We start from the raw sequence: 57,671 nt of genomic DNA, 5'->3' as shown, positions 1-57,671 counted from the left end.
TGGATTCGGCGGTTGACCAGAAAGGCATGGGGCGTCATCCCGTAATGACGCTTGAAGGCGCGGCTCAGGTAAGACGGCGAGAGTTGCGCCGCGGCGCAGATGTCTTCGAGCTTCAACGCTTCGCTGCAATGGTCGTGGATGAACTGCGCCGCGCGCATCAAACCCGGGTGGCTGCCCCGGTCCGGACGGCCGGCAGGGTTGAGCCGTTGTTGCAGGTCAGTGAAAAACGCCTCGGCGGCGCTGCGCTTGCGGTCGGTGCCGAGCCGCTCATCCACCAGTTGCTCATATAACCCTTGCAGCGCGGCAAACAGCTCGACATCACGGCTGTGGGTCGTGGAAAAGCTCTGGAAATCCAGGGTTTCATCGAAACCGATACGACGTTGCAGATCCCTGAGCCACAGGGTATCGACGTACAGCATGACATACGACCACGGCTCATCGTCGATCGGGTTGCATGCATGGACATCGCCGGGGTTCATCAGCACCACCGTGCCGCTCTGCACCTGGAAATTCGACCGCTCATGAACGTAGGTGCTGCGCCCGGCGGTGATCGCGCCGATGGAAAAATGGTCGTGGGAGTGGCGTGAATAGCAGACCTTGCGCCCATCGGCAATGGCCCGGGCTTCGATGAAGGGCAGGGCCGCGTCGCGCCAGAAGCGTGGGGCGGCGTCATGGGTGGCGTGCTTCATCGGTCAGCGTCCTCGTCTTGGATCTGTAAAGCAGTGTATTAGCCCCGGCCGGCAAATGCCCGATTGATTTGGCCGTTCGGTTTGAACGGCAGTGGCCCTGAACTAGACTCCATGAAGTCTCGCCCATGGAGTTCCCGATGCTTGCGCCAGGTAAACCGGACAACGAAGCGGTTCGTCTCAAGAATCTGCATTCGCTCAAGCTGCTCGATACCGCACCCGAAGAACGGTTTGATCGCCTGACTCGCCTTGCCCGGCGTCTGTTTGACGTGCCCATCGCCCTGGTGTCCCTGGTGGACGCCAACCGGCAGTGGTTCAAGTCCAATGCCGGTCTGGATGCCAGCGAAACCCCGCGGGAAGTTTCCTTCTGTGGGCATGCGATTTTGCAGGATCAGATCCTGGAAATCTGCGACGCGGAGCAGGACGAGCGGTTTCACGACAATCCGTTGGTCACGGACACGCCTGGCATTCGTTTCTACGCCGGGCATCCGCTGGGGTTGGAGGATGGCAGCAAGCTTGGCACGCTGTGCCTGCTCGACACCAAGCCGCGTCAGCTCAATGACGAAGAGCGCGAACTGCTGCGCGACTTGGCGCGCATGGCCGAGCAGGAAATGGTTGCGGTGCAGATGGCGAGCATGGACGAGTTGACGCTGTTGTCCAATCGGCGCGGCTTCAGGACGTTGGCCCAGCATGCGTTGAATGTGTGTGATCGCTTGTCGCGACCGGCAACGCTGCTGTTCTTCGACCTCAACGACTTCAAGCCAATCAACGATCGCTATGGGCATGCCGAGGGTGACAGCGCGCTGAAAACCTTCGCTGATGTGTTGCGTATCGCCTTTCGCGAAAGTGATGTGATCGGTCGCCTGGGCGGTGATGAGTTCGTGGCGCTGCTCACCGGCTCTTCCTATGTCGAGACCTCGGCGATCATGGCGCGCCTCAAGGAAATCCTCGATGAGCGCAATGCGATGTTGCAGCGTGGCTATGACATTCGTTTCAGCGTGGGCCAGATCGAATACGACCCCCGGCTGCATTCGTCAATCGACAACCTGTTGGCCGAGGCCGATGCGGCCATGTATGCCCAGAAACAGGCGCTTCGCAGTTAGCGCAAGCCAACCGCCGATCCACTGTGGGAGCGAGCTTGCTCGCGAAGGCGGCGGTCCATTCAACATCAATCCAGCTAACCCACCGCCATCGCGAGCAAGCTCGCTCCCACAGGGATTTGTGGTGGGCAATAAAAAAAGCCGCTTGGCCTTTCCAGGGCAAGCGGCTTTTTTGCTGCAGCGTGAAGATTACTCTTCGAGGTTACCTATGGCGGTGGTGTTGAAGCCGCCGTCCACGTACATGATTTCACCGCTGATGCCAGAAGCAACGCAATAAATATGTACCGCACCAAGGGTATGGGAAATACGCAGAATGAGTTTTTCGTATCGTGTGATGCGGATTCATAACTGCAGTGTTCCATTACTCACTTGGCGAGTACCCGGATGAATACCGAATTACCCCCGACATTTGTTTACCCAGATGATTTCGGAACCTCACGTGGAAGTGGTAGAGGTCTTCCAAACCCTGCGCCAATGGCGATGATTGGAAAAATGATTCAAGAGCGAAACTCGGCTTACGTAAGAGGCCACTGGCCTCAAATGTTGCAGCGTCATCTCAAAGCCATGGTTAATAACCGTCCCATTCGCTACGGATTGGACGGCATTATCATAGGTGAGTTGAAAGTCGCCCACGGCGCCGATTTGGTCATGTTGAGGAATTCAACACTCAGCACCGCTGACGCCTGGAATCTCGGGATCAAGGAAGGGGCAAAGATCAAGAATACGGACCAGTTGGCCATTGAGCAGGAATTCTCGGGTGGGATCTTTACTCCCTTCAAAGCGTTTAGTCATTGGCTTCTGGGGAAGGGCAAGCCTGTCAGCGTCCGGCTGGATAGAATTGGTATCAGCCCTACGCCAAGCAAAATTCCAGATTTGATGGCGATTATTAATACGGCGGGTGTAGGAGTTACCAGCGTCAATCTTAAGATGCCTTATTCCACGGCCCAGGACTCAAACGTCGCACGGATCTACCTTGGAAACATTACGCTTCAAATTACCGGAGACGTTACTCGATATGCATCAGGTACTCTCAAGTTCTCCGGAAAGATAAAAGCGTACTCGGATCGTTATGATGCTAATGCCAGCAGTCATAGGGCTGCCTTTGATGAGCAAGCCACGAGCGCGCTCCGTGAAGTGGGAAGGGTCGCCAACGCACGTGATTATGAAATTCGAATCACTGGCGAGCTGCCAATCAATTTCTCTAGGTAAGTAGCCATGGCAGCAGGAAGAAACACATTAAGTCTCGCCGCCATTGCTTCAGTGATGGGCGCATGCGCATTGTTGTTCTTTTTTGCGCTGGAGGGTGTCTCGGAAAATCCCAATGATTTAAGTGATACCCGGGGTATTCCCGCGGTAGCGATGTACACGGTCATGCTGATCATCTTGACCGCCGCTTCGGTGGCCCTGACGGGGTTGGGTTATCTGTTTCAAAGGCTTCTAAGGCGACATGCTTTCAAATGGCGCATTGGCGTGTATGCGTTGACCAATGTCCTGCTTTTCCTTACGTCGCTCATGGGGACGTTCGTCGCCGCCATCTACACGTACGACACCATCGCAGGTGTATTGGGGGGGGGGCTGTTTGTGTTCTCCCTTGTTTTGGTTTTGATTGGTTTTCCGCGGAAATCGGGATAAAAAAAGCCGCAGGCCCTTTGCAGAGCCCGCGGCTTTTTTATGCGCGGTGAAGATTACTCTTCGAGATTACCCATGGCGGTGGTGTTGAAGCCGCCGTCCACGTACATGATTTCACCGCTGATGCCCGACGCCAGGTCCGAGCACAGGAAGGCGCCGGCGTTGCCGACTTCTTCGATGGTGACGTTGCGACGCAGCGGGGTTTGCGCTTCGTTGGCGGCCAGCATCTTGCGGAAGTTCTTGATACCGGAAGCGGCGAGGGTACGGATCGGGCCGGCCGATACGCAGTTGACGCGGGTGCCGTCCGGGCCCAGGGAACCGGCCAGGTAACGTACGCCGGCTTCCAGGGAAGCCTTGGCCATGCCCATGACGTTGTAGTTCGGCATAGTGCGCTCGGCGCCCAGGTACGACAGGGTCAGCAGGCTGCCGTTGCGACCTTTCATCATTTCGCGACCGGCTTTGGCCAGGGCCACGAAGCTGTAGGCGCTGATGTCGTGGGCAATGCGGAAACCTTCGCGGGTGGTGGCTTCGGTGAAGTCGCCGTCCAACTGGTCGCCCGGGGCGAAGCCCACGGAGTGCACGATGCAGTCCAGGCCGTCCCACTTCTTGCTCAGCGCTTCGAAGACCTTGGCGATTTCTTCGTCGCTGGCCACGTCGCACGGGAAGCACAGCTCAGGGCTCGAGCCCCAGCCTTGTGCGAACTCTTCGACACGACCCTTGAGTTTGTCGTTCTGATAAGTGAAGGCAAGCTCAGCGCCCTCGCGATGCATGGCGGCGGCGATGCCGGATGCGATGGACAGCTTGCTGGCTACACCGACGATCAGTACGCGCTTACCGGCGAGAAAACCCATGTGTTGCTCCTCTTTTCAGGTTATTCGGCAGTTGTTGGGGCCAGGAAGGCGGCCTCCAGCAACTGCTGTGTATAGGGGTGCTGCGGCGCGGCGAATATGCTGCGGGCATCACCTTGTTCGACCACTTGGCCATGCTTGACCACCATCAATTGGTGGCTCAGCGCTTTGACGACAGCCAGGTCATGGCTGATAAACAGGTACGTCAGGTTGTACTTGGTTTGCAACGACCGCAACAGCTCCACCACTTGGCGTTGTACGGTACGGTCCAGGGCCGACGTTGGTTCATCCAGCAGAATCAACGCCGGCTTGAGCACCAGGGCCCGGGCAATGGCGATACGCTGCCGTTGCCCTCCGGAAAACTCATGGGGATAGCGGTTCCGGGTTTCCGGGTCCAGGCCTACCTCCTTCAATGCCGCGATTATCGCTTGTTCCTGTTCGGCCGCGGTGCCGATCTTGTGAATCCGCAGGCCTTCGCCGACGATCTGGCTCACACACATTCGTGGGCTCAGGCTGCCGAACGGGTCCTGAAACACCACTTGCATCTCCCGGCGCAGTGGCCGGACCTGTTGCTGCGTCAGGCTATCGAGCTGCTTGCCTTCGAAGCGGATCCCGCCCTGGCTGCCGATCAACCGCAGGATTGCCAGCCCCAGGGTGGATTTGCCGGAACCGCTTTCGCCAACGATGCCCAGGGTTTGCCCCTGAGGCAGGCTGAAGCGAATACCGTCCACGGCCTTGATATAGTCCACCGTGCGTTTGAACAGACCTTTCTTGATCGGGAACCAGACTTTCAGGTCCTCGACCTGCAACAGCGGCGGGCCCACGACGTTGTTCGCCGGGGTGCCGCTGGGTTCGGCGCCCAGCAGTTCCCGAGTGTACGGATGCTGCGGCGCGCGGAACAACTCTTCGCACGATGCCTGTTCGACGATGCAACCGCGCTGCATGACACATACGCGATGCGCAATTCTTCGCACCAGGTTCAAATCGTGGCTGATCAGCAGCAACGACATACCCAATCGCGCCTGCAATTCCTTGAGCAATTCAAGGATTTTCAGCTGCACGGTGACGTCCAGCGCGGTGGTCGGCTCGTCGGCGATCAGCAGTTCCGGCTCGTTGGCCAGGGCCATGGCGATCATCACTCGCTGGCGCTGGCCGCCGGACAACTCGTGGGGCAGGGCCTTGAGGCGCTTGTGGGGTTCGGGAATGCCGACCAGCTCCAGCAACTCCAGGGTCCGGCGTGTGGCGACCTTGCCGGTCAGGCCCTTGTGGATGCCGAGCACTTCATTGATCTGTTTTTCAATGCAGTGCAGCGGGTTCAGGGAGGTCATCGGCTCCTGGAAGATCATCGCGATCCGGTTGCCGCGGATATGGCGGATGGTTTTTTCCTTCAGCCCCAGCAAATCCTGGCCGGCGTACTGGATGGTCCCGGTGGGATGATGGGCTAGCGGATAGGGCAGCAAGCGCAGGATCGAGTGGGCGGTGACCGACTTGCCCGAGCCGCTTTCACCCACCAGGGCCAGGGTCTCGCCGCGCTTGATATCGAAGCTGACGCCCTCGACCACGCGCTGGTGGCGTTCGCCTACGATGAACTCTACCGCCAGATCGCGTACTTCGATCAGATTGTCCCGGTTCATATCACTTCCTCGGATCGAAGGCGTCGCGAGCGGACTCGCCGATGAACACCAGCAGGCTCAGCATCAGCGCCAGCACGGCGAACGCGCTGATGCCCAGCCATGGCGCCTGGAGATTGGATTTGCCTTGGGCCACCAATTCGCCCAGGGACGGCGCTCCCGGCGGCAGGCCAAAGCCGAGGAAATCCAGGGCGGTGAGGGTGCCGATGGCGCCGGTGAGGATGAACGGCATGAAGGTCATGGTCGAGACCATGGCGTTGGGCAGGATGTGACGGAACATGATCGCGCCGTTCTGCATGCCCAGCGCCCGCGCGGCGCGCACGTATTCCAGGTTGCGCCCGCGCAGGAATTCGGCGCGGACCACGTCCACCAGGCTCATCCAGGAAAACAGCAGCATGATGCCCAGCAGCCACCAGAAGTTCGGCTGTACGAAACTGGCGAGGATGATCAGCAGGTACAGTACCGGCAGCCCGGACCAGATTTCCAGGAAGCGTTGGCCGGCCAGGTCGACCCAGCCGCCATAGAAGCCCTGCAAGGCGCCGGCGATCACGCCGATGATCGAACTGAGCAGCGTCAGCGTCAGGGCGAACAGCACTGAGATACGGAAGCCATAGATCACTCGGGCCAAAACATCGCGGCCCTGGTCATCGGTACCCAGCCAATTCACGGAAGAGGGCGGTGCCGGGGCCGGGACCTTCAGGTCGTAGTTGATGCTCTGGTAGCTGAAGGGGATCGGTGCCCACAGCACCCAGGCGTTCTTGGCCGCCAGCAGTTCGCGGATGTACGGGCTCTTGTAGTTGGCTTCCAGAGGGAACTCGCCGCCGAAGGTGGTTTCCGGGTAGCGCTTGAGGGCCGGGAAGTACCAGCCGTCGTCGTAATGCACCACCAGCGGCTTGTCGTTGGCGATCAACTCGGCGCCCAGGCTCAGCCCGAACAGGATCAGGAATAGCCACAGCGACCACCAGCCACGCTTGTTGGCCTTGAACAGTTCGAAACGACGCCGATTGAGAGGGGACAGGTTCATCTCAATGCTCCCGGCTTTCGAAGTCGATGCGCGGATCGACAAAGGTGTAGGTCAAATCGCCGATCAGTTTCACCACCAGCCCCAGCAGAGTGAAGATGAACAGCGTGCCGAACACCACCGGGTAGTCGCGGTTGATGGCCGCTTCGAAACTCATCAGGCCCAGGCCGTCGAGGGAGAAGATCACTTCCACAAGCAGGGAACCGGTGAAGAAGATCCCGATGAACGCCGAAGGGAAGCCGGCGATCACCAGCAGCATGGCGTTGCGGAAGACATGGCCGTAGAGGACCCGATGACGGGTCAGGCCCTTGGCCTTGGCGGTGACCACGTATTGCTTGTTGATTTCGTCGAGGAAGCTGTTCTTGGTCAGCAGGGTCATGGTGGCGAAGTTGCCGATCACCAGGGCGGTCACAGGCAAGGCCAGGTGCCAAAAGTAATCGAGGATCTTGCCGCCCATGCTCAATTCGTCGAAGTTGTTGGAGGTCAGCCCGCGCAGCGGGAACCAGTCGAAATAACTGCCGCCGGCAAACACCACGATCAGCAGGATGGCGAACAGGAATGAGGGAATCGCATAGCCGACGATGATCGCCGAACTGGTCCATACGTCGAAATGACTGCCGTGTCGGGTGGCCTTGGCGATCCCCAGGGGGATCGACACCAAGTACATGATCAATGTGCTCCACAGCCCGAGGGAAATGGACACCGGCATCTTTTCCTTGATCAGGTCGATGACCTTGGCGTCGCGGAAGAAACTGTCGCCGAAGTCCAGGTGGGCATAGTTCTTGATCATGATCCACAGGCGTTCGGGAGCCGACTTGTCGAAGCCGTACATGCGTTCGATTTCCTTGACCAGCGCCGGATCCAGGCCCTGGGCACCGCGGTAGGAAGAACCGGCCACCGACACTTCGGCTCCGCCGCCAGCGATGCGGCTGGTGGCGCCCTCGAAGCCCTCGAGCTTGGCGATCATCTGTTCCACCGGCCCGCCGGGCGCGGCCTGGATGATGACGAAGTTGATCAGCAGAATGCCGAACAGGGTCGGGATGATCAGCAGCAGTCGCCGAAAAATATAAGCCAGCATCTTGTTACTCCACGCTCGCAGGGGCGGCGATTTGCTGCTCGATGACCTGCTTCTCTACTTCATCGGCTGGCTTGACCTCCGGCTTGACCCACCAGGTGGTCGTGCCGATGTCATAGGTCGGCGTGATTTTCGGATGGCCGATGTGGTTCCAGTAGGCCACGCGCCACGTCTTGATGTGCCAGTTGGGAATCACGTAATAGCCCCATTGCAGTACCCGGTCCAAGGCACGGGCATGGGCCACCAGGCTCTTGCGCGAATCGGCATTGATCAGTTGCTCTACCAGTTGGTCCACGGCCGGGTCCTTCAGGCCCATGGTGTTGCGGCTGCCGGGCTTGTCGGCGGCGGCGGACATCCAGAACTCACGCTGTTCGTTACCCGGCGAGCTGGATTGCGGGAAACTGCCCACCACCAGGTCGAAGTCCCGGGAGCGTACGCGGTTGACGTACTGGGACACGTCCACCCGGCGGATCACCAGTTCGATGCCCAGGTCGCTCAGGTTGCGCTTGAAGGGCAGTAATATCCGCTCGAACTCGGTCTGGGCCAGCAGGAACTCCAGCACCACCGGTTTGCCTTGGGCGTCGACCATCTTGTCGTCGACGATGCGCCAGCCAGCTTCCTGCAGCAATTGGTAGGCCTTGCGCTGCTGGTCGCGGATCATGCCGCTGCCGTCGCACATCGAAGGCTGGAAGGCTTCGCTGAAGACCTGCTCGGGAATCTGGCCGCGCAGGGGCTCGAGGATCTTCAGTTCGTCTTCGCCGGGCAGGCCGGTGGCGGCCATTTCCGAATTCTCGAAATAGCTGCGGGTACGGGCGTAGGCGCCGTTGAACAGTTGCTTGTTGGTCCACTCGAAATCCAGCAGCAGGCTCAAGGCCTTGCGCACCCGCACATCCTGAAAGACCGGCCGGCGCAGGTTGTAGACAAAGCCCTGCATGCCGGTGGGGTTGCCGTTGGGGATCTGTTCCTTGATCAGCCGGCCTTCGGTCACGGCCGGGATGTTGTAGGCGTTGGCCCAGTTCTTGGCGGTCATTTCCAGCCAGAAATCGAACTGCCCGGCTTTCAAGGCTTCGACCGCGACGGTGTTGTCGCGGTAGTAGTCGGTGACCAGCACGTCGAAGTTGTAGAACCCGCGATTGACCGGCAGGTCCTTGCCCCAATAGTCCTTCACCCGCTCATAGCGGATCGAGCGGCCGGCCTTCACTTCGGCGACCTTGTAGGGGCCGCTGCCCAGGGGGATCTCCAGGTTGCCCTTGTTGAAGTCACGCTCGGCCCACCAGTGCTTCGGCAATACCGGCAATTGGCCGAGGATCAGCGGTAATTCGCGGTTGTTGGTGTGTTTGAACTTGAACAGCACTTTGAGTGGGGTTTCGGCGATCACTTCGGCAACATCGTTGTAGTAGCCGCGGAACATCGGTGCGCCGTCCTTGGTCAGGGTCTGGAAGCTGAAGACCACGTCTTCGGCGCGCACGGGATGACCGTCGTTGAAGCGGGCTTCGGGGCGCAGGTAGAAGCGCACCCAGCCATTGTCGGGGGCTTTCTCGATTTTTTCGGCGATCAAGCCGTATTCAGTAAAGGGTTCGTCCAGGCCTTGCTTGGCCAGGGTGTCGTAGATCAGGCCGATGTCATCGGCCGGCACGCCTTTACTGATGAACGGGTTGAGGCTGTCGAACCCCCCAAAGCCGCCCTGGCGGAAGATACCGCCCTTGGGCGCGTCCGGATTGACGTAATCGAAATGCTTGAAGTCGGCCGGGTATTTCGGCGGCTCGTTGTACAAGGTCACGGCATGCTGCGGGGCGGCGCAGGCCAGCCCGGCGAATAACAGGCTGCTGGCCTGCAGGAGCAGGGCGCGAAAAGGCTTCATTGATCTTTCTCCGAAGATTTCAGCCACCAAGCGCTCAGGCCCAGGGTATAGGGCGGCGTGGTGACGAAGGCGAACCGGTTGCGGTACGCCAGGCGATGATAATTGAGATACCAGTTGGGAATGCAGTAATGCTGCCACAGCAGTACGCGATCCAGGGCCTTGCCGGCGGCGACCTGTTCATCGCGGGTCTGGGCGGCGAGCAGTTTTTCCAACAGATGGTCAACCACCGGGTTGGCGATCCCGGCGTAGTTCTTGCTGCCCTTGACCCCGACCTGGCTGGAGTGGAAGTACTGCCATTGCTCGAGGCCCGGGCTGAGTGTCTGGTTCAAGGTCAGCAGGATCATGTCGAAGTCGAACTGGTCCAGGCGCTGTTTGTATTGGGCGCGGTCCACCGTACGCAGCCGGGCTTGAACACCGATGCTGGCAAGGTTTTCGACGTAGGGTTGCAGGATACGCTCCAGGTTCGGGTTCACCAGCAGGATTTCGAAGCTCAGGGGCTGGTGGTCGGCGTTCAGCAGGCGTTGGCCGCTGAGATTCCAGCCGGCTTCCTTCAAGAGTCCCAATGCCTTGCGCAGGGTTTCCCGGGGAATGCCGCGCCCGTCGGTTTTGGGCAAGCTGAAGGGTTCGGTGAGCAGTTTGGGCGGCAATTGATCCCGGTACGGCTTGAGCAGCAGCCATTCATGACCCACCGGCAGGCCGGTGGCGGAGAATTCGCTGTTGGGGTAATAGCTGAGGGTGCGCTTGTAGGCGCCGCTGAACAGGGTGCGGTTGGTCCACTCGAAATCGAACATCAGCCCCAGGGCTTCGCGCACCTTGACGTCGGCGAATGTGCCGCGCCGGGTGTTCATGAACAGGCCCTGGGTCTGGGTCGGAATCTGGTGGGGGATCTGCGCCTTGATCACATCGCCCCGGTTGACCGCCGGGAATTGATAGCCGTTGGCCCAGTTCTTGGCCTGATGTTCGATGTAGATGTCGAACTCGCCGGCCTTGAAGGCTTCGAAGGCGACTTCGCTGTCACGGTAGAACTCCACGTCCATGCGGTCGTAGTTGTACTTGCCGCGATTGACCGGCAGGTCCTTGCCCCAGTAGTCCTTGACCCGTTCGAACACCAGTTGGCGGCCTGGCTGCACTTTGGTGATGCGATACGGCCCGCTGCCCAGGGGCGGTTCGAAGGTCGTCGCCTTGAAGTCACGGCCTTTCCAGTAATGCTGGGGCAACACCGGCAGCTCACCCAGGCGCAGGATCAGCAAGGGATTGCCCGCGCGTTTGAAGACGAAGCGGATTTTCAGCGGGTTGAGAATGTCGACCCGCAGCACTTCCTGCAGGTTGGTGCGGTATTGCGGGTGGCCATCCTTGAGCAGCGTCTTGTAAGAGAACGCCACGTCATAGGCGGTGATGGGCACGCCGTCGTGAAACCGCGCTTCGGGGCGCAGGTTGAACACCACCCAGCTGCGGTCTTCGCTGTATTCCACCGACTGGGCGATCAGCCCATAGCTCGACGTCGGTTCATCGCCGGACGGTGCATACTGGCCAGTGCCGACCATCAGCGGTTCGTTCAGCTCATTGATGCCGTATTGCAGGAAATTGGGCGTGGAAATCGGGCTGCTGCCCTTGAACGTGTAGGGATTGAGCGTATCGAAGGTGCCGAATGCCATGACCCGCAAGACTCCGCCCTTGGGCGCTTGCGGGTTGACCCAGTCGAAGTGGGTGAATCTGGCCGGGTACTTGAGCGTGCCGAACTGCGCATAGCCATGGCTTTCGCTGATGGCTGCGCTGGCGGGAGAGCTCAAGGCCAGGCTGATCAGGAACAGGAGGAGGGGACGTATCAAGTCTGAGATCCGATCCAGGCGGCTTGGGCTTTTATGGCCTGTACAGTAACAGCTTGTATCGGCAGGAAAAAGGCGGGGGCTCAAAGCTTCAGGGTTTGCTTAACCGTGGCGAGGGAGCTTGCTCCCGCTGGGTTGCGAAGCGACCCCGAATCTGGCACCTCGGTGCGACAGGTGGATTGCGTCGCTGCTTTTGGGGCTGCTGCGCAGCCCAGCGGGAGCAAGCCCCCTCGCCACAGAGAGTCCCTCGGTCAGTGCGGGGAATACACCGTCAGCATCTGTCCCGGCTTGAGCGCCTTGCCCATCCGCGGGTTCCAGCGCTTGAGGTGCTGCATTTCCACATTGAAGCGCTTGGCGACGACGTACAACGAATCGCCCTGCTTGACCTTGTACTGGGTCTGTTTCTTCTGGTTCTTGCTGTTGGCGGCCACCACCGTGCTGATGCGCTTGCCGGTGGCCTTGCTGGCCTTGGCGTCTTGCATTACCAGGGTCTGGCCGACCTTGAGTTTGTTGCCGCTGAGCTTGTTCCAGCGTTGCAGGTCCTTGGTCTGGACGTTGTTGGCCTTGGCGATCTGGGCCAGGTTGTCGCCGCGCTTGACGCGGTAGGTGCGCCTGGCACCTTCCACTTCGCTGTCGTCGACTGATTCGAAAACCGGCTTGAGTGCGCGCTGGCTGATCAGCTCTTCCGGGCGCATGGTCGACAGGCTGGCGGTCAGTAACTGGGCCTTGGACGTCGGCACCAGCAGGTGCTGGGGGCCGTCGATGGTGGTGCGCTGCTTGAAGGCAGGATTGAGCTGGAACAGCTCGTCTTCGTCGATGTTGGCCACCGCCGCGACCTTGGACAGGTCCATGCGCTGGTTGATCTCGACGACTTGGAAATAGGGTTCGTTGGCGATCGGGTTGAGGTTCACGCCATAGGCGTCGGGCGCGAGCACCACCTGGGACAGTGCCAGCAACTTCGGCACATAGGCCTGGGTCTCGCTGGGCAGCGGCAGGTTCCAGTAATCGGTGGGCAGGCCAAGTTTCTCGTTGCGCTCGATGGCGCGGCTGACCGTGCCTTCGCCGGCGTTGTAGGCCGCCAGCGCCAGCAACCAGTCACCGTTGAACATGTCATGCAGGCGCGTCAGGTAGTCCATGGCGGCCGTGGTGGAGGCGGTGATGTCGCGCCGCCCGTCATAGAAGCGGGTCTGGCGCAGGTTGAAGTAACGCCCCGTGGACGGGATGAATTGCCACAGCCCCACCGCGTTGGCCCGGGAATAGGCCATGGGATTGTAGGCGCTCTCGATCACCGGCAGCAGCGCCAGTTCCAGCGGCATGTTGCGTTCTTCAAGGCGTTCGACGATGTAATGGATGTACAGGCTGCCGCGCTCACCGGCGTTTTCCAGGAAGGAAGGGTTGCTGGCGAACCACAGGCGCTGTTGCTCGATACGCGGGTTGACGCCAGCCGTTTCCTGCAGCTGGAAGCCCTGGCGCATGCGTTCCCAGATGTCCTGGGGCACTTGGGGGCTGGGTTTCTCGGTGAGCCATACCGGCTTCTGTTTGGCGCGAGCGGCGATATTCGGGGTGTGCGCCGCGTCGGTCTGCGGCAGCTGGCTCGTGCTCTGGCAGCCCGCCAGGGTGGCGGACACAGCCACCGCAATGGCTTGAGCCAAGCGGGTCAATGTGTCTGACTGGACGGACCTGCGTATAGATGACGACATTGGCTGGAAGTAAGTTCCGGGCAAAAATGTCGGCCGATTCTAGGAAGCGCACCCCAACAGGTCAACCTTTCAGAATTTTTGTATCAATCGATAGCTGCCTTAGAACGTATCTTTCCAAGCCCTCAAGGCCGCAAAAACCTCACTCGGCGTCTGGTTTCGCTGACCGCTCCGTTCGTCTGCTTTTTGTTTAACGGATGTTTCAGTCGTGCGCAGGAACGGGTTGGTGAGTTTTTCCAGGGCCAGGGTGGAGGGCAGCGTCATGATGCCTTCGTTGCGTTGGCGGACGACTTTTTCCAGGCGGGCGGCGATGTCCGGGTTGCCCGGCTCCACGGCGGCGGCGAACTTCAGGTTGCTGAGGGTGTATTCATGGGTGCAGTAGACCAGCGTATCTTCAGGCAAGGCGGCGAGGCGATCCAGGGAATGGTGCATCTGCGCGGGCGTGCCTTCGAAAAGCCGGCCGCAACCGGCGGCGAACAGGGTGTCGCCACAAAAGAGCAGGCCATGGTGGTAGTAGGCGATGTGCCCCAGCGTATGACCGGGTACCGCGTAGACATCGAAGTCCCAGCCGAGCACGCTGACCTGGTCGTTGTCATGCAGGGCCTGGTCCCGCGCCGGGATGTTTTCGCTGGCCGGGCCGTAGACGGTGGCGTTCGTCGCATTCTTCAACGCCTGGACGCCGCCAACATGATCATGGTGATGATGGGTGATCATAATGTCGCTCAGGACCCAGCCCGGATGGGCGTCGAGCCAGGCCTGTACTGGCGCGGCATCACCCGGGTCGACCACGGCGCAGCGCTGGGTGGAGTGGTCCTGTAACAACCAGATGTAGTTATCGGTGAACGCGGGCAGGGCACTGATCTGTATCATCGCGGAATTCGCCAAGCGGAAAACAAAGGCGCATCTTAGAACTTCCTGACGCGTTGGAGAATGCAATGACCGATGAAGCGTTCGCTCAGGCTGATCCTGACTGGCTGGCGTTGATCAGCGCCGCCCGTGAATGGCTGTCCGGCCCTGTCGGGCAATTTTTGCTGGAAGAGGAACGGCGCATGCTCGAAGACGAGTTGGGCCGGTTCTTTGGCGGCTATCTGGTGCACTACGGGCCTTCGGCGCAAACGCCGCCGTCGGCACCGCAGGTCCAGCGCAACGTACGTCTGGGGGCGCCGTTGCCCGGGGTGGAAATCGTCTGCGAGGAGCAGGCCTGGCCGCTGAGCGAGCATGCCGCCGACGTGGTGGTCATGCAGCACGGCCTGGATTTCTGCCTGTCGCCCCACGGTTTGTTGCGTGAAGCCGCCAGCAGCGTACGCCCCGGCGGGCATCTGTTGATCATCGGTATCAACCCCTGGAGCACCTGGGGGTTGCGTCATGTATTTGCCCACGACGCCTTGCGCCAGGCCCGCTGTATCTCGGCGTCGAGGGTCGGCGACTGGCTCAACCTGCTGGGCTTCGCGCTGGAGAAACGCCGCTTCGGGTGCTATCGTCCGCCGCTTGCGTCACCCAAGTGGCAGGCTCGCCTGGCCGGCTGGGAGCGCAGGGCCGGCGACTGGCAGCTGTCCGGCGGTGGTTTCTACCTGCTGGTGGCACGCAAGATCGCGGTCGGGCTGCGCCCGGTGCGTCAGGCGCGACGCGAGCCGATGGGCAAGCTGATTCCCTTGCCGATGGCCAAGGTCAATCGTCGTCACATCGAGCCATAACCCTTTTTAGCAGGCCTGGCCGGCCTTTCGACTACAGGCATCAACCGCCTGATCGGCTGGCCTTTGCATTTTTTCTGGATAGATTGGCATGAGCGATAGCGTAGAACTCTTCACTGATGGCGCCTGCAAAGGCAACCCCGGCCCGGGCGGCTGGGGCGCGTTGCTGGTGTGCAAGGGCGTGGAGAAGGAACTCTGGGGCGGCGAAGCCAATACCACCAACAATCGCATGGAGCTGATGGGCGCCATCCGTGGCCTGGAAGAGCTCAAGCGGCCTTGCGATGTACTGCTGGTGACCGACTCGCAATACGTGATGAAAGGCATCAACGAGTGGATGGCCAACTGGAAGAAGCGCGGCTGGAAGACGGCGGCGAAGGAACCGGTGAAAAACGCAGACCTCTGGAAGTTGCTGGATGAGCAGGTCAACCGCCACAACGTCACCTGGAAATGGGTGCGCGGCCACATCGGCCACCACGGCAACGAGCGGGCCGACCAGTTGGCCAATCGTGGGGTGGATGAGGTGCGGGGCTACAAGCAGGCCTGATAGGGGTGTTGTCAGGATCTGGACAGGATGACACCTGTGGCGAGGGAGCTTGCTCCCGCTGGACTGCGAAGCAGGCCCCTGGGGCGGTCGCTGCGCAACCGAGCGGGAGCAAGCTCCCTCGCCACAAGAGCGCCAAGTCATAAAAAGCCTGGCTGACAGGACATTGCGGATGCACTGGCGTGAGCGTGTTAAGATCCGCGCTTTTGCAAGACTGCCCGCTGAGAGCTGAACACTGATGGCCAACAGATCTGTAGTACTGGATACCGAAACCACCGGCATGCCGGTGACCGATGGTCACCGGATTATTGAAATCGGTTGTGTCGAGCTGATCGGCCGGCGCCTGACCGGTCGCCACTTCCACGTTTACCTGCAACCGGACCGCGAAAGCGACGAGGGCGCTATCGGCGTCCACGGCATCACCAACGAATTCCTGGTGGGCAAGCCGCGTTTTGCCGAGGTGGCCGATGAGTTCTTCGAATTCATCCAGGGCGCGCAGTTGATCATCCACAACGCGGCGTTCGACGTGGGGTTCATCAACAATGAATTCGCCCTGATGGGGCAACACGACCGGGCCGACATCACCCAGCATTGCACCATTCTCGATACCCTGATGATGGCCCGGGAACGGCATCCGGGGCAGCGCAACAGCCTCGACGCCTTGTGCAAGCGCTACGGTGTCGACAACTCTGGCCGTGAACTGCACGGCGCCTTGCTCGACTCCGAGATCCTGGCCGACGTCTACCTGGCGATGACCGGCGGCCAGACCAGCCTGTCCCTGGCCGGCAACGCCTCGGACGGCAACGGTACCGGCGAAGGCTCTGGCAACCAGGCCACGGAAATTCGCCGTTTGCCCGCCGACCGCCAGCCATCGCGGATCATTCGCGCCAGCGAAAGCGACCTGGCCGAGCATGCCGCGCGTCTGGAAGCCATCGCCAAGTCCGCGGGTGCTCCGGCATTGTGGACACAGTTGGCCGAGGCACAGGCCGCCACGCACGGATGAACCCCCTCCTGTGGGAGCGAGCTTGCTCGCGATGACGGCGGCACATTCAGCATTGATGCAGGCTGGACTACCGCCATTGCGATCAAGCCCGTTTCCGCAGGGGCGCCCATTGTTCATTTCTCGCCACAATCGCCACGACCTTCTACCCTGAGGTAACGGGCAGGCTACGGTACGGATCCCGCTTGATGTGTGATGATTTGAAAGACAAGGGCAATGGATGGCACCACGCCGTTGGTTGCTTCAAGGAATGAGGACCTTCCCCAGCATGCAACCAGTCATGAATCCCAAGCACCCCGGACTGTCGGTGCGCATCGTCGATGATGGCTTTGCCGCCTACATCTGGGGCAGCGATTTCAGCTTTGAAGTCAGCGACTACGCGACGGCACAGATCGGCCGTCCCGTCAGCCAATGGCCGGTGACGCCCATCGTTCCCTATCGCAAGTGCTATGGCATCGATCCCGAAGAGTTCAGCAGCTTCCGCGATGCCCCGGACAGCGAGATCTTCATGGCCTACCTCGATGACCAGCCCGTCGGGCACTTGGTGGTCAGTACCAACTGGAACGGTTATGCCCACATCGACGAACTGGCGGTACACGCCCCGGCCCGTCGCCACGGGGTGGCCAAGGCGTTGCTCGATGTCGCCCAGTTCTGGAGTCGCAAGAAAAAACTGCCGGGCATCATGCTCGAGACCCAGAACAACAATCTGGGCGCTTGCCGGCTCTATGAGCGTTGCGGTTATGTGCTGGGTGGTATCGATCACCTGCGCTATCGCGGTATTGACCGGCATACCGCCGAAGTCGCGCTGTTCTGGTACCGGTTGTTCGACGACCCACTGGGCATGTCGATCAGTGGCTCAGCAACGCCTCGGCTTGTTCCGTAATTCGTTCCAGCAGCGATTGAAGGGCGGGTGAAGAGGGCGCGCCGTTGAGGCTCAGGGCATAGAGGCCAATCGCGATGGCGGGCGATACCGGGCAGACGTCGAGGCCGCCGTCCTTGGCGCCCGAGGCGGTGAACGGGTCGACGATGGCCAGGCCTTCGCCGGCCTCGACCATGGCGCGCATCATCTGGTGGGTCTGGACGCGAAGCTGGATCATGGGGGCCGGACGCAGCGCCGCCAGTTTATGCTCGAATGCAGGGCTCAGCGGGTCATGGCCATCCAGGCCCACCAGAGGCTGGCCCGCCAGGTCCTGAAGCGAAATATATTTTTGACGGGGTTGCAGCCAGCCGTGGGGCGCGAGCAATTGCAGTTTGCCCTGGGCGATCATCTGGCAATGGATGTCGGGATGTTCAGGGTCGTGCAGGCTCAGGCCCAGGTCGCTTTCGCGCAACAGCAGGCTGTGGACGATGTCGCGGGTCGGTCGGCTGAGCAAAGTGCACGGTGCATCCGGATGGCGACGACGCAAGGCGGCGATACTCTGGGGCAGCAACTGCTGGGCCAGCGGCGGCGTGCAGATAATGCGCAAGGGCGCTGCCTGATGGTGTTTCAGGCTGCTGGCCAGGCGCTGCACCGGTTCAAGGGTGTCGTACACCCGTGTGATACCGTCACGCAATTCAAGGGTTTCCCGGGTGGCCTGCAAACGACCGCGCACGCTGGCGAATAGCATGAAGCCCAATTGGGCCTCGGCATCGCGCAATATCGCCTCGACCTCCGCCACCGGCAGTTGCAGCCATTCGGCCGCCGTGCCGAGGTGGCCGGTCTGCAGCAGCGCCTGGATCACTTCGATGTGGCGTAAACGCATGCAAGAAGTCCATGTTCGGCGGGTGAGCCATTGATTGGCTGAATCCTAACCCAAGTCCGGGCATGACTTCTGCTCATAACCAACGGTTATGAAGCTATTTGCGTTTCAGTGGGCGTTTGAGTGGGCAGTGGCGTTTCCGGTTCGCGCGTCAATTCGATTTGAGATTGCACGAGAATAAATTTGCCATCGTCGAGTTTGTTGACTCGATCACCAATAGCCAATTTATAGGTAGTGACAGGCTCCTTGCCGTTTCCGTCGGGCGACGGGGTCGATTCCTGAAACTCATGCACCGAATAGACGCGACCTTCGGCGTCTCGCGCATGAAATTGTCCGACAAGTACTGCTGCCATTGCTTAGAACCTCTGGAAATAAATCACTCGATTTGCGGTTCTGTAGACCCTGGTCAAGCGCGGTAAGTTTTCCTACATGAAAAAAATAGTCCAGCCGGCCGGTTTTTGTCGCTCCACTGGTCCAATTGTCACCCCGATCATCTATAACTACAGGCTCCTTTGAGCCGACAGTCGAGAAGCCTCTCATGAGTAATGTCTACACAGTGGCCGTTTTGGTGGGCAGCCTGCGCAAGGCATCGATCAACCGCAAGGTCGCGCTGGCACTGGCTGATCTGGCGCCAGCCAACCTCAAGCTGAATATCATCGAGATTGGCGAGTTGCCGCTCTACAACGAAGACATCGATGTTTCTCCTCCGCCAGCCTACAGCACTTTCCGCCAGCAGGTGGGCGCGGCCGATGCCTTGTTGTTCGTCACGCCGGAATACAACCGTTCAGTGCCGGCACCGTTGAAAAATGCCATCGATGTGGGGTCGCGTCCCTACGGCCAGAGTTGCCTGAGCGGCAAACCGGGCGCGGTGATCAGCGCTTCGCCGGGCGCCATTGGCGGTTTCGGCGCCAATCATCATTTGCGCCAGTCCCTGGTGTTCCTTGACGTGCCCTGCATGCAGCAGCCGGAAGGCTACCTGAGTAACGCCGGGACGGCGTTCGACGAAGCGGGCAATCTGTCGGAGTCGGTACGGCCGTTCTTGCAGAAATTCATCGATGCCTATGGCAAGTGGGTCGAGCAGCATAAGAAGGCTTGACGGCCACTGGAACTTCAAACTAAGCACCTCTGTGGCGAGGGGATTTATCCCCGTTGGGCTGCGAAGCGGCCCCAAACCCAACACCCTGGTGTGCCAGACAATTTGAATGGGGGCGCTTCGCGCCCCAGCGGGGATAAATCCCCTCGCCACAAGCGCATGTACATCTGCAAACGCATCTGGCAAATCCAAATCCCCGCTTTACTGAATATTCGAATATCCATATATTCGCCATTCGCTCATCACAGGCTCGCCCACGCCATGCCCCATTCCTCCAATCCCGTCGACGTCTTCAAGGCCCTGGCCGACGACACGCGTACGCGCATTGCGTTGCTGGTGGCCCGTGAGGGCGAGTTGTGTGTCTGTGAGCTCACCGCTGCGCTGGGCCTGAGCCAACCGAAGATCTCCCGGCACCTGGCGCAGTTGCGCAACGCTGGGTTGCTCAGCGACCGACGCCAGGGGCAGTGGGTTTATTACCGCCAGCACCCGCAGTTACCGGCCTGGGTCAGTACGATGCTGGAGCAGGCGTTGGCGGCCAGTACCGCCTGGCTGACAGCGGATGTGCAGCGCTTGAACGCCATGCCTGATCGTCCGGTGGCGCGTTGCTGCTGAGTTCTTCTTTCCCATCTCTTTTTCAAGGCTGTTGCGCATGCTCATCGCGTCGTTGATTTTCCTGCTGACCATTACATTGGTGATCTGGCAGCCCAAGGGTCTGGGCGTTGGCTGGAGCGCGACGCTGGGCGCGGTGCTGGCCTTGTTGAGCGGGGTGGTGCAGGTCAGTGACATCCCGCTGGTCTGGCAGATCATCTGGAACGCCACCGGGACGTTCGTCGCGCTGATCATCATCAGCCTGCTGCTGGACGAGGCGGGGTTCTTCGCCTGGGCGGCCTTGCATGTGGCTCGCTGGGGCCGGGGCAGTGGGCGCAAGCTGTTTGCCTTCATGGTCTTGCTGGGGGCGTTGGTGTCGGCGTTGTTTGCCAATGACGGGGCGGCGCTGATCCTCACGCCTATCGTGATCTCCATGTTGCTGGCCCTGCGGTTTTCCCCGGCGGCGACCCTGGCGTTCGTGATGGGCGCTGGTTTCATTGCCGACAGTGCGAGCCTGCCGCTGGTGGTGTCGAACCTGGTGAACATCGTCTCGGCGGACTTCTTCGGCATTGGTTTCAATCGCTACGCGGCGGTCATGGTGCCGGTGAACCTGGTGAGCGTGGCGGCCAGCCTGGCGATACTGCTGTGGTTCTTTCGCCGCGATATCCCACGTGACTATGACCCGCATCAGTTGGATGACCCGGCGACGGCGATCCACGACAAGGCGACGTTCTATGCCGGCTGGGCGGTACTGGTGATCCTGCTGCTGGGCTGCTTTGCCCTGGAGCCGCTGGGGATTCCCATCAGTGCGATCTCGGCTGTCTGTGCTGCGCTGCTGCTGGCGGTCGCGGCCCACGGTCACAAGATCTCCACCCGCAAGGCGATGAAGGAAGCGCCCTGGCAGATCGTGATCTTTTCCCTCGGCATGTACCTGGTGGTCTATGGCCTGCGCAACGCCGGGCTGACCGGTTACCTGGCCCATTGGCTCGACGGTTTCGCCGAATATGGCGTGTGGGGCGCGGCCATGGGCACCGGTGTGCTGACGGCGCTGCTCTCGTCGGCCATGAACAATTTGCCGACGGTGCTGATCGGCGCCTTGTCCATCGACGCCAGCCAGGCCACCGGGGTGGTGAAGGAGGCGATGATCTACGCCAACGTCATCGGTAGCGACCTGGGCCCGAAAATCACGCCGATTGGCAGCCTGGCGACGTTGCTGTGGCTGCATGTGCTGGCGCGCAAGAATATCCAGATCGGCTGGGGGTATTACTTCAAGGTCGGGATTGTGCTGACGGTGCCAGTGTTGCTGGTGACGTTGGCGGCGCTGGCTGTGCGGTTGTCACTCTAGACCGTAGTGGCCCCTTCGCGAGCAAGCCCGCTCCCACATTGAAATGCATTCTCATGTGGGAGCGGGCTTGCTCGCGAAGACGGAGGTCCAGACACTGCCCAACTCAGCTGTTGCCCGGCACATCCGGCCAACGATCCGCCACCAGGAACACTCGCTCGGCTTCTTCCCACTCGCCCTCGGCGTTTTCGCTCAGGCGCACCATCAACTGTGCCGGCGCCATGGGGTCCAGGGCCATTCGCCAGGCGTCCAGTTGCGCGGTGCCCCAGGTTTGTTCGGTCGGATAATGGGCCGGGGCCAGCCAGGCGGCGCGGGGCAGGGGTTGCCAGCGACCTGGCGGACGTTGGGCGATGAACGCAGACCAGTCCCGTTGATGCAGCCAGCGACCGCGCAAATGCCTGGGGTGGGCACCGGCCGGTGGTTCGGCCTGGCCCGGCCAGGGGTAGAGCAAATACCCGCCCAGCCAGAGTTCGGAGCGAAACAGTTCGAGGCCCGAGGGCTCGATCCCCAGTGCCGCCAGGGCCTCGCGGCTTTCCGGGCGGGCCGAGATCGGCAATTGGTGCTCGCGCAGATGCGCCAGCTTGCGGTCGAGTCGGTCATGGCAGCCCGGGCCCAGCCATTGCGCGGCGTCCAGCCCGTTTCCGTGCTGGGGTCCGAGGTACAACTTGATAGCCAGTTCCAGGTGGTGGATGCCGTCACGATCACGCAGCAACAGGTCCAGTTCGCCCAGAGTATGGCCTTCGCGCCGGATCGGCAGGTTCGCGGCAATCAATTCGATGCCCGGGGCATGCTGCACGGCAAACTGCCACAGCCTTTCGTAATACAGGCCCAGGCGTCGCGTTCGCCCTTGGGACAGGCAATGCAGCAATGGGTAGCTGTCGCGGTCCAGTTGCCGCAGCCAGTGTTCCAGCCGGCCAGGCTCCTGCACCCAGTCACTGCCAGTCAGGGGATGGCGCTGGGGCCAGGGCGTGTCGATGAGCATCGGCGGGGCGATGATCGCCCACGCGAGGTCGCGCACTTCGGGATGGTGCAGGCGTCGGGGCAAGTCCAGCAATTCAGGGAACAGGATCATCTTGCGAGCATAGCCGTTGCGCTGAAGGCTTAAAGGATTTTGTCTACGGCGCGCTTTCGCCCATAATCGTGTTTTTCGCCCGCCGCAGACCCTCGCAGGAGCCTCATGGAGCAATTTCGCAATATCGGCATCATCGGTCGCCTGGGCAGTTCGCAGGTGTTGGACACCGTTCGCCGTCTCAAACGTTTCCTCCTGGAGCGGCACCTGCATGTGATCCTCGAAGATACCATCGCCGAAGTCCTGCCGGGCCATGGCCTGCAGACCTCGTCGCGCAAGATGCTCGGCGAAGTCTGTGACATGGTGATCGTGGTCGGCGGCGACGGCAGTCTGCTGGGGGCTGCCCGGGCCCTGGCGCGGCACAATATCCCGGTGCTGGGGATCAACCGCGGCAGCCTGGGGTTCCTCACCGATATCCGCCCCGACGAGCTGGAGATCAAGGTCGCCGAGGTCCTGGACGGTCACTACCTGGTGGAAAACCGCTTCCTGCTGCAGGCCGAGGTCCGCCGGCACGCCGAGGCCATCGGCCAGGGCGATGCCCTCAACGACGTGGTGCTGCACCCTGGTAAATCCACGCGGATGATCGAATTCGAGCTGTACATCGACGGCCAGTTCGTCTGCAGCCAGAAAGCCGACGGCCTGATCGTCGCCACCCCCACCGGTTCCACCGCCTATGCGCTGTCGGCCGGCGGGCCGATCATGCATCCCAAGCTCGACGCTATTGTGATTGTGCCCATGTACCCCCATACCTTGTCTGGGCGACCGATCGTGGTCGATGGCAACAGTGAGCTGAAAATCGTCGTGTCCAAGGATATGCAGATCTACCCGCAAGTGTCCTGTGACGGCCAGAACCATTTCACCTGCGCGCCGGGTGACACCATCACCGTCAGCAAAAAAGCGCAGAAACTGCGCCTGATCCATCCGCTGGATCACAATTACTACGAAGTCTGCCGGACCAAGCTTGGCTGGGGCAGTCGGTTGGGGGGTGGAGGCGACTGATGCTCGATCCTGCGCGCAGTTACGATTTGATCGGTGACGTGCACGGATGCGCCCTGACCCTGGAACACCTGCTGGACCGACTCGGTTACCACAAGCAGGGCGGGGTCTGGCGGCATCCGTCGCGCATGGCCGTGTTCCTGGGGGACATCATCGACCGTGGCCCGCGGATCCGCGAGGCGCTGCACATCGTCCATGACATGGTCATGGCCGGCCAAGCGCTGTGCATCATGGGCAACCACGAGTTCAACGCCCTGGGCTGGAGCACCCCGGCATTGCCAGGCAGCGGCCAGCGCTACGTGCGCGAACACACGCCGCGTCATGCCCGTCTGCTCAACGAGACACTGACCCAGTTCGAGCAGCATCCCGGCGACTGGCATGACTTTCTCGAATGGTTCTATGAGCTGCCGCTGTTTGTCGACGCTGGCCGCTTCCGGGTGGTGCATGCCTGTTGGGATGCGGGCTTGATCGAACCGCTGCGGGGCCTGTTCCCGGACGGTTGCGTCGACGAGCATTTCCTCCAGGCCTCGGCGCAACCGGGTAGTTTTGCCTGCACGGTGTTCGATCGCTTGCTGCGCGGCACGGACATGCGCCTGCCCCACGGCCTGACGTTGACGGGTGGCGATGGCCTGACCCGTTCGTTTTTCCGCACCAAGTTCTGGGAAGACAACCCGCAGACCTACGGTGACATCGTGTTCCAGCCCGACGCCTTGCCGGAACCGGTGGCCCGCACGCCGCTGTCGCCGGATGAAAAAAACAACCTGCTGCGCTATGGCGTCGATGAGCCGCTGTTGTTCGTCGGTCACTATTGGCGCAGCGGCAAACCCGCGCCGATCCGCCCGAACCTGGCCTGTCTGGATTACAGCGCGGTGCTCTACGGCAAGCTGGTCGCCTATCGCCTCGACCAGGAAACCCGCCTGGATCCGCACAAGTTCGTCTGGGTCGATGTCGAGCGACCGGAGGTGGTGCAGTGAGTGCCGTCGCGGTTCTGCGCCTGCCCCTGGCAGTGGACCTGAGCGGCTTCGTCAAGCTGCTGCAACGCATGCAGGTGCCCCATCGCGTCAGCGAAGAGGCCGGCGAGCAGGTGCTCTGGGTGCCGGATGAAGTCTGCGAGGACGTGCGTGCGTTGTACGCCCGTTTCCCCGCCGGCGATCCCGATCAGCAGTTGGAACTGCCAGACACGGGGGGCACTTCCCGGCGAGCGGGGTTCGTCCAGCAATTGACCCGCCATCCAGTGACGGCCCTGGTGCTGTTGCTGAGCCTGATTGTCAGCGCGGTCACCCTGTTGGGGGAGAATCTTGCGACGCTACGCTGGTTGACCTTCCTCGAGTTTCGCGTCGTTGGCGACTACATCCAGTTCACACCATTGGGCGATAGTCTGGCGGCGGGGCAGTGGTGGCGGCTGGTAACGCCGATGCTGATTCACTTCGGCTTCCTGCACATCGCCATGAATGGCATGTGGTATTGGGAACTGGGGCGACGGATCGAAGCGCGCCAGGGCGGTATCAACCTGTTGGGGCTGACGCTGCTGTTCAGCCTCGTTTCCAATTTCGCCCAGTACTTTTTCAGCGGGCCGACGCTGTTCGGCGGGTTGTCGGGGGTCTTGTACGGCCTGCTGGGCCATTGCTGGATCTACCAACTGCTCGCACCGAACCCGGCCTACCACTTGCCCCGTGGGGTGCTGGTGATGATGCTGGTGTGGTTGCTGCTGTGCCTGTCCGGGTTGGTTTCGCTGATCGGCTTCGGTGAAATCGCCAATGCCGCCCACGTCGGCGGGCTGCTCGTCGGATGCTTCACAGGCTTGTTGGGCGGGCTGTTCGCTCGCCGTAAAATGGCCCTTTGACCGGCGCCTGTGCCTTTTGAGAATGCGCGATTGCGCGGAGAACCCATGTCTTCCTTCAATGAAATGATCAAGAACATCACCCCCGATATCTACCGCAGCCTGAAACTGGCCGTGGAAATCGGTAAATGGGCCGACGGTAACAAGCTCACCGCCGAGCAGCGCGAGTTGTCGCTGCAGGCCATGATCGCCTGGGAAGTCCAGAACCTGCCTGAAGACGAGCGAACCGGCTACATGGGCCCGCAGGAATGCCAGTCGAAGTCGATCGAAGTGCCCAATATCCTGTTCAAGTCGGACGCCATCCATTGATCGAGATTGGCCGTGGTGCAATCAGCAAGATGTCGGCACGCCTTGACGGGCCGACCGTTCAATACGCCTTTCGCCTGGACGAGGTCGAGGTGCCGGTCAACCCATTGATCGGCAGCACGATCCGCCTGGAGTACCTCGGCGCGATCCACTGCACCCATTGCGGACGCCGGACCAAGACCAGCTTCAGCCAGGGTTACTGCTACCCTTGCATGACCAAACTGGCCCAGTGCGACCTGTGCATCATGAGCCCGGAGCGTTGTCATTTCGACGCGGGCACCTGCCGTGACCCGGCCTGGGGCGAGCAATTCTGCATGACCGATCATGTGGTCTACCTGGCCAATTCCTCGGGCGTGAAAGTCGGCATCACCCGCGCCACGCAATTGCCGACCCGCTGGCTGGACCAGGGCGCCAGCCAGGCGCTGCCGATCCTGCGGGTCGCCACCCGCCAGCAGTCAGGGTTTGTCGAAGACCTGTTCCGCAGCCAAGTAGCGGACAAGACCAACTGGCGCGCCTTGCTCAAGGGCGACGCGACAGCGGTGGACCTGCCGGCGATCCGCGACGCTCTGTTCGAAAGCTGCGCCCAGGGTTTGCAAGGCTTGCAGGAACGATTCGGCCTGCAAGCGATCCAGACCATAGCGGACGTCGAGCCCATCGAGATTCGTTACCCGGTGGAGCAGTACCCGGCCAAGATCGTCAGCTTCAACCTGGACAAGAACCCGATCGCCGAAGGCACGCTGCTGGGGATCAAGGGCCAATACCTGATTTTCGACACCGGCGTGATCAACATTCGTAAATACACGGCCTACCAGCTCGCCGTGCATCAGTAGAAGGATTCGACCCATGCGCACCGAACAACCGAAGATGATTTACCTCAAGGACTATCAGGCCCCCGAGTACCTGATCGACGAAACACATCTGACCTTCGAGTTGTTCGAGGACCACAGCCTGGTCCATGCGCAACTGGTGATGCGCCGCAACCCCGAGCGCGGCGCCGGGCTGCCGCCGCTGGTGCTCGATGGTCAGCACCTTGAATTGATCTCCCTCAAGCTCGACGATGCCGACCTGGGGCAGGGCGATTATCAGCTGGACGACAATCACCTGACCGTGCACCCCAAGGCCCAGGCCTTTACGGTCGACACCACCGTCAGGATCCATCCGGAAACCAACACCGCCCTGGAAGGCCTGTACAAATCCGGCAGCATGTTCTGCACCCAGTGCGAGGCCGAAGGGTTCCGCAAGATCACCTATTACCTCGACCGTCCGGATGTGATGAGCAAGTTCACCACCACCGTGGTGGCCGAGCAGCACAGCTATCCGGTGCTGCTGTCCAACGGCAACCCGATTGCCAGCGGCCCCGGCGAAGACGGTCGGCACTGGGCGACCTGGGAAGACCCGTTCAAGAAACCGGCCTACCTGTTTGCCCTGGTGGCCGGTGACCTGTGGTGCGTCGAAGACACCTTCACCACCATGACCGAACGTAATGTGGCGCTGCGCATCTACGTCGAGCCGGAAAACATCGACAAATGCCAGCACGCCATGACCAGCCTGAAGAAGTCGATGCGCTGGGACGAAGAGGTGTACGGACGCGAGTACGACCTGGACATCTTCATGATTGTCGCGGTCAACGACTTCAACATGGGCGCCATGGAGAACAAGGGGCTCAATATCTTCAACTCCAGCGCCGTGCTGGCCCGTGCCGAAACCGCCACCGATGCCGCGCACCAGCGGGTCGAGGCGATCGTGGCCCACGAATACTTCCATAACTGGTCGGGCAACCGCGTGACCTGCCGCGACTGGTTCCAGCTGTCGCTCAAGGAAGGTTTCACAGTGTTCCGCGATGCCGGGTTCTCGGCCGACATGAACTCCGCCACCGTCAAGCGCATCCAGGACGTGGCGTACCTGCGCACCCACCAGTTCGCCGAAGACGCCGGCCCCATGGCCCACCCGGTGCGTCCGGACAGTTTTATCGAGATCTCCAACTTTTACACCCTGACCGTGTACGAAAAGGGCTCGGAAGTGGTCGGCATGATCCACACCCTGCTGGGGCCTGAGGGGTTCCGCAAGGGCAGTGACCTGTACTTCGAACGCCACGACGGCCAGGCCGTGACCTGCGACGACTTCATCAAGGCCATGGAAGATGCCAACGGCGTCGATCTGGCGCAGTTCAAGCGTTGGTACAGCCAGGCCGGTACGCCACGGTTGGCGGTGAGCGAGTCTTACAACGCCGCTGCCAAGACCTACAGTCTGACCTTCCGCCAGAGCTGCCCGCCAACCCCGGACAAGCAGGAAAAGCTGCCGTTCGTGATTCCCGTGGAACTGGGCCTGCTGGACAGCAAAGGCGCCGAAATGCCATTGCGCCTGGCCGGTGATGCGGCGGCAAGCGGCACCTCCCGGGTGATCTCGGTGACCGAAGCCGAGCAGACCTTCACGTTTGTCGATATCGCCGAACAACCCTTGCCATCGCTGCTGCGTGGCTTCTCGGCGCCGGTGAAGCTGAGCTTTCCGTACAACCGCGACCAGTTGATGTTCCTGATGCAACACGACAGCGACGGCTTCAACCGCTGGGATGCCGGCCAGCAGTTGTCGGTGCAAGTGTTGCAGGAACTGATCGCCCAACATCAGAAGGGCGCCAGCCTGTCGCTGGACCCGCGCCTGGTCAGCGCGTTGCGCACCGTGCTGTCGGACGAGTCCCTGGACCAGGCCATGGTCGCGGAAATGCTCTCGCTGCCCAGCGAAGCCTACCTGACGGAAATCAGCGAAGTGGCTGATGTCGAGGCGATCCACGCTGCCCGTGAGTTCGCCCGCCAGCAGCTGGCCGAGAACCTGTTCGAAGCGCTGTGGCTGCGTTATGAAGCCAACCGCGACCTGTCGAAACGCACGCCGTATGTGGCCGAGGCCGAGCATTTCGCCCGCCGCGCGTTGCAGAACATCGCGCTGTCGTACCTGATGCTCACCGGCAAGCCTGAAGTGTTGAGCGCGACCCTGGAGCAGTTCGACACCGCCGATAACATGACCGAACGCCTCACGGCGTTGGCGGTGTTGGTCAATTCGCCGTTCGAAGCCGAGAAGGCCAAGGCCCTGGAAGTGTTCGCGGAAAACTTCAAGGGCAACCCGCTGGTCATGGACCAATGGTTCAGCGTCCAGGCCGGCAGCCCGTTGCCCGGCGGCCTGGCACGGGTCAAGGCGTTGATGGAGCACCCGGCGTTCAATATCAAGAACCCGAACAAGGTGCGGGCACTGGTCGGTGCGTTCGCCGGGCAGAACCTGATCAACTTCCACGCCGCCGACGGTTCGGGTTATCGCTTCCTGGCGGACCTGGTGATCCAGCTCAATGGCTTCAACCCACAGATCGCGTCCCGGCAACTGGCCCCGCTGACCCGCTGGCGCAAATACGACAGCGCCCGCCAGGCGTTGATGAAAGGCGAACTGGAACGCATCCTGGCGTCAGGCGGGCTGTCGGCCGATGTGTTCGAGGTGGTGAGCAAGAGCCTGGCGTAATGTTTGTGCTGCGGTCTGTCAGACCGCGGTGCTTTCTTCGCGAGCAAGCCCGCTCCCACATGGGATTTTCAGTGCGCACGAGCTTTGTGTTCGCCGCAAATTCCATGTGGGAGCGGGCTTGCTCGCGAATGGGGCAACACCGATCTTCCTTTGAAATACAGCCATCACCCCACCGAATACCCCGCCATTCACCCCCAGCGCCAACCCCCGTGGTTAACAAAAGATAACGCGGCGTCGATTGTCAGACCTTTCGAAAGCCCGATAGGATAGGTCAGCTTCCGAAGTGGCTCTAGATTGCAGGTTTCAGGACTATGCTCCAGGACTGGCAACGTACCAAGCCATAACAATAATAATGGGGGAAAGGTCTATGAATGAGCCTGTCATGGCTGTGGGCCGCTGCCGGCCGCCGATGCTGCGCAGAATCGCGTTGCTGGCTTCGGCGCTCTCGCTGCTGGGCTCTGCGGTGTTATCGGCACCGGCGATGGCCGTTGCGGCGTCGACGTCCGATGTCATCTATTCCGTCGAATCGGCCAAGGCCAGCAAAACCCTGATGCTCGATGTGGTCCATGCCGGCCAGCGCCTGGTGGCGGTCGGTGATCGTGGGCACATTGTCTATTCCGACGACCAGGGCATGTCCTGGACCCAGGCCAAGGTGCCGACCCGTCAACTGCTCACCGCGGTGTTTTTCGTCGACGACAAGCACGGCTGGGCCGTGGGGCACGACGCACAGATCCTCGCCAGCGACGACGGTGGCAGCACCTGGACCAAGCAATACGAAGACCTCACCCGTGAAGCGCCGCTGCTGGATGTCTGGTTCAAGGACGCCAGCAACGGGTTTGCCGTGGGTGCCTACGGCGCGCTGCTGGAAACCACCGACGGCGGCAAGCACTGGGAAGACGCCAGCGACCGCCTCGAAAACGAAGACCAGTTCCATCTCAATGCGATCGCGGCCGTGAAAGACGCCGGGCTGTTCATTGTCGGCGAGGCCGGCAGCATGTTCCGCTCCGCCGACGGGGGCCAGACCTGGGAGAAGGTCGAAGGTCCGTACGAAGGCTCGCTGTTCGGGGTCATCGGCACCGCCCAACCTTCGACGCTGCTGGCCTACGGCTTGCGCGGCAATCTGTACCGTTCCACCGATTTTGGCGGCACCTGGGAGCAGGTCGAGCTCAAGGCCGCCCGGGGCAGCCTGGAATTCGGCCTGTCGGGTGCCACGCTGCTGGCGGACGGTTCCATCGTGATTGTCGGCAACGGCGGCAGCGTGGTGCGCAGTACCGACGACGGCGAGACCTTCAGCGTGTTCAACCGTCCGGACCGAATTTCCGTGGCGGCCGTCACGGCGGCAGGCAACGGCAACCTGATCCTGGCGGGGCAAGGCGGCGTGCGTGCCACCACCTCCACCGGCGCCGAACTGAGCAAATGAGTCAGGCCTGCAAGACGGGCATAAAAACAAGAAGGCGGACCCCATGAGCAGTCATCATCAAGACAAGGCGACGTTCCTCGAGCGCCTGATTTTCAACAACCGCCCGGCAGTGATCGTCATTTGCCTGCTGGTCAGCATTTTCCTGTTCTGGCAGGCCACGCTGATCCGTCCCTCCACCAGTTTTGAAAAAATGATCCCCCTCGAGCATCCTTTCATCCAGAAGATGCTCGAGCACCGCAACGACCTGGCGAACCTGGGCAACACGGTGCGCATTTCCGTGGAAGCCACCAATGGCGACATTTTCTCCAAGGATTACATGGAGACCCTGCGCCAGATCCACGACGAGGTCTTCTACATCTCCGGTGTCGACCGTTCTGGGCTCAAGTCGTTGTGGAGCCCCAGCGTGCGCTGGACCGAAGTGACGGAGGAGGGGTTCGCCGGCGGCGAGGTGATCCCCCAGAGCTACAACGGCTCGGCCGACAGCCTCGACCTGCTGCGCAACAACGTGCTCAAGTCCGGCCAGGTCGGGCGCCTGGTGGCCAACGACTTCAAGTCGAGCATCATCGACATCCCACTGCTGGAGTCATATCCCGACCCGCAGGACCAGGGCAAATTGCTCGCCCTCGACTATCGGAAGTTTTCCCACGAGCTTGAAGACAAGATCCGCAACAAGTTCGAAGCCCAGAACCCGAATGTGCAGATCCATATCGTCGGTTTCGCCAAGAAAGTCGGTGATCTGATCGACGGCCTGGTCATGGTGGTGCTGTTCTTCGGCGTGGCCTTCATCATCACCCTGATCCTCTTGTACTGGTTCACTAACTGCATGCGCAGCACCGTGGCGGTGTTGACCACCACCCTGGTAGCGGTGGTCTGGCAACTGGGGCTGATGCACGCGGCCGGTTTCGGCCTGGATCCGTACTCGATGCTGGTGCCGTTCCTGATCTTCGCCATCGGCATTTCCCACGGGGTGCAGAAAATCAATGGCATCGCCTTGCAGTCCAGCGAGGCGGACAACGCCCTGACGGCGGCGCGGCGCACCTTTCGCCAGTTGTTCCTGCCGGGGATGATCGCGATCCTGGCGGACGCCGTGGGCTTCATCACCTTGCTGATCATCGACATCGGCGTGATCCGCGAACTGGCCATCGGCGCCTCCATCGGCGTGGCGGTGATCGTGTTCACCAACCTGATCCTGTTGCCAGTGGCGATTTCCTACGTCGGCATCAGCAAGCGCGCCGTCGAGCGCAGCAAGAAAGACGCGAACCGGGAACATCCGTTCTGGCGCTGGCTGTCGAACTTCGCCAGCGCCAAGGTCGCGCCGGTGTCCATTGCCCTGGCGGTGATCGCCTTTGGCGGTGGCCTCTGGTACAGCCAGAACCTGAAGATCGGCGACCTGGACCAGGGCGCGCCGGAACTGCGTCCGGACTCGCGCTACAACCAGGACAACAACTTCATCATCAGCAATTACTCCACCAGCTCCGATGTGCTGGTGGTGATGGTCAAGACCAAGGCCGAAGGCTGCTCGCGCTATGAAGCCATGGCCCCCATCGACGAATTGATGTGGAAGATGCAGAACACCGAGGGCGTGCAGTCGGCGATTTCCCTGGTGACCGTGTCCAAGCAGATGATCAAGGGCATGAACGAGGGCAACCTGAAATGGGAGACCCTGTCGCGCAACCCTGATGTGCTGAACAACTCCATCGCCCGGGCCGATGGCCTGTACAACAACAGCTGCTCCCTGGCGCCGGTGCTGGTGTTCCTCAACGACCACAAGGCCGAGACCCTGGACCGCGCGGTGAAGGCGGTGCAGGACTTCGCCAAGGAAAACAACCGCGATGGCCTGGAGTTCCTCCTCGCCGCCGGTAACGCTGGCATCGAGGCGGCCACCAATGAAGTGATCAAGGAGTCGGAACTGACCATCCTGATCCTGGTGTACATCTGCGTGGCGACCATGTGCATGATCACCTTCCGTTCCTGGGCGGCGACGCTGTGCATCGTGCTGCCGCTGGTGCTGACGTCGGTACTGGGCAACGCCCTGATGGCCTTCATGGGCATCGGTGTGAAAGTCGCGACGCTGCCGGTGGTCGCGCTTGGCGTCGGGATCGGCGTGGACTATGGCATCTACATCTACAGTCGCCTGGAAAGCTTCCTGCGGGCCGGGTTGCCGTTGCAGGAAGCTTACTACCAGACGCTGAAATCCACCGGCAAGGCGGTGCTGTTCACCGGTTTGTGCCTGGCCATCGGCGTGTGCACCTGGATCTTCTCGGCCATCAAGTTCCAGGCCGACATGGGCTTGATGCTGACCTTCATGCTGCTGTGGAACATGTTCGGTGCGCTGTGGCTGTTGCCGGCGCTGGCGCGGTTCCTGATCAAACCGGAGAAACTGGCGGGGCAGAAGGGCAATTCGTTGTTTGCCCACTGATGAGGGGCAGTCCTAGGGGCGAACCCATGTGGGAGCGAGCTTGCTCGCGATAGCGGTGTGACAGTCAATGAAGGTATTGGATGTCCGTCAGCCATCGCGAGCAAGCTCGCTCCCACAGGTTTTTTCTGGCGCTCAGCGACTGATCACTCCAGCCTGCAAGCCCTGGCCATCAAGGCGCCAAGGGCAAGAACTTGCTCTGCGCCAACGACTTGCTGAGCTGTCCTCGATGCACGTTCACCACCGCATAAGGGCTGGTGGCCTTGGCCAGCAGTGAGTGGTAATGCTCCTTGCGTTGTTCCTTGGTCTTCAGGTGCGCGACGCTGAAATTGTCCTTCGGTGTGTCAGCCGTTTCGTAGTGAAAATGCGCATACCAGAGGGGAAAACCATCACGGTCGTTGATGGCGTATTCCTGGAGGAAATCCTGGCGGCTTCCTTTCAAGGCCTTGCGATCCCCTAGCCGTGCGACTTGTATCAGGTTCTTTTCGAACAGGAACCGAAGGTTGCCGTCGGTAGGCGGCAACTGCAGGCTCAATTCGGTGCGCAGGGCACTGCCCTTGACGGTCAGGCTGGATACCGCGTCTGACAACTGTTGGCTCAGTGCCTGGTCTGCCGGGGTAAGCGGGGTTTGCGAGGCGGTGAACGCTCGGTCGAGTTCCTCGGCAAGCTTGCGAAACCGACTCGCCTCATTGTTTATGATCTCCTCGATTTCCTGAGGATGGCGGCAGTTTTTCTTGTAGCTTTCAGCGCGGCGCATGCGTGCATCCAGCTCGTCGAGCAGTTTTCGCGCATCGGCCTTGATCGCCTTGACCGGTCTCGTCTCGGGTGCCGGGGCCGGGCGGCGTACTTCGACGACATCCCAGACATCATCATGGCGGGAATAGGTGGCGAGAATCTCGTCATCGACTTGCGAGCGCAGCTCGACGACTTCAATCGGCAAGGAGGTGCCGGCCGGTTTCAGGTCGCCAATCAAGACGCCATTGTGGCGGGTCCTGATCAGCTTTTTCTGAGCGTGTGCAGCGGCTGGTCCGGGGCGTTTCGGCGGGCGTTTGCGTGGTTTTGGCTCGGGTTTGATTTCGGCGGCGAGTTTTCCCGACACCTCCTGGTAAAGGCCGTCGACCAACTTGATCAGCCGGTCGAAATAGGACTCGTGGATATCGTCGGGGTAGAGGGTCTTGACCCCTTGCAACGCATCCAGGGTCTTGCCATAGCGCTCGGTCAGGCTTGTCAGGATTTCGAGTTGTTCCTGCGGCGTCAGCTCATACAGCCGCAGCTCGCTGTGGGAGCGAGTTTGTTCCCCCAGCGGCATGACGATGCGAAGCAGCACACCGGGCAGGTCCGATTGGGGATTCTTGACCGACAGCATGGGAAGCGTGGAGAGCTGCAGGGCCTTGCGGCCGATGGCATTGCCTTCGTTCAACGGGCGGTCCCTGGTCAGGCGGTCGAACGCCTGGGCGCCATCGGCATCGAAGTTCAAGAGGCGCTCGAGGTATTCGTCCTTGAGTTCCAGCCAATGGATCGCTCGATCATTGATGTCGCTCATGGTGTCGAGGAACTTCAAGTAATCCTGCATGTGGTAGGCCAGGACCTCTCTTACATCGTTCTCTGCTCCAAACCTGGGGTTGGCGTTCTTGAAGGCCACGTAATCCATTTCAGTGACCACGGCAGCCTTGCGGGCATTGTTGACCAGGTTTTCAAAGAGCCCGCGCATGTATTTAGGCGTAAGCCCAATGCCAAGGCTGGCGCGTTCGGGCGCGCTCTGCACCAGTTTCAAATAAATCTCGGTCTGCTCCTGGAGCAGGTCATAGAAGGTTTTGCGTTTCAGGGCCCGCTGCGCTTCGGTGTAAGTGCTGCCTTCCTGGAGCCTTGTCATCACTTGAAGGGCAACATCGAGGGCTTTTTGTCGATCGGCTTCCTGTGTTGCCCATTGGTTGAGTTCCTCGGTCAACTCCCCGATGCGCTGCAGATTGGCACGACGCTGTGCATCCATCCGCTTGGGCGGGCTACCGCCCAGCAGGCGCAGGCGCAGATCGAGGGACCAGCGGCCCTGGCTGTCGGCTTTCAACGGCGGACCGTTTCGACTGGGGTCGAGTGGATCGACGATGGTTGCGCTGCCGTCCGCTTCAGGGTTGACCTGATACAGATCGTCTTCCACATTGGCATGCCATTTTTTGTCGATCACGTACAAACCCTTGTACGGGCCATATCCGATGGGTTCGGGCATTGCCGGAGGACGCGATGCCTGCAAGCGCAGCAGACGGGCGCGTTGTTCCGGTGTCAGGCGCTGGCCGGCGCTGGCGAAACTGAAGTCCAGGCGTCTACTGGCGGCTTCGGCGTGGGCGCCAGGCAGGGCGACGGTTCCCTCCACCACGGTGGGCGGCGCCGGCGCGGGCCACTGCTCGGCAACGGTGCGTGGCGCCGGGGGACGCATGGCTTGCTCCTTCAGCGATGGGGCCACCGCCGCGCGGGTGACCGGCGCATGACCGGTGGGCAGTTGGCTCACCAGCATCGCCAGGTTGACGAGCAGATCGGCGGCGGCCAGCTCCCGTGCCACCGGGTCCTCGCTGATCAGGGCCGGGATGTCCTGTCGGGCGCTGGCCATCAGGTTCCATAGCCAGACGCTGGTCATGGCCGGGCCGCGCAATAAAGGGAACAGCAATGTGTTGAACAACAGGCTGCCGCCCTGGAGCAATACGGCCCAGCGGCTCTCGCTATTGGACACCGAGTTCCGGTCGGCCTGGGCGACCAGGGCCTGGGCATTGCAGCCATAGAGGTACTGCATCAGCTCGCCGTTGTGCAGTGCTTGCAACAGTTCGCCGTCGGTGTCCTGCGTGGCGAGTGTGGCCGGGGCGGGCTTGTCGGGGACGTTGAACTCGTCACCGGGAAAGAACCGCACGATGTGTGGCTCCAGGAAACCGCCGTTGGCGTACACAGGACGGGCGGCGTCGGACAGCCAGGTCAGGATGCTGTTCTGCAGGTCCCCGGCGGTGGCAATGGCCTGAAGCAGCGCCTCCCGTGTCGGGAACTCTTGCAGCACAGGGGCGTAAAGCGGCCGATACAGCAGGTGCGGGCCGGTGGTGGTGTCCTGCGCTTCGATAAGGAACATGTTGGTCACGGTATCGGGCTGGGCCTGGGGCTTGCGCACCAAACCCAGGTGGCGAATGACCACCGGGCGACCGTTGACCTGTTGGCTCGCCGCGTCAGGTTGGAGACCCGCTTCCAGCAGGCGCAGGCCCTGGAGGGTCATGCCGTTTTCGTGGTCCAGCCTCTGTTTCAGCGCGTCGAGGGCCAGCTGCGCGGGGATCTGTTCGGCGAACATCCGTTGACGGTTCTTTGCCTGGGGCGAGCCACCGAGCAGGTGCTGTTGCAGGTAGCGAGGATAGGTCGTGCCAATGTCGACCTGTTCGACCAGCCCGGTCACGAAGTCCGGCGTCAACCAGGTCGGCAGCGTCAGGCCCAGGCGATGGCTGAGCGTGAAGTGGCCGCTGGGGCGGGCGACGAGATTGTGGATGGCCAGTTCGGTCAGGCTCATCTGCCGCTTCTCGCTGAGGCCGATGGTCCCGGGGTAGCCTGCGGAAACGGTGAAGTTCAGCAGCACATCGTCGGGTTGGTATTGGCTCGATTGCACCTTGTCCCGGCTGCTGTCGTTCATTTGCTTCATGGCGCTGGACAAGGCACTGGCGGTAAAGGCCTTGATGTCCTCGATGCCGCTGAGGAAGGTCTGGCCCTGGTGGCGTTTTTTGGCACTGGCCAGGGCCAGGCTGTAGTGCTGGAGCGTCATTTGGTCGGCGATGGAGCTTTTTTTCAGCCAGCGGGGTAGCAAGGGAGCCAGGCGTGCCGAGGTTTGCGGCGAGAGCCGCGGGGCTTCCAGCAGGTAGCGAGCCGGGTCGCTCAAGTCGTTGTAGAGGTTCTTCAGGCTTTGCAGGTCGATCCCGGCGGGCAGCCGTACAGCCTTCAGCTCGGCCAGTTGCTGCTCCAGCAACATCGCCGCCTGGCTCTCGAAGACGTCGCCGCTTATCTCGTAGCGCTGGCAGGTGACAGTGTCGACGGTGTAACGGCTGGCGATCGATGCGCCCCAATGCCGATTGAAGGCGTCCTGGGAAGCAAAGGATTGCACGGCGCTGCCGGGGCGGTACAGCAGGACGTCGGTGGTGCCTTTTGTGGCGCGGACCAGGAGGATCTCGCTGCCGACCAGTACGGTGCTGGTGGTGCCCCGGGTGATTCGGGTTTCCAGATTGTAGGCGTACACAGGCGCCTGTGGGTCGAGACGAAAGCGTCGCTCCCGGTCCGGCCAACGGACGACCTGGTCAAGGGCTTCGCGGGCTGTGTCAGCGAGCCCGGGCTGTTGCAGCCCGCGGATACTCAGCATGTTCCTCAGCACATCGCTGAGCCAGCGCCAGCGGTTGCCGTGGCTGTTCCCATCGATTGCGTCAATGTCGTCGCCCCAGTAACGGACCAGCGCATCCTCCAGCCCGAGCGGTACGCTCCAGGCCAGTTCCAGCAGTGAGCTCTTGATGACCTGGATGTCCACTTCCTGGTAGCCAGCCCGGAGCCGGTGCGGTGGGGTGTCGGAGAGGAAACAGTCCAGGTTGCCCCGTGGGCTGAAATCCACGGGTGTGCCAACGGCCAGGTGATCAAGCACCACGGGCATGAACGGTTGGAATTGCCAGGCGCGTCCGGTGGCGTCCGGAGTCGCCAATTGGACGGTGGAGAGGTCGATGTCCAGCCAGGAGTATGTTCGCTTGATAGCCTGTTCGAGCATGCGTTGCACGATCTGTTCGAAGGTCGGGTGGTTGGCGAATTGCAGGCTGACGCTTTGCGTCAACGCGGGGATGGCGTCTGCGGAGGAGGGAGCGGTCATGAGAAGTCCTTTTCACAAAACATGGCCGTCGGGATGACGGCGAGAAAAGTATCGACTTCTCTGTCCAGTGCGGGTGGTACATAAATACCACCCCGCTAACGAGCGGTTGTGTGAAGCCTCTTCGGTGGCATCGGGGGGGGAAGGACAGGGCCGTCAGGACGGATCGTTGCCCAGCACGACGTTCAGCGCGCTACGGGCATCGTCCAGTTGCACCAGGGTGGCGTGGCGGGCACCGAGGGCATCGCGGTTCTCGATGGCGGTGAGGATCGCCTTGTGCCGTGGCATTGCCAACTCGTGCAGATTGGGCCGCTGGTTGGAGTGTTTGAGGGCTTCGGCGATGGCCACCGACAACATGTTGCAGAGGTTGGCGAGCAGGTCGTTGTGGGTGGCGTCGGCGATGCGGCTGTGGAAGTCCAGGTCCGGTTGCAGAACGGCCTCGGGAGTCGGGGCAGCTTCCATGCGTTGGTAGGCTTCACGGATGGCGGCGATGTCGGCCTCGTCGGCGAACTGGGCGGCGAGGGCCGCGGCGGCCGGCTCGATGATGCTGCGCACGCTGGTCAGCAGGTTGAAGAATTCATTCTGAGGGCTGCTCTGCATCAGCCAATGCAGCACGTCCGGGTCGAGCATGTGCCATTCTCGCCGGGCCTTGACCACCGTGCCCACCCGCGGACGCGAATACACCAGGCCCTTGGCGACCAGCACCCGCGTGGCTTCGCGCAGCACCGGGCGGCTGACCGCATACTCTTCGCACAACAAGGCTTCGGCGGGCAGTTTATCGTCTGGCTTGAAGCGTCCGGAAACGATCTGCATGCCCAATTCCTGGACGATGCGCGCGTGCATGCTCTTGCGGTCGGAGGGTTTACGGTAATCCATGGGACGCGGCGCGATCCTGTGCGAGGGGGGTGTTGGGCATGATAGCAGGCGCGGCGATGGCGGGTCGCTAGTGCGAGCACGGTCTGGAGCTCAGAGAAGATCCAAATGTGGGAGCGGGCTTGCTCGCGAATGCGGTTGAACATTCAACATTTGGGTTGACTGTCACACCGCATTCGCGAGCAAGCCCGCTCCCACAGGACCTTCTGTTGAGCATGAATCAAGTGTCAGTGGGAGTGGCGTGGCACCTCGGCGCCGCGGCAGCCCACCAGGAAGTCGAAGTCACAACCCTGGTCCGCTTGCAACACGTGGTCGATGTACAGCTGGCGGTAGCCGCCTACCAGCAGTTGCTGCGGGGGGACGATGTCGGCCAGGCGCGCGGCGAGTTCGGCGTCCGGGATGTCCAGGTGCAGGCGGCCGCTGGCGCAATCGAGCTCGATCCAGTCGCCTTCCTTCACCGCCGCCAGAGGTCCGCCGGCCGCCGCTTCCGGTGCTACGTGCAGCACCACGGTGCCGTAGGCGGTGCCGCTCATGCGCGCATCGGAAATCCGCACCATGTCGGTCACGCCCTGGGCCAGCAGCTTGGCCGGCAAGCCCATGTTGCCGACTTCGGCCATGCCCGGGTAACCCTTGGGCCCGCAGTTCTTCATCACCAGGATCGAGCTGGCGTCCACGTCCAGTTCCGGGTCGTTGATCCGGGCCTTGTACTCGTCGAAGTTCTCGAACACCACGGCGCGACCACGATGCTGCATCAGTTCGGCGGTGGCGGCGGACGGCTTGAGCACCGCTCCCAGTGGCGCCAGGTTGCCGCGCAGCACGCAGATGCCGCCGTCGGCGCGGATCGGGTTATCCAGGGTGCGGATGACTTCATCCTGGCCGTAGATCGGTGCGTCCTTGGTGTTCTCGCCGATGCTCTTGCCGTTGACGGTCAAGGCATTCGGATTGGGAATCAGGTTGGCCTCGCCGAGACGCCGCAGCACCGCGGGCAGGCCGCCGGCGTAGTAGAACTCTTCCATCAAAAAGCGCCCGGACGGCTGCAGGTCGACGATGGTCGGCATGCCGCGGCCGATGCGGGTCCAGTCGTCCAGGTCCAGTTGTACGCCGATGCGTCCGGCGATGGCCTTGAGGTGGATCACCGCGTTGGTGGAGCCGCCGATGGCCGCGTTGACGCGGATGGCGTTTTCGAAGGCTTCCTTGGTCAGGATCTTCGACAGTTTCAGGTCTTCACGGACCATTTCCACGGCGCGCATGCCGGACATATGGGCCAGCACATAACGCCGTGCATCCACGGCCGGAATCGCCGCGTTGTGGGGCAGGGAGGTGCCGAGGGCTTCGGCCATGCAGGCCATGGTCGAGGCGGTGCCCATGGTGTTGCAGGTACCGGCCGAGCGGGACATGCCGCCCTCGGCCGCGAGGAAATCGTCGATGGTGATGGTGCCGGCCTTGACCTGCTCGCTCAATTGCCAGACCACGGTGCCGGAGCCAATGTCCTGGCCTTTGTGCTTGCCGTTGAGCATCGGCCCGCCGGTGACGACGATGGCCGGGACGTCGCAACTGGCGGCGCCCATCAGCAACGCAGGGGTGGTCTTGTCGCAACCGGTGAGCAGCACTACGCCGTCAATCGGGTTGCCGCGAATCGCTTCTTCCACGTCCATGCTCGCCAGGTTGCGGGTCAGCATGGCGGTGGGGCGAAGGTTCGATTCGCCGTTGGAGAACACCGGGAATTCCACTGGGAAGCCTCCGGCTTCGATCACGCCGCGCTTGACGTGCTCGGCGATCTGCCGGAAGTGCGCGTTGCACGGCGTCAGCTCCGACCAGGTGTTGCAGATGCCGATGATCGGCTTGCCGTGGAACTGATGGTCGGCGATGCCCTGATTTTTCATCCAGCTGCGGTACATGAAGCCATTTTTGTCGGCGGTGCCAAACCATTGGGCCGAGCGCAGGGAGGGTTTCTTATCAGACATGATCGATTCTCTTATTGTATGACTATATTGTTCGAGCTCGAGCGTAACATAAGCGCAAATTGCGCGCTTTGGAAGTGTTGTTGGGTAAATAGTATTACTATATAGTCCGATTCAACGGAGGGGTTGTCCTGGCGGTCATTCGCGAGAGAAATCCCCCGAGGTTCCATAACAACAACAATCGGAGACCGGTCCCATGAGCCAGGAATTGCGGCTTATTCGTCGCATCACGCTGAAACTGATTCCCTTCCTGATCCTGCTATACCTGATCGCCTACGTGGACCGCTCTGCCGTGGGCTTTGCCAAGCTGCACATGGGCGCCGACCTCGGCATCGGCGACGCCGCCTACGGCCTGGGTGCCGGGCTGTTTTTCATTGGTTATTTCCTGCTGGAGATTCCCAGCAACCTGATGCTGGAACGCTACGGTGCCCGACGCTGGTTCGCCCGGATCATGATCACCTGGGGCGCCATCACCATCGGCATGGCGTTCGTGCAGGGCCCCCACAGCTTCTATGTGATGCGCTTTTTGCTGGGCGCGGCCGAAGCCGGGTTCTTCCCGGGCGTGCTGTACTACATCACCCAGTGGTTCCCGGTGCGCCATCGCGGCAAGATCCTCGGCCTGTTCATTTTGTCCCAACCTATTGCAATGATGATCACCGGCCCGGTGTCCGGTGGCTTGCTGGGCATGGACGGCATCCTCGGCCTGCACGGTTGGCAGTGGCTGTTCATTGTCATCGGCCTGCCGGCGGTGCTGCTGACCTGGCCGGTGCTGCGTTACCTGCCGGATGGCCCGCAACAGGTCAAGTGGATGGACCAGGCCGAGAAGGACTGGCTGACCGGTGAGCTGAAAAAAGACTTGCAGGAATACGGCCAGACCCGCCACGGCAATCCGCTGCATGCCCTGAAGGACAAGCGCGTCTTGTTGCTGGCGCTGTTCTACCTGCCAGTGACCTTGAGCATCTACGGCCTGGGCTTGTGGCTGCCGACGCTGATCAAGCAGTTCGGTGGCAGTGACCTGGTGACTGGCTTTGTGTCGTCGGTGCCGTACATCTTCGGCATCATCGGTTTGCTGATCATTCCTCGCAGCTCTGATCGCTTGAATGATCGTTACGGTCATCTGGCCGTGTTGTACGTGCTGGGCGCCATCGGCCTGTTCCTCAGTGCCTGGTTGTCGGTGCCGGTGTTGCAACTGGCGGCACTGTGCCTGGTGGCGTTCGCGCTGTTTTCCTGCACGGCGGTGTTCTGGACCTTGCCGGGACGTTTCTTTGCCGGCGCCAGTGCGGCGGCGGGTATTGCGCTGATCAACTCGGTGGGCAACCTGGGCGGTTACATCGGTCCGTTCGTGATCGGCGCGCTGAAGGAGTACACCGGCAACCTGGCCTCGGGGCTGTATTTCCTGTCCGGTGTGATGGTGTTCGGCCTGGTGTTGACCGGCGTGGTGTATCGGTTACTGGAGCGCAAGCATGTACTGCCGGCGGACCAGTTCGCCGCCAGTGCCCGCGGGGCGACGCGTACCTGAAATTTGAAGGCTGAGATGAGCAGTGTGGGAGCGGGCTTGCCCGCGAAAGCGGTGGGTCAGCTTGCATCAATGTTGAATGTACCGCCGTCTTCGCGGGCAAGCCCGCTCCCACAGGTGATTGACGGTGTATTTAAGTATTGTTTACAGGGAGAACATCATGCGTTTAGTTCAGTTCGAATTGAGTAACGGCGAACGCCGCGTCGGTGTGGTCGACGGCGATCAGGTGCGGGAAGTGCAGGGCGCCGCCAGCGTGCGCGAGCTGGCGCTGGCGGCCATCGAGGCGGGTGTGAAGCTGGAGCAGCAGGTCGGTAGCCTGGGCCTGGGGGCGAGTCATGACTACGCCCGGTTGCTCAGTGAGCTGCGCATCCTGCCACCGCTGGACCATCCGGACCCGGCGCACCTGTTGGTCAGCGGTACCGGCCTGACCCACCTGGGCAGCGCCTCGGCCCGGGACAAGATGCACCAGCAGGCCGGCGACGAAGCGACCATGACCGACACCATGCGCATCTTCAAGTGGGGCGTGGAGGGCGGTAAGCCCCAGGCCGGGCAGGCCGGCGTGCAACCGGAATGGTTCTACAAGGGCGACGGCAGCATTGTAGTCCGCCCGGGCCATCCGTTCCCGCTGCCGCCCTTTGCCGAAGACGCTGGCGAAGAGCCGGAAATCAGTGGCCTGTATGTCATTGGCCACGACGGCAAGCCCTATCGCCTGGGCTTCGCCGTGGGCAACGAGTTTTCCGACCACGTGATGGAGCGCAAGAATTACCTGTACCTGGCCCACTCGAAATTGCGCAGTTGCAGTTTTGGCCCGGAACTTCGCGTCGGTGAACTGCCTCAACATCTTTCCGGAACCAGTCGTATCCTGCGCAATGGCGAAGTGCTGTGGCAGAACGAGTTCCTCAGCGGCGAGGCGAACATGTGCCACAGCCTCGAGAACCTGGAGTTCCACCACTTCAAGTACAGTCAGTTCCTGCGCCCGGGGGACGTGCACGTTCATTTCTTCGGCACCGCGACCCTGTCGTTCGCCGACGGCATCCGCACCCAGCCGGGGGATGTGTTCGAAATCAGCCAGGCTGAATTCGGCGCGCCGCTGGTCAACGGCATTGCCCCGGTAGACGCGGTGTTCAACCCGGGTACTATCGGCACACTTTAAAAGGAGACTTGCGATGAACCAGATCCTTGGCCACAACTACATCGGCGGGGCGCGCAGCGCGGCCGGCCAGACCCGCCTGCAAAGCGTCGACGCCAGTACCGGCGAGGCCTTGCCCCATGATTTCATCCAGGCCACGGCCGAGGAAGTCGATGCGGCCGCCAAGGCTGCGGCTGCGGCTTATCCGGCCTACCGGAGCCTGAGCGCGGTGCGCCGGGCCGAGTTCCTGGAGGCCATTGCCGATGAACTGGACGCCTTGGGCGATGAATTCGTGGCCGTGGTCTGCCGTGAAACCGCGTTGCCGGCGGCGCGGATCCAGGGCGAGCGCGGTCGCACCAGCGGCCAGATGCGCCTGTTCGCCAAGGTCTTGCGTCGAGGCGATTTCTACGGTGCGCGCATCGACCGCGCCTTGCCGGAACGCACGCCGTTACCGCGTCCGGACCTGCGGCAGTACCGCATCGGCCTGGGGCCGGTGGCGGTGTTCGGCGCCAGTAACTTCCCCCTGGCATTCTCCACCGCCGGTGGCGACACGGCGTCGGCCCTGGCGGCCGGTTGCCCAGTGGTGTTCAAGGCCCACAGCGGCCACATGGCGACCGCCGAACACGTGGCCGATGCGATCATTCGCGCGGCGGAAAAAACCGCGATGCCGGCTGGCGTGTTCAACATGATCTACGGCGGTGGTGTCGGTGAATGGCTGGTCAAGCATCCGGCGATCCAGGCCGTGGGCTTCACCGGCTCCCTCAAGGGCGGGCGTGCCCTGTGCGACATGGCGGCCGCACGGCCGCAGCCGATTCCGGTGTTCGCCGAAATGTCGAGCATCAACCCGGTGATCGTGTTGCCGCAAGCGCTGGAAACCCGCGCTGAGAGTGTCGCTCGCGACTTGACCGCCTCGGTGGTGCAGGGCTGCGGTCAGTTCTGTACCAACCCGGGCCTGGTGATCGGCATTCGCTCGCCGCAATTCACTGCCTTCACCCAGCAAGTGGCCGCGCTGATCGGCGACCAGGCGCCCCAGACCATGCTCAATGCCGGCACGCTGCAAAGCTACGGCAAGGGCCTGCAGAAATTGCTGGCTCACCCGGGCATCGAGCACCTGGCCGGGCGCGAGCAGCAGGGCAACCAGGCCCAGCCGCAGCTGTTCAAGGCCGATGCCAGCCTGCTGATCAACGGTGACGAGGCGCTGCAAGAAGAAGTGTTCGGTCCGACCACGGTGTTTGTCGAAGTCGCCGACCAGGCGCAATTGACCGCCGCGCTGAACGGCCTGAACGGCCAACTGACCGCGACGATGATTGGCGAGCCGGCGGATTTCGAACGGTTCAGCGAATTGACACCGCTGCTGGAACAGAAGGTCGGCCGCATCCTTCTCAACGGTTATCCGACCGGTGTCGAGGTGTGTGATTCGATGGTCCACGGCGGGCCTTACCCGGCAACGTCCGATGCCCGGGGTACGTCGGTGGGCACATTGGCGATCGATCGCTTCCTGCGCCCGGTGTGCTTCCAGAACTATCCCGACAGCCTGCTGCCGGAACCGCTGAGGAACGCCAACCCGCTGGGCATCCTGCGGTTGGTGGATGGCGTGCCGGGGCGCGAGGCGCTCTGAGGATCGCGGTGAGGCCGTGGCATTGATGTTGAATGTGCCGGCCTCTTCGCGGGCAAGCCCGCTCCCACACTGGGTTTCCCGGGAATACAGAATGTGTATTCACCGCCGATCCAATTGTGGGAGCGGGCTTGCTCGCGAAGGCAATCGCCCAGTCAACATCGAGTCTGAAGTGATGGCCCAAGGTCCACTCGCCCATTGGGTTATCATGGTCACTTTCCCAACGACCGACTGATCACCATGACTGCCGTAACCAACACCCTGCTGCATGCCCTCGAAACCTGCGACATGCTGATTATCGACGGCCTGCACGCATTCAATTTTGAGCTCGACGATCAGGACCAATTGCACGTCGAGTGCATGAACGGTCGCACCCTCGAGCACTGGCGTTTCACGCCGGCGCAAATGCAGGCCGCGACGTTCGACAAGGCCTCGAATCGCTGGATCATCACCAGTGACTCCGGTGACCACCGTCTGGAATGCGTGGACGCCACCAGCGGCCACGACGATGAGGACGACGAAGATGAAAATGCGTAGTTTCTGGCCGCTATTGATGGCCGGCAGCCTGGGCGCCATGGGCGTTCAGGCGGACACCGAAGAACGTCATCAACTGCTGGTGGGGTCCTATACCGCCGGGCAGAGCCAAGGCATCTATCGGTTGCAATTCGACAGCCGTACCGGCCAGATCGACGCCAACCCGTTGCAAGTGATCAAGACGGACAACCCCTCGTGGCTGACCCTCTCGCCCGACCTGACCCGGCTGTTCGTGGTCAACGAAAATGGTCCGGGCCAGAAAGACCCGGTGGGCAAGGTCAGTAGCTATGCCATCGACCCGAAGACCCATGCCATCAGCCTGATCAACCAGGTGCAATCCCTGGGCAACGAGCCGACGCATTCCAGCCTCAGCGGTGATGGCCGGCATCTGCTGGTCAGCAACTATTCGGTCGTGGAGGACCCGGGCGGCACCCTGGCGGTATTGCCGGTGGGCGCCGACGGCAAGCTGTCGCCGGTGGTGCAGTTGAGCAGCCATCAACCGAGCCGGGTCAATCCCGAGCGGCAGATGTCGGCCCACGTGCACTCGGCGGTCTCGTCGCCCGATGGCAAGTACGTGTTCGCCAACGACCTGGGGGCGGACAAGGTGTTCATCTACCGCTACGACCCCAAGGCCAATCCCGAGCTGCCGCTGACTGCCGCCGAGCCGGCCTTCGTGCAATTGCCACCCGGCAGCGGACCGCGTCACCTGCTGTTCAGCGCTGACGGCAAGCACGCCTGGCTGACGATGGAAATGACCGCGCAAGTGGCGGTGTTCGATTACCAGGACGGCCGCCTGACCCAGCGCCAACTGGTCGACCTGGCCGCCGGCAAACCCCAGCCGGGCAGGGCGGCGGCTGCGCTGCATGCGTCCAGGGACGGCAAGTTCCTCTACGTCAGCAACCGTGGCACCACCAACGAAGTGCTGGTGTTCGCCATTGACCCGGCTGCGGGCACGCTCAAAGAGCTGCAGCGGCGCTCGGTCGAAGGCGATCATCCGCGGGAGTTCAGCCTCGACCCGAGCGGGAAATTCCTGCTGATTGCCAATCAGAAGAGCAACCAGATCGTGGTGGTCGAGCGCGATCCGAAGACCGGCCTGCTGGGTAAAACTGTGCAGAAAATGCCGATGGATGCGCCGAGCGACTTGAAGTTCATGCTGCGTCAATAGGCCGCAGGCCTTGTTTTTCAAGGCCTGCGCCGTTGTATCAACGAGACTGATATTCGCTAGTACTACAAAGCATTTCAAAGCGAGACGCCTCGGCGCGTAAGTTTGCTCCACGGCCCAACCGGGCAAGTCAGCCAACTGAATCCGAGGTCTACCGCCATGAATCTGAATCTCTTCTCCGTGATCGCCGCTTCCGCCATCTCTGCCACCGTGGCGCTGCCCGCCAGTGCCAGTGTCGAGATCAGCGACAAGAAAAACCGTACCCAGAGCTACACCGAGAAATACCTGCAACAAAGCGCCAACTTCTATGCGGCGCTGGACCACAAGACCCAACACTGAAATCTCGCGCAACGACTGAAGCCTGCGATCTTTTCATCTTCACCGAACACCGGATGAAAGAGAAAAGATCGCAGGCTTCGCCGTTTCTGGAAAAATCTCGCTGTAATATCACTTGGCCATGTGTTTAAATTTGACGCTGACAAATTGACTCCTTCGCAGATAAGGATGGACACCATGGCGATGCGTCTGGCAGTGATGCTGCTGTTTCTCTACTCCACGCCGATTGTCTCGGCGGCCCAACCGGATACCGGTGAGTTGGAAGTGGCGCGTGAGCGATTGCTGAGTTTTCTGCACGATTGATGGGGATAGGGATAGGGATAGGGACAGGGGCTGGTTGCTTTTGTGCAGGGCGTTACTTGGCCATGATCGCCACAAACAGCTCGGACGCCAGGAACCTCTGCAACCAATCCTGTAGCCGCGGATAGGGCGCCTGGGCAAACCAGTCGCGGTCGACGTGGGCGAATTGTCGTATGAAGGGCATCACTGCCACGTCCGCCAGGCTCTGGTGCGCCGCTGCCAGAAACGGCCGGGTTGCAAGCAGCGCCTCCAGGCGGCGCAGAAAGTCTTCACCCTCGCTGCGGTAATGCTCCTTCAGGTACTCGGGGTAGCGCTCGGGGTACTTGTAGCGATTCAAGTGCAGCTTGAACACCTGGTCGTTTTCCTCGATCAACGCCGCCGTCAACGCCTGGCCGTCGGCGTTGTCCCGTAGTCTCCAGTCTTGCGGGTCGTGCTGGGCCAAGGCCCAGTTCATGATCTCCAGGCTTTCATCGATCACCCGGCCATTGACCTGCAGCACCGGCACCGTGCCTTTGCTGGAGAGGGCGAGCATCTCGGCGGGCTTGGCCTTCAGGCTGACTTCGACAATCGCCACGTCGACCGCGCTGTAGCGCAAGGCCATGCGCGCCCGCATCGCGTAGGGGCAGCGGCGGAAGGAATAGAGCGTGGCGCGGCTCATTTCACCTCCACGGTGCTCAACCCATTGCCCTGACGACGGACCTGGATCTGCACTGGGATCCGCTCGTGCATTTCCTGCACGTGAGAGATCACCGCGACCTTGCGGCCTTGGGCCTGCAAGCCGTCGAGGGCATCCATCGCCAGTTGCAGCGATTCGGGGTCGAGGCTGCCGAAGCCTTCGTCGATGAACAGCGATTCGATCTTCAATGTGCTGGACGCCATCGAGGCCAGGCCCAAGGCGAGGGCGAGGGAGACCAGGAAGGTTTCGCCGCCGGACAACGAATGCACCGAGCGCAGTTCATCCCCCATTTCCGTGTCCATCACCAACAGACCGAGCATGCTGCCGCCACGCTTGAGCCGGTAGCGGCGCACCAGTTGCCGCAATTGGGCATTGGCGTGATGCACCAGCAAGTCGAGGTTGTAGGCCTGGGCCAGTTTGCGGAAGCGGTCGCCGGTGGCCGAACCGATCAGGGCATCGAGACGTGCCCAGCGCTGGTATTCGGCGTAGGCCTGTTCGATCTGCTGGGCCAGGGCCTGGTTGGCGTTCTGCCGGCGCTGGTCTTCGGCCTGTTCGGCGCGCAGTTCGGCGCAACGCTGTTCGCTAATGGCGAATTGAGTTTGCAGTTCGGCGAGGGCTTCGGCGAGTTGCTCGGGCGCCAGGTTGCCGTTGTGCTGGGCCTGGTGGTTGTGCAGACGCTGCTCGCGTTCGGTGAGCAATACGCTAGCCTGCTCGATGGCTTTTTCGCTGTTGAGCAAGCGCTGGCGCAACTGGCCGACGTGTTGCTCCTCCAGGCTGAGCAGGGCTTCAAGGGCGGCATCGTCCAGTTCCGGATGGCCGGTGCGCCACTGCGCGATACCCGTGGTCAACGCCTGAAGTTCGTGGTCCAGGGATTGCGCCTGTTCCTGGCGGGCCTTGAGTTCGGCGGCCAGTTGCACAAGGCTGTTGCGCACTTGCTGCAACTGCTGATTGGCCGTCGCCTCGGCCTCCCGGGTCTGTTCCAGGCGCTGGTCGAGTTTTTGTTGCCATTGTTCGGCGCTGACGTGTTCGCCGAGCAGTTGCGCGAGTTTCTCCTGGCAGGCCTGCTGTTGCTCGCTCAGGGCGCTGAATTGCAGGCGGGCCGCTTCCAGTTGCTGGGCGCGGGTTTGCTGACGGTCCTGCTCTTTCTCCAGAATCTGCTGGCGCTGGCGTTGTTCGCCCAGTTCGTCGCGCTGCTGTTCCAGTTGCTCCAGACGCTGGGCAATCTGCTGGTCGAGCTGCAGGAAGGTCGCGGCGGGCTCGTTGCGCAGGGCCTGCAAGGTGTCCGCCGGCAGCAGGGTGCTGAAGTGGTTCAGTTCCTCGTCCAGGCGCTGGCGGTCGCGGGTCAGTTCTTGCTGCTGGTTGCCCAGTTGGTGTGATGCCTGCTGGTTGGCCGCTTCGGCGTCGCGCAGGCGCTGGCCCAGGCGTGCGGCGTCCTGTTGCAGGGTCAGCAGGGCGGCTTGGCGTTGTTCGTCCTGGCTGATGCGCAGGTGCAATTGGCTGTTCTGTTGGGCCAGCCAGGCATCGCGCTTGCCCGAATCCTGGGCCAGCAGTTGCGCCGACAACGGGTGGGCCTCCAGGCTGGGGGCCAGGCTCTGTTGCTGGCTGGTGAGCTGGTCCTGCTGCTGTTTGAGTTCCTTGAGCTGGGCAATGACCCCGCTGTATTGCGCCCGCAGGTCGATGACTTTTTCATTGAGCCGCTCGACGGCTTTGCGAGCGTTGGCCTCTTCGGCTTCATCGAAGCGTCCGAGGTTTTCCAGCAGGGCTTCGGGCTGATGATAAGGATGCTCGACGCTGCCACACACCGGGCAGGGCTGCTGGTCTTGCAGCTGTGCGCGCAATTGTTCGACGCTTTCGCTGCGGGCCAGGCGCTGGCGCTCCAGCAGTTCGCGGGTCACGGTCAGGGTCTGTTCGGCGATGGTCAGTTCGGCCTTGGCTTCGCCACCCTCACGCACCAGGCGGTCACGTTCCTGCAACGCCTGTTGTTGGCGTCGCTCAAGCTCGGCTCCTCGTTTGTCCAGCTCTTGCTGACTGGCCCACAGCCGGGTCAGGTCTTCGAAGGCGCGCAGTTGCTTGCGGTTGTCTTGCAGCAGGGTGCCGAGCAATTGGATCTGTTCGGCCACGGCCTCCGGCTCGGCGCCGGCTTCCTTGTACAGCACCTCAAGGTCTTGTCGGCGACTGGCCAGTTCCTCGGCGGCACGGGCGGCGCCTTGCTCCAGCATGGAGAGTTCGGCCTGGCCCTGGTTCAGGCGATTGCCGATCAGCATCAGTTGTTGGAGGCGATCGCGATAGGCGTTCCAGGCGTCGCTCAGTGGTGCCAGGTGCGTACTTTGTTCAAGCTCGCCGGCGATGCGCTGCAAGCGCTCGGCCACCTGTTTTTGCTGTTCGAGCAAGGTGTCGATGGCGCGCTGGCCTTCGGTGCAGGCTTGTTGCGTCTTGTCCTGGTGCTCGGCGGCCTGGCTGGCGTCCTTGACGAGGCGGGCGAGGGTGCTTTGCGCCTCGAAAGCCTGGCGCAATAACGGCGCGTTGTCGCTGCTTTGTTGCCGGGCCGCGGCCAATGCCAGTTGCGTGACGCCCAGGCCTTTTTCCAGTTCGGCTTGCTGTTGGTGCAGGTCGATTTGCTGCTGGGTGAGCTGCTGGATCTGCGCGGCCAAGGGGTCGAGCTGTCGGCTCAGTTCCGCCTGGCGGATGAACTGATGGCGCTGGGGCGCCAGTTGTTCCAGGCGGGTCAGTTTCAGGCGTTCGTCGGCCAGGGCGTTCCAATCGGCCTGGGCCTGTTGCAACTGTTCGGCGGCGCTGGCGTGTTCATCCTGCAATTGGCGCAGGTCGCGCAGCCAGGTGTGTTGCTGCTCCAACTGCTTGAGTTGCGCCTGTTGGGCCTTGAGTTGTTGCTGGGCGTCGTTGAAGCGCTGGTCGAGTTCGGCCCGGGCTTCGGGGGCCAGCGGGGTGACACCGGTGGCCTGGTCCTGCAGCTGTTTGTGGGTTTCCTTGGCTTGCTTGGCCTTGTCGAAGGCGCGGCGGCCGAGGCGGGTATACAGGGCGGTGTCAGTGAGTTTTTCCAGCAGTTCGCTGCGATCGTTGTCATCGGCCTTGAGGAACGCGCTGAACTCGCTCTGGGCCAGCAACACGGCACGGGTGAACTGCTCGAAGTTCAGGCCCAGGGCGGCTTCGAGCTGGGTCTTGTATTCGCCTTTCTGGCTCGCCAGCAGTTGGTCGTTGTCCAGGTCCCGCAGGCTTTGGCGGCTGGCTTGCAACTTGCCGCCGGCCTTTTCCCGGGCGCGATTGGCTTCCCATCGAGCCCGGTAGCGGCGTCCGTCGATGCCGCGAAAATCCACTTCGGCAAAGCCATCACCGGTGCCACGGCGCAATAGCGTGCGCGGATCGCCCGTGGCAATCTCGCCATCGACGTCCGGCACCTTGGCATCGCGACCGGTATTGTTCAGGCGCGGCACGGCGCCGAACAGCGCCAGGCACAAAGCGTCGAGCAGCGTGCTCTTGCCGGCGCCGGTGGGGCCGGTAATGGCGAACAGGCCGGCGCTGGCCAAGGGTTCTGCGGTGAAATCGATTTCAAACGGCCCGGCCAGGGACGCCAGGTTCTTCAGGCGGATCGCGAGAATCTTCATGGTTGCTCGCTCTCCATCTGCACGTCTTGCAACAGCACGGCAAAATCCTTGAGGGTCTGTTCATCCACTTCGTTGCCATAGGTGTCCTGCCAGGCGCGGCTGAACAGTTCCTGCGGGCTGAGTTGATCCAGTTCCACCAGCGTGTTGTCGTCATCGGCACTGCCGGCGCCACCGTTGCCGGCGTACTCGGCGGCGATCCGTACCAGGCGCACGGCCTTGCCTTGCAGTGCGGTTTCGACCTGGTGGCGCAGGTCCGGCTGCGGTTCGTCGAGGCGCACCCGCACTTCCAGCCAGGGCTGGCGCTGGACATCGGCCAACAGGTCGATGTCGGGCAGGTCCTTGAGTTGTACCAGGATCTCGGCCAGCGGTGCCGGGCCCAGGCGTTGCAGGTTGACGGCTCGGGGAATCAGGCGCGGCTCGACCTTGACCAGGGTTTCGCCGTCCAGGGTGATGTCGAGAATCTGATGCTGGTAGCCAATTTCCGAGAATGACAGCGGGATCGGCGAGCCGCTGTAGCGGATACGCTCTTCGCCGTTGACCTTCTGCGGTTTGTGCAAGTGGCCGAGGGCGACGTAGCTGATGCTCGGGCCGAACAGGCTGGCGGGCAGGGCCTCGGCGTTGCCGATGATCAGGCTGCGTTCGGAATCTTCGGACACCGAACCGCCGGCCATGTGCGCATGACTGATGGCAATCAGCGCCTGGCCTTTCTTGCGCTTGCTGTTGGCCGCGGCGATCAGCCACTCATGCACCTGACCGATACCTCGCAGGTAGTCGTCGCCCAGTTGCGCGCCGGTGACTTCGGCGGGGCGCAGGAACGGCAGGGCCAGGCACCACGCCTTGACCTTGCCCTTGGCATCGGGCAATGGCAACAGCAGGCGCTCGACGTCCAGTTGGCCGTCGTCCAGCCATAACACCCGGCCCAGGGCGTGGGTGCGCAAGCGTCGCATCAGCGGCGCAGGCAGCTCGATTCGCGAGCCGGAGTCATGGTTGCCGGCGATCATCACGATGGTCAGGTTGGCGTTTTGCTCATGGGCGCTGACGATGAAGTCGTAGAGCCGCTCCTGGGCTTTGACCGGCGGGTTGACGGTGTCGAAGATGTCGCCGGCGATCAGCAGCGCGTCGGGTTTTTCGTGGGTCAGCTGACGCAGCAGCCAGTCGAGGAAACAGGCGTGTTCGAAATCGCGTTCCTGACCGTGCAGGTTTTGCCCCAGGTGCCAGTCGGAGGTGTGAAACAGACGCAAGGCAAACTCCAGAAAACAGATGATGGCCGCGGCGAAGAGAAGGGCGGCTAAAAGAAGGAGAGTTTACTGGGAAACGGGGGGGAGGACTTGTTCAACTTCATGGGATCTATTTGAACACGACCTTGTGGCGAGGGAGCTTGCTCCCGCTGGGCTGCGTAGCGGCCCCTTTTTGCGATTGCTGCGCAATCGAGCGGGAACAAGCTCCCTCGCCACAAAAGCCACAACTCCCCAGGAAACCGGGTTTATTTGGGATACAACGGCGGCAACCCGGAATCACCGGCCGAATCCAGCGCCCCTTCGGTAGGCGGGATGGTGCGGATGGCGCGCCACAGGTCTTCGCCTTGCCAATGCTGGCCGGTCTCGCTGTAGAGCGCGCCGTTGAGGCCGTCCAGGGCGTCGGACAGCGGCACGAAGCGCGCCGCCATGTCGGCCAGGGTTTCCGGCTGCTGGCGGGCCCAGGCGTCCAGGGCCTGGCGGGTGGCGTGGGGGTCATTGGCCAGGCAGGCGCGCTTGAGGTCGTCCAGCAGCGTGCGCGGGCTCGGTCCGGCCTGGGCCGAGCGCAAGATGGCCGGCTGCCAACGGGCACGCCACCACAAGCCAAAGCCGAGCAGCGTCGTGCAGGCCAGGATCAGGCTGCTCAGTTGCCAATACCACAGCGTCTCGCTGTCGACTGTTGTCACGATCTGCGCTGTGCCGGCGGGCGTATCCACCATCAGGCTCGGATTGTTCGCCACCTGCAGGGTCCGCGCCGGGAGGCTGGTGCGGTCCAGGTGATCTTCCAGGGTGTTCCACCAGACCACTTCCACCGGTGGCAGCTCGATGGTGCCGCTACGGTTGGGCACCAGCGCCTCGCGGTCTTCGCGGCTGCCCACCAGCCCGCGTTCACTGCTGCGGCTGCTGAGTACCGGCTGGTCCGGATAACGTCGCAGGCCATTGATCTCAGTGGCCGGCAGCGGTGGTAATTGGGCGCTGGCCAGGCCTTCGGCTTCCAGGGTCAGGCTGCGGGTCAGGGAGTCGCCCACCTGGCTGTGGGTCGGTTCCGGGCTCCAGCTTTCGCTCAAGGACAGGCTGCGTGCCGGCAACCAAGGCACGTCGGCCGGGTAGCTCGCGGGCTTGGGCTTGACGCTCAGTTGCAGTAACTCGGAGCTTACCCGCATCAATTGGCCGGGCTTGGGGCCCGAAGGGGCTGCGTCCTGGGCCACCGGTTCGACCAGGGTGGCGCTGAAGGTCTGGGCCGGGATTGTCAGTTCGCCGCTGCGCTGGGGGTAGATGCCATAACGCAGTTCGATCACGCCGTGGCGCACATCGTTGATGACCTTTTCATAGGTGCGCGATTCGCCCAGTTGTTCGGTGCGGGCATCGGGGATATGCAGCGGCGTCAGGCTGCTGTCGTCGTAAAGCGACACCGAATGGTAGATGCGCAGCGTCAGGATCGCCTGGGCTTGTACATACACTTGGGTCTGGTCGAGGCTGGCTTCGATGAACACCGGTGCCAGGGTCCCGGACGCATTGCGGGTTTCGCTTTCGATGACTTGCAAGGTGATCGGCTGGCTGGTCACTTCGCCCAGTTGCAGCGGGGGAATGATCACGGTACCGCTTTGGCGCGGCAGCAGGGTGACGATCCAGCGGGTGGTGGCGCGGTTCTCGCCGTCGAGGGTCGTCAACTGGTTGACCTGACGGGTGCCGCGCACATCGAACAAGGCCTGGAGCGGGCCGAGGTCGGGTTTGCCGAACAATGTGGCGTCGTTGGATTCCAGGGTCAGTTCCACCGTTTCCCCGGAGTTCAGGCGGCTGCGGTCCACACTGGCCGTCAGCTGTGCAGCCTGGGTTCCAGAGGCCCAGAGCAGCAAGAAGAGGAGGTAGGCGGTGAAGCGGGTCATGGGGTTTTTCCCTGGGCCTGATGGCTTTGCTGTTCGTACCAGAATTTACGCCTGAGCAGCTCGCCGGGATTGTCCGGGATCTGGCGCAGCCATTGTTCCATGGCCTGGCGTTGTTCTTCTTCATTGCGCTGGCCGGCGGCGGGACGCAGCGGCGGTGTGGTGGTCTGCTCGTCAGGCAGCTCGCTGCCCGGCACATCCTGGGCGGTGGGCGCTTGTGCGGTCCGTGGAGGCTGGGATTCGTCCGGCGTCGCGGTGGCCTCGGCGGAGGGGTGCCCCGTCTCGGAAGATTGGCTCGTCGAAGCGCTATCCGGCGTTTGTTCGCCCTGGCCCGGCTCCTCGCGTTCGGCGGGCTTGGGCTCTGGCGTCGGTGGTGCCTGTTCGTTCAACAGGCTCTGCACGAGGGCCTTGTTGGTCTGGGCGGGGCGCAGGTCGGGTTGCAATTCCAGGGCTTGTTCATAGGCATCCAGTGCGGCTTCCAGCTCGCCGCTGCGAGCCAGGGCGTTGCCACGATTGTAGTGGGCACGGGCGTCGTTGCCTTCGGCGAAGCGCCGGGCGGCTTCGCTGTATTGGCCGGCTTCGTACAGGGCGACGCCTTGCCATTGGCTGTCTTCGAAGTGGACGGCGGCTTCGGCGGGGCGCTTTTGCTTGAGCAAGTGCTGGCCCTGTTGGTCGGGGCGCAGCCACAGGTCCTGGAATTCGAAAGCGTGGCCGGTTTGCGGCAAGACGAACAGCAGCGGCAGGCAGAACAGCCAGCCTCGACGCCCGGCGCAAGCGGCCAACAGCAACAAGGGCAGGAGCAGCCAATAACCCTGGTCGGCCCAGGTGTCCAGGCGCAACGTCTGGCCGTCGCTGCGCAGATGGCGAGGACCGTCCAGCAGACCCAGGCCGCGCAGGTCGCTGTCGTCCAGCCGCGCCGGTCGGTAGCGGCCGTCCAGCTCGTTGGCGAAGGCCTTGAGGCCCGGGCTGTCCAGGCGCGGTACCAGGATCGAACCCTGGGCATCCTTGAGGTAACTGCCATCTTCCTGGGCCACCGGTGCGCCTTCGCGGGTACCGATGCCCAGCATCAGCCATTGTGTGGCGGAACCGTCCAGGACCTGGCGGATGCCTTCACGCTCCTGCTCGTTCAACGACGAGCCGATCAGCAGGATCCGACCGTGGCCGAGTTCACCCTGGTCCAGCAGGGCCATGGCTTTATGAACGGCCAGGTCGGCGCGATGGCCGCTTTGGGGCATGATCGACGGCGCGAGGGCTTCGAGCAGGTTGGTGCTGGTGGCCAGGTCGTCGGACAGCGGCACCAACGTGTGGGCGCTGCCGGCATAGACGATGATCGCGGTCTGGGCATCGCTGCGGTTCTGCAACAGGTCCAGCACCTTGCGCCGGCCCTGTTCCAGGCGCGTGGGCGGGACATCGGTGGCGAGCATTTCCGGGGTCAGTTCCAGTATCACTACCAGCGGATCGGCGGGTTTCTGGCTGGTCTGTTCGACCCGCGCCCAGCTTGGCCCCAGCAACGCCAGCACGATCAACAGCCAACCCAGGCCCAGGGCAATCCATGGCAGCCGGCTTTCCCGGCCACTGCCGCCACTGAGCAGTACGGCGTGGAAGGCCGGCGGCAGGATCATCTGCCAGCGGCCCACCCGTTTCTGTCGATGCCACAGTTGCCAGAGCAACCAGCCCAGCAACGGCAGCAGCAACACGAACCAGGGGCGCAGCCAGTGCGGCCAGAGGGCGATCATCGACGCCTCCGCAAGCGCAGGCGCTTGAGTCGCTGGCGCCACTCGGTGTGTTGGGACGGCTGGAACAGCGGCTGGTTGAACAGGCGTTGCAGTGGATTGTCCGGCCAGCGCGCCCGGGCCACCAGCAATATGCTCAACAGCAGTGCAACGACCAGGGGCCAGTGATACAGCGCCAGGGCAGGGCGCGCCTGGGTCGGTTGCTGGGTCACCGGTTCGAGCTGGTCGAGGGTGCTTTTGATCGCCAGCAATTGCTCACCATCCTGGGCACGAAAATAGCGACCGCCCGTGACCTGGGCAATGTCCTTGAGGGACGGTTCGTCGAGGTCCAGGCTCGGGTTGACGCCGAGGAAGCCCGCCGTGCCACTTTGTTCCGGGTCGGCACCAATGCCGATCGGGTAGATTTTCACGCCTTCGTCGGCGGCCAGCCGCGCGGCGGTCAGCGGGTCGATTTCGCCGCCGTTGTTGGCGCCGTCGGTGACCAGGATCAGTACGCGACTGTGGGCCGGACGCTGGCGCAGGCGCTTGAGGGCCAGGCCGATGGCGTCGCCGATGGCGGTATTCTTGCCGGCGATGCCGATGCGCGCCTCGTCGAGCCAACGACGCACGGTGCGGCGGTCGAAGGTCAGCGGTGCCTGCAAGTAGGCCTGGCTGCCGAACAGGATCAGGCCGACCCGGTCACCTTCGCGGCCTTCGAGAAAATCCCCGAGCATGTGCTGGACCAGCGCGAGGCGGCTGACTTCTTCGTCCTTCCACTGCATGTCGGGAAAGTCCATGGAGCCCGAGACGTCCACCGCCACCAGCAGGTCGCGACCGCTGGCGGCAATGGGCAGCGGTTCCCCCAGCCACTGCGGTCGTGCAGCGGCGATCAGCAACAGCAGCCAGAGCAGGATAAAGGGCGCTTGTTGCCGCCAGGTCGGCAGATTGGCCCGGGCCCGACGGCCCACCAGGCCTTCCAGGTCGCCGAGGAAGCTGACCTTGAGCGCCGGCTCGCCGCTGTCGGCCGCCGGCAGCACCAGGCGCATCAGCCAGGGCAGCGGCAAGAGGGCGAACACCCACGGCCAGGCGAATTCAAACATGTTTGCGAATCCAGATTTCGACCGCCTGGGTCAGGCCGGCGATGGCTTTGTCATCGAGCTTGCATTCGGGCTTGTAGGCGCCTTCCACCAGTATCATCCAGCGCGTCAAGCCAGCGGCCGGGCAACGGTTGTCCAGGAAGGCCAGCCATTTGCGCCCGTTGAGGGTGTGGCTCTGGCTGTAGGGGTAGTGGTTGCGACACAGGCGCTTGAGCAGCCCGTTGAGCTGCTGCAACCAGGCACCGGCC

The 57,671-nt window shown here is 62.1% G+C and carries 47 protein-coding genes and 1 pseudogene (2 of these 48 cut by a window edge); 25 read left to right on the top strand and 23 right to left on the bottom strand.

The annotated features are described in order from the left end of the window. Positions 1-689: the 5' portion of a helix-turn-helix transcriptional regulator gene (locus tag BT125_RS01240; RefSeq protein WP_072404581.1), read on the bottom strand. 136 nt of this gene lie to the left of the window's left edge; only the first 689 of its 825 coding nucleotides appear in the window; the start codon lies at positions 687-689; the stop codon falls past the left edge of the window. Between the two features lie 137 nt (positions 690-826). On the opposite strand from BT125_RS01240, the gene BT125_RS01235 reads away from it, so the two are divergent. Further along, positions 827-1,789 (top strand): GGDEF domain-containing protein, encoded by a 963-nt coding sequence (locus BT125_RS01235; RefSeq protein ID WP_072404579.1) that lies wholly within the window; start codon positions 827-829, stop codon positions 1,787-1,789. A gap of 186 nt (positions 1,790-1,975) precedes the next feature. Here BT125_RS01235 and BT125_RS29880 read toward each other — a convergent pair. Next, positions 1,976-2,056: pseudogene (locus BT125_RS29880) on the bottom strand (enoyl-ACP reductase); the annotation flags it as partial. Positions 2,057-2,170: 114 nt separating this feature from the next. Here BT125_RS29880 and BT125_RS01230 point away from each other — a divergent pair. Both BT125_RS01230 and BT125_RS01225 read left to right on the top strand, forming a co-directional pair. Then, the gene (locus BT125_RS01230) at positions 2,171-2,995 is read left to right on the top strand and encodes a lipid II-degrading bacteriocin (protein ID WP_072404577.1); all 825 of its coding nucleotides are present in this window, start codon (positions 2,171-2,173) and stop codon (positions 2,993-2,995) included. 6 nt (positions 2,996-3,001) lie between these two features. Beyond that, the gene (locus BT125_RS01225) at positions 3,002-3,418 is read left to right on the top strand and encodes a hypothetical protein (protein WP_072404575.1); all 417 of its coding nucleotides are present in this window, start codon (positions 3,002-3,004) and stop codon (positions 3,416-3,418) included. A gap of 53 nt (positions 3,419-3,471) precedes the next feature. Here BT125_RS01225 and fabI read toward each other — a convergent pair whose 3' ends face one another. The 8 genes from fabI to gloB all read right to left on the bottom strand — a co-directional run bounded on the left by fabI (position 3,472) and on the right by gloB (position 14,244). Continuing rightward, positions 3,472-4,266, bottom strand: a complete 795-nt coding sequence (fabI, locus tag BT125_RS01220; RefSeq protein WP_025213267.1) for an enoyl-ACP reductase FabI — start codon at positions 4,264-4,266, stop codon at positions 3,472-3,474. A gap of 20 nt (positions 4,267-4,286) precedes the next feature. Then, the gene (locus tag BT125_RS01215; RefSeq protein ID WP_072404573.1) at positions 4,287-5,897 is read right to left on the bottom strand and encodes an ABC transporter ATP-binding protein; all 1,611 of its coding nucleotides are present in this window, start codon (positions 5,895-5,897) and stop codon (positions 4,287-4,289) included. 1 nt (position 5,898) lies between these two features. Next, entirely contained in the window at positions 5,899-6,918 is a 1,020-nt protein-coding gene (locus BT125_RS01210) for an ABC transporter permease (protein WP_072404571.1), read from the bottom strand. A 1-nt stretch (position 6,919) separates the two neighbouring features. After that, positions 6,920-7,993: a microcin C ABC transporter permease YejB gene (locus BT125_RS01205; RefSeq protein ID WP_063320733.1), complete on the bottom strand. Its 1,074-nt coding sequence runs from the start codon at positions 7,991-7,993 to the stop codon at positions 6,920-6,922. A gap of 4 nt (positions 7,994-7,997) precedes the next feature. Next, complete coding sequence (locus BT125_RS01200) at positions 7,998-9,851, bottom strand: extracellular solute-binding protein (RefSeq protein ID WP_072404569.1); 1,854 nt, start codon at positions 9,849-9,851, stop codon at positions 7,998-8,000. Further along, positions 9,848-11,680, bottom strand: a complete 1,833-nt coding sequence (locus BT125_RS01195; RefSeq protein WP_072404567.1) for an extracellular solute-binding protein — start codon at positions 11,678-11,680, stop codon at positions 9,848-9,850. The genes BT125_RS01200 and BT125_RS01195 overlap by 4 nt, the downstream gene beginning before the upstream one ends. Before the next feature lie 248 nt (positions 11,681-11,928). Continuing rightward, a complete protein-coding gene (locus BT125_RS01190; RefSeq protein WP_072404565.1) occupies positions 11,929-13,377 on the bottom strand; it encodes a transglycosylase SLT domain-containing protein in 1,449 nt (482 codons plus the stop codon). 99 nt (positions 13,378-13,476) lie between these two features. After that, a complete protein-coding gene (gene gloB, locus BT125_RS01185; RefSeq protein WP_072404951.1) occupies positions 13,477-14,244 on the bottom strand; it encodes a hydroxyacylglutathione hydrolase in 768 nt (255 codons plus the stop codon). A 65-nt stretch (positions 14,245-14,309) separates the two neighbouring features. On the opposite strand from gloB, the gene BT125_RS01180 reads away from it, so the two are divergent. The 4 genes from BT125_RS01180 (at position 14,310) to BT125_RS01165 (ending at position 17,489) form a co-directional block, all read left to right on the top strand. Further along, on the top strand, positions 14,310-15,068 hold the full coding sequence (locus BT125_RS01180; RefSeq protein ID WP_072404563.1) for a class I SAM-dependent methyltransferase: 759 nt from the start codon (positions 14,310-14,312) through the stop codon (positions 15,066-15,068). Positions 15,069-15,156: 88 nt separating this feature from the next. Further along, on the top strand, positions 15,157-15,609 hold the full coding sequence (gene rnhA / locus BT125_RS01175; RefSeq protein WP_030142629.1) for a ribonuclease HI: 453 nt from the start codon (positions 15,157-15,159) through the stop codon (positions 15,607-15,609). A gap of 235 nt (positions 15,610-15,844) precedes the next feature. Then, positions 15,845-16,609 (top strand): DNA polymerase III subunit epsilon, encoded by a 765-nt coding sequence (dnaQ, locus tag BT125_RS01170; protein ID WP_072404562.1) that lies wholly within the window; start codon positions 15,845-15,847, stop codon positions 16,607-16,609. 265 nt (positions 16,610-16,874) lie between these two features. Continuing rightward, the gene (locus BT125_RS01165; protein ID WP_060741973.1) at positions 16,875-17,489 is read left to right on the top strand and encodes a GNAT family N-acetyltransferase; all 615 of its coding nucleotides are present in this window, start codon (positions 16,875-16,877) and stop codon (positions 17,487-17,489) included. Here BT125_RS01165 and BT125_RS01160 read toward each other — a convergent pair. Together BT125_RS01160 and BT125_RS01155 are read right to left on the bottom strand one after the other, a co-directional pair. Next, on the bottom strand, positions 17,455-18,348 hold the full coding sequence (locus BT125_RS01160; protein WP_072404560.1) for a LysR family transcriptional regulator: 894 nt from the start codon (positions 18,346-18,348) through the stop codon (positions 17,455-17,457). The genes BT125_RS01165 and BT125_RS01160 overlap by 35 nt on opposite strands. Positions 18,349-18,434: 86 nt before the next feature. Further along, on the bottom strand, positions 18,435-18,698 hold the full coding sequence (locus BT125_RS01155; protein ID WP_072404558.1) for a hypothetical protein: 264 nt from the start codon (positions 18,696-18,698) through the stop codon (positions 18,435-18,437). 185 nt (positions 18,699-18,883) lie between these two features. Between BT125_RS01155 and BT125_RS01150 the strand changes: the two genes are divergently transcribed. From BT125_RS01150 to BT125_RS01140, 3 genes are all read left to right on the top strand, one after another. Next, positions 18,884-19,441: an NADPH-dependent FMN reductase gene (locus BT125_RS01150; protein WP_072404556.1), complete on the top strand. Its 558-nt coding sequence runs from the start codon at positions 18,884-18,886 to the stop codon at positions 19,439-19,441. Between the two features lie 258 nt (positions 19,442-19,699). After that, positions 19,700-20,050, top strand: coding sequence for a metalloregulator ArsR/SmtB family transcription factor (locus tag BT125_RS01145; RefSeq protein ID WP_072404554.1), 351 nt, complete (start codon positions 19,700-19,702; stop codon positions 20,048-20,050). Between the two features lie 37 nt (positions 20,051-20,087). Continuing rightward, positions 20,088-21,371, top strand: coding sequence for an arsenic transporter (locus tag BT125_RS01140; RefSeq protein ID WP_072404552.1), 1,284 nt, complete (start codon positions 20,088-20,090; stop codon positions 21,369-21,371). Positions 21,372-21,474: 103 nt separating this feature from the next. Here the strand turns inward: BT125_RS01140 and BT125_RS01135 are convergent, their stop codons facing one another. Further along, positions 21,475-22,440, bottom strand: a complete 966-nt coding sequence (locus tag BT125_RS01135) for a DUF1853 family protein (RefSeq protein ID WP_072404550.1) — start codon at positions 22,438-22,440, stop codon at positions 21,475-21,477. Positions 22,441-22,545: 105 nt separating this feature from the next. On the opposite strand from BT125_RS01135, the gene BT125_RS01130 reads away from it, so the two are divergent. The 8 genes from BT125_RS01130 (at position 22,546) to BT125_RS01095 (ending at position 32,919) form a co-directional block, all read left to right on the top strand. Then, entirely contained in the window at positions 22,546-23,436 is an 891-nt protein-coding gene (locus BT125_RS01130) for an NAD(+) kinase (protein ID WP_003180647.1), read from the top strand. After that, a complete protein-coding gene (locus BT125_RS01125) occupies positions 23,433-24,407 on the top strand; it encodes a metallophosphoesterase (RefSeq protein ID WP_170866796.1) in 975 nt (324 codons plus the stop codon). The genes BT125_RS01130 and BT125_RS01125 overlap by 4 nt, the downstream gene beginning before the upstream one ends. Then, a complete protein-coding gene (locus BT125_RS01120; RefSeq protein ID WP_072404546.1) occupies positions 24,404-25,276 on the top strand; it encodes a rhomboid family intramembrane serine protease in 873 nt (290 codons plus the stop codon). Before BT125_RS01125 ends, BT125_RS01120 begins: the two co-directional genes overlap by 4 nt. Before the next feature lie 45 nt (positions 25,277-25,321). Further along, on the top strand, positions 25,322-25,582 hold the full coding sequence (locus tag BT125_RS01115; protein WP_072404544.1) for a YeaC family protein: 261 nt from the start codon (positions 25,322-25,324) through the stop codon (positions 25,580-25,582). Then, positions 25,579-26,409, top strand: coding sequence for a DUF2797 domain-containing protein (locus BT125_RS01110; RefSeq protein ID WP_072404542.1), 831 nt, complete (start codon positions 25,579-25,581; stop codon positions 26,407-26,409). Before BT125_RS01115 ends, BT125_RS01110 begins: the two co-directional genes overlap by 4 nt. Before the next feature lie 13 nt (positions 26,410-26,422). Beyond that, the gene (pepN, locus tag BT125_RS01105; protein WP_072404540.1) at positions 26,423-29,080 is read left to right on the top strand and encodes an aminopeptidase N; all 2,658 of its coding nucleotides are present in this window, start codon (positions 26,423-26,425) and stop codon (positions 29,078-29,080) included. A 367-nt stretch (positions 29,081-29,447) separates the two neighbouring features. Then, on the top strand, positions 29,448-30,500 hold the full coding sequence (locus tag BT125_RS01100) for a WD40/YVTN/BNR-like repeat-containing protein (protein ID WP_072404538.1): 1,053 nt from the start codon (positions 29,448-29,450) through the stop codon (positions 30,498-30,500). Positions 30,501-30,543: 43 nt separating this feature from the next. Then, entirely contained in the window at positions 30,544-32,919 is a 2,376-nt protein-coding gene (locus BT125_RS01095; RefSeq protein ID WP_072404537.1) for an efflux RND transporter permease subunit, read from the top strand. A 169-nt stretch (positions 32,920-33,088) separates the two neighbouring features. Here BT125_RS01095 and BT125_RS01090 read toward each other — a convergent pair whose 3' ends face one another. The 3 genes from BT125_RS01090 to BT125_RS01080 form a co-directional block, all read right to left on the bottom strand. Then, complete coding sequence (locus BT125_RS01090; protein ID WP_072404535.1) at positions 33,089-37,777, bottom strand: dermonecrotic toxin domain-containing protein; 4,689 nt, start codon at positions 37,775-37,777, stop codon at positions 33,089-33,091. Positions 37,778-37,930: 153 nt separating this feature from the next. Beyond that, positions 37,931-38,650 carry a FadR/GntR family transcriptional regulator gene (locus BT125_RS01085; protein ID WP_072404533.1) on the bottom strand — a complete coding sequence of 240 codons (720 nt, stop codon included), beginning with the start codon at positions 38,648-38,650 and terminating at the stop codon, positions 37,931-37,933. A 224-nt stretch (positions 38,651-38,874) separates the two neighbouring features. Further along, entirely contained in the window at positions 38,875-40,611 is a 1,737-nt protein-coding gene (locus BT125_RS01080; protein WP_072404531.1) for an IlvD/Edd family dehydratase, read from the bottom strand. A 193-nt stretch (positions 40,612-40,804) separates the two neighbouring features. Between BT125_RS01080 and BT125_RS01075 the strand changes: the two genes are divergently transcribed. The 7 genes from BT125_RS01075 (at position 40,805) to BT125_RS29595 (ending at position 47,203) form a co-directional block, all read left to right on the top strand. Next, on the top strand, positions 40,805-42,127 hold the full coding sequence (locus BT125_RS01075; protein WP_072404529.1) for an MFS transporter: 1,323 nt from the start codon (positions 40,805-40,807) through the stop codon (positions 42,125-42,127). A 157-nt stretch (positions 42,128-42,284) separates the two neighbouring features. Then, positions 42,285-43,277 (top strand): AraD1 family protein, encoded by a 993-nt coding sequence (gene araD1, locus BT125_RS01070; RefSeq protein WP_072404527.1) that lies wholly within the window; start codon positions 42,285-42,287, stop codon positions 43,275-43,277. 13 nt (positions 43,278-43,290) lie between these two features. Beyond that, positions 43,291-44,871: an aldehyde dehydrogenase (NADP(+)) gene (locus BT125_RS01065; RefSeq protein WP_072404519.1), complete on the top strand. Its 1,581-nt coding sequence runs from the start codon at positions 43,291-43,293 to the stop codon at positions 44,869-44,871. Positions 44,872-45,108: 237 nt separating this feature from the next. Further along, a complete protein-coding gene (locus tag BT125_RS01060) occupies positions 45,109-45,405 on the top strand; it encodes a DUF5629 family protein (RefSeq protein ID WP_072404949.1) in 297 nt (98 codons plus the stop codon). Continuing rightward, positions 45,392-46,567 (top strand): lactonase family protein, encoded by a 1,176-nt coding sequence (locus BT125_RS01055; protein ID WP_072404518.1) that lies wholly within the window; start codon positions 45,392-45,394, stop codon positions 46,565-46,567. Before BT125_RS01060 ends, BT125_RS01055 begins: the two co-directional genes overlap by 14 nt. 156 nt (positions 46,568-46,723) lie before the next feature. Further along, positions 46,724-46,903, top strand: coding sequence for a hypothetical protein (locus BT125_RS01050; protein WP_003202673.1), 180 nt, complete (start codon positions 46,724-46,726; stop codon positions 46,901-46,903). Between the two features lie 174 nt (positions 46,904-47,077). Then, the gene (locus BT125_RS29595) at positions 47,078-47,203 is read left to right on the top strand and encodes a hypothetical protein (RefSeq protein ID WP_256573475.1); all 126 of its coding nucleotides are present in this window, start codon (positions 47,078-47,080) and stop codon (positions 47,201-47,203) included. Positions 47,204-47,255: 52 nt separating this feature from the next. Here BT125_RS29595 and BT125_RS01045 read toward each other — a convergent pair whose 3' ends face one another. The 7 genes from BT125_RS01045 to BT125_RS01015 form a co-directional block, all read right to left on the bottom strand. Continuing rightward, the gene (locus tag BT125_RS01045) at positions 47,256-47,858 is read right to left on the bottom strand and encodes a glutathione S-transferase (protein ID WP_072404516.1); all 603 of its coding nucleotides are present in this window, start codon (positions 47,856-47,858) and stop codon (positions 47,256-47,258) included. Beyond that, positions 47,855-51,496, bottom strand: coding sequence for an AAA family ATPase (locus tag BT125_RS01040; RefSeq protein WP_072404515.1), 3,642 nt, complete (start codon positions 51,494-51,496; stop codon positions 47,855-47,857). Before BT125_RS01040 ends, BT125_RS01045 begins: the two co-directional genes overlap by 4 nt. Next, positions 51,493-52,737 carry an exonuclease SbcCD subunit D C-terminal domain-containing protein gene (locus tag BT125_RS01035; RefSeq protein ID WP_072404513.1) on the bottom strand — a complete coding sequence of 415 codons (1,245 nt, stop codon included), beginning with the start codon at positions 52,735-52,737 and terminating at the stop codon, positions 51,493-51,495. The genes BT125_RS01040 and BT125_RS01035 overlap by 4 nt, the downstream gene beginning before the upstream one ends. Positions 52,738-52,979: 242 nt before the next feature. Then, positions 52,980-54,617, bottom strand: coding sequence for a BatD family protein (locus BT125_RS01030; RefSeq protein WP_072404511.1), 1,638 nt, complete (start codon positions 54,615-54,617; stop codon positions 52,980-52,982). After that, positions 54,614-56,350 carry a tetratricopeptide repeat protein gene (locus BT125_RS01025; protein ID WP_072404509.1) on the bottom strand — a complete coding sequence of 579 codons (1,737 nt, stop codon included), beginning with the start codon at positions 56,348-56,350 and terminating at the stop codon, positions 54,614-54,616. Before BT125_RS01025 ends, BT125_RS01030 begins: the two co-directional genes overlap by 4 nt. Next, the gene (locus BT125_RS01020) at positions 56,347-57,426 is read right to left on the bottom strand and encodes a vWA domain-containing protein (RefSeq protein ID WP_072404507.1); all 1,080 of its coding nucleotides are present in this window, start codon (positions 57,424-57,426) and stop codon (positions 56,347-56,349) included. Before BT125_RS01020 ends, BT125_RS01025 begins: the two co-directional genes overlap by 4 nt. Beyond that, positions 57,419-57,671: the 3' portion of a DUF4381 domain-containing protein gene (locus tag BT125_RS01015; RefSeq protein WP_072404505.1), read on the bottom strand. The gene runs 242 nt beyond the window's last position; only the last 253 of its 495 coding nucleotides appear in the window; the start codon falls outside the window, past its right edge; the stop codon is at positions 57,419-57,421. Before BT125_RS01015 ends, BT125_RS01020 begins: the two co-directional genes overlap by 8 nt.

Origin of the sequence: Pseudomonas sp. NFACC04-2 (assembly GCF_900119265.1) — a bacterium.
In the GTDB taxonomy this organism is placed as follows: domain Bacteria; phylum Pseudomonadota; class Gammaproteobacteria; order Pseudomonadales; family Pseudomonadaceae; genus Aquipseudomonas; species Aquipseudomonas fluorescens_AA.
The sequence above is the reverse complement of the archived record's forward strand: the minus strand, read 5'-3'. Positions and strand labels throughout refer to the sequence as shown.

What these genes read in the sequence shown, in the direction of transcription:
- BT125_RS01235 (WP_072404579.1), top strand. Translation starts at nt 827, where the DNA reads ATGCTTGCGCCAGGTAAACCGGACAACGAAGCGGTTCGTCTCAAGAAT.
- BT125_RS01230 (WP_072404577.1), top strand. Translation starts at nt 2,171, where the DNA reads ATGAATACCGAATTACCCCCGACATTTGTTTACCCAGATGATTTCGGA.
- BT125_RS01225 (WP_072404575.1), top strand. Translation starts at nt 3,002, where the DNA reads ATGGCAGCAGGAAGAAACACATTAAGTCTCGCCGCCATTGCTTCAGTG.
- fabI (WP_025213267.1), bottom strand. Translation starts at nt 4,266, where the DNA reads ATGGGTTTTCTCGCCGGTAAGCGCGTACTGATCGTCGGTGTAGCCAGC.
- BT125_RS01215 (WP_072404573.1), bottom strand. Translation starts at nt 5,897, where the DNA reads ATGAACCGGGACAATCTGATCGAAGTACGCGATCTGGCGGTAGAGTTC.
- BT125_RS01210 (WP_072404571.1), bottom strand. Translation starts at nt 6,918, where the DNA reads ATGAACCTGTCCCCTCTCAATCGGCGTCGTTTCGAACTGTTCAAGGCC.
- BT125_RS01205 (WP_063320733.1), bottom strand. Translation starts at nt 7,993, where the DNA reads ATGCTGGCTTATATTTTTCGGCGACTGCTGCTGATCATCCCGACCCTG.
- BT125_RS01200 (WP_072404569.1), bottom strand. Translation starts at nt 9,851, where the DNA reads ATGAAGCCTTTTCGCGCCCTGCTCCTGCAGGCCAGCAGCCTGTTATTC.
- BT125_RS01190 (WP_072404565.1), bottom strand. Translation starts at nt 13,377, where the DNA reads ATGTCGTCATCTATACGCAGGTCCGTCCAGTCAGACACATTGACCCGC.
- gloB (WP_072404951.1), bottom strand. Translation starts at nt 14,244, where the DNA reads ATGATACAGATCAGTGCCCTGCCCGCGTTCACCGATAACTACATCTGG.
- BT125_RS01180 (WP_072404563.1), top strand. Translation starts at nt 14,310, where the DNA reads ATGACCGATGAAGCGTTCGCTCAGGCTGATCCTGACTGGCTGGCGTTG.
- rnhA (WP_030142629.1), top strand. Translation starts at nt 15,157, where the DNA reads ATGAGCGATAGCGTAGAACTCTTCACTGATGGCGCCTGCAAAGGCAAC.
- dnaQ (WP_072404562.1), top strand. Translation starts at nt 15,845, where the DNA reads ATGGCCAACAGATCTGTAGTACTGGATACCGAAACCACCGGCATGCCG.
- BT125_RS01165 (WP_060741973.1), top strand. Translation starts at nt 16,875, where the DNA reads ATGCAACCAGTCATGAATCCCAAGCACCCCGGACTGTCGGTGCGCATC.
- BT125_RS01160 (WP_072404560.1), bottom strand. Translation starts at nt 18,348, where the DNA reads ATGCGTTTACGCCACATCGAAGTGATCCAGGCGCTGCTGCAGACCGGC.
- BT125_RS01155 (WP_072404558.1), bottom strand. Translation starts at nt 18,698, where the DNA reads ATGGCAGCAGTACTTGTCGGACAATTTCATGCGCGAGACGCCGAAGGT.
- BT125_RS01150 (WP_072404556.1), top strand. Translation starts at nt 18,884, where the DNA reads ATGAGTAATGTCTACACAGTGGCCGTTTTGGTGGGCAGCCTGCGCAAG.
- BT125_RS01145 (WP_072404554.1), top strand. Translation starts at nt 19,700, where the DNA reads ATGCCCCATTCCTCCAATCCCGTCGACGTCTTCAAGGCCCTGGCCGAC.
- BT125_RS01140 (WP_072404552.1), top strand. Translation starts at nt 20,088, where the DNA reads ATGCTCATCGCGTCGTTGATTTTCCTGCTGACCATTACATTGGTGATC.
- BT125_RS01135 (WP_072404550.1), bottom strand. Translation starts at nt 22,440, where the DNA reads ATGATCCTGTTCCCTGAATTGCTGGACTTGCCCCGACGCCTGCACCAT.
- BT125_RS01130 (WP_003180647.1), top strand. Translation starts at nt 22,546, where the DNA reads ATGGAGCAATTTCGCAATATCGGCATCATCGGTCGCCTGGGCAGTTCG.
- BT125_RS01115 (WP_072404544.1), top strand. Translation starts at nt 25,322, where the DNA reads ATGTCTTCCTTCAATGAAATGATCAAGAACATCACCCCCGATATCTAC.
- pepN (WP_072404540.1), top strand. Translation starts at nt 26,423, where the DNA reads ATGCGCACCGAACAACCGAAGATGATTTACCTCAAGGACTATCAGGCC.
- BT125_RS01100 (WP_072404538.1), top strand. Translation starts at nt 29,448, where the DNA reads ATGAATGAGCCTGTCATGGCTGTGGGCCGCTGCCGGCCGCCGATGCTG.
- BT125_RS01095 (WP_072404537.1), top strand. Translation starts at nt 30,544, where the DNA reads ATGAGCAGTCATCATCAAGACAAGGCGACGTTCCTCGAGCGCCTGATT.
- BT125_RS01090 (WP_072404535.1), bottom strand. Translation starts at nt 37,777, where the DNA reads ATGACCGCTCCCTCCTCCGCAGACGCCATCCCCGCGTTGACGCAAAGC.
- BT125_RS01085 (WP_072404533.1), bottom strand. Translation starts at nt 38,650, where the DNA reads ATGGATTACCGTAAACCCTCCGACCGCAAGAGCATGCACGCGCGCATC.
- BT125_RS01080 (WP_072404531.1), bottom strand. Translation starts at nt 40,611, where the DNA reads ATGTCTGATAAGAAACCCTCCCTGCGCTCGGCCCAATGGTTTGGCACC.
- BT125_RS01075 (WP_072404529.1), top strand. Translation starts at nt 40,805, where the DNA reads ATGAGCCAGGAATTGCGGCTTATTCGTCGCATCACGCTGAAACTGATT.
- araD1 (WP_072404527.1), top strand. Translation starts at nt 42,285, where the DNA reads ATGCGTTTAGTTCAGTTCGAATTGAGTAACGGCGAACGCCGCGTCGGT.
- BT125_RS01065 (WP_072404519.1), top strand. Translation starts at nt 43,291, where the DNA reads ATGAACCAGATCCTTGGCCACAACTACATCGGCGGGGCGCGCAGCGCG.
- BT125_RS01060 (WP_072404949.1), top strand. Translation starts at nt 45,109, where the DNA reads ATGACTGCCGTAACCAACACCCTGCTGCATGCCCTCGAAACCTGCGAC.
- BT125_RS01055 (WP_072404518.1), top strand. Translation starts at nt 45,392, where the DNA reads ATGAAAATGCGTAGTTTCTGGCCGCTATTGATGGCCGGCAGCCTGGGC.
- BT125_RS01050 (WP_003202673.1), top strand. Translation starts at nt 46,724, where the DNA reads ATGAATCTGAATCTCTTCTCCGTGATCGCCGCTTCCGCCATCTCTGCC.
- BT125_RS29595 (WP_256573475.1), top strand. Translation starts at nt 47,078, where the DNA reads ATGGCGATGCGTCTGGCAGTGATGCTGCTGTTTCTCTACTCCACGCCG.
- BT125_RS01045 (WP_072404516.1), bottom strand. Translation starts at nt 47,858, where the DNA reads ATGAGCCGCGCCACGCTCTATTCCTTCCGCCGCTGCCCCTACGCGATG.
- BT125_RS01040 (WP_072404515.1), bottom strand. Translation starts at nt 51,496, where the DNA reads ATGAAGATTCTCGCGATCCGCCTGAAGAACCTGGCGTCCCTGGCCGGG.
- BT125_RS01030 (WP_072404511.1), bottom strand. Translation starts at nt 54,617, where the DNA reads ATGACCCGCTTCACCGCCTACCTCCTCTTCTTGCTGCTCTGGGCCTCT.
- BT125_RS01025 (WP_072404509.1), bottom strand. Translation starts at nt 56,350, where the DNA reads ATGATCGCCCTCTGGCCGCACTGGCTGCGCCCCTGGTTCGTGTTGCTG.
- BT125_RS01020 (WP_072404507.1), bottom strand. Translation starts at nt 57,426, where the DNA reads ATGTTTGAATTCGCCTGGCCGTGGGTGTTCGCCCTCTTGCCGCTGCCC.